58 protein-coding genes and 1 pseudogene (1 of these 59 running past the window's edge) are annotated in these 54845 nt (G+C 65.3%); 40 read left to right on the forward strand and 19 right to left on the reverse strand.

Annotated features, from left to right (window positions below; translation table 11 throughout):
* The first annotated feature begins 160 nt into the window (after positions 1 to 160).
* The 19 genes from K2Y56_RS19325 (at position 161) to K2Y56_RS19415 (ending at position 19139) form a co-directional block, all read left to right on the forward strand.
* Positions 161 to 526, forward strand: a complete 366-nt coding sequence (locus K2Y56_RS19325) for an NADH-quinone oxidoreductase subunit A (protein ID WP_292511298.1) — start codon at positions 161 to 163, stop codon at positions 524 to 526.
* A 45-nt stretch (positions 527 to 571) separates the two neighbouring features.
* Positions 572 to 1159 (forward strand): NADH-quinone oxidoreductase subunit B family protein, encoded by a 588-nt coding sequence (locus tag K2Y56_RS19330; RefSeq protein WP_292511301.1) that lies wholly within the window; start codon positions 572 to 574, stop codon positions 1157 to 1159.
* Positions 1160 to 1163: 4 nt separating this feature from the next.
* Positions 1164 to 1811 (forward strand): NADH-quinone oxidoreductase subunit C, encoded by a 648-nt coding sequence (locus K2Y56_RS19335; protein WP_292511304.1) that lies wholly within the window; start codon positions 1164 to 1166, stop codon positions 1809 to 1811.
* 14 nt (positions 1812 to 1825) lie between these two features.
* A complete protein-coding gene (locus tag K2Y56_RS19340; protein ID WP_292511305.1) occupies positions 1826 to 3016 on the forward strand; it encodes an NADH-quinone oxidoreductase subunit D in 1191 nt (396 codons plus the stop codon).
* A gap of 22 nt (positions 3017 to 3038) precedes the next feature.
* Positions 3039 to 4382 carry an NADH-quinone oxidoreductase subunit NuoE gene (nuoE, locus tag K2Y56_RS19345; protein WP_292511308.1) on the forward strand — a complete coding sequence of 448 codons (1344 nt, stop codon included), beginning with the start codon at positions 3039 to 3041 and terminating at the stop codon, positions 4380 to 4382.
* A gap of 1 nt (position 4383) precedes the next feature.
* Entirely contained in the window at positions 4384 to 5685 is a 1302-nt protein-coding gene (nuoF, locus tag K2Y56_RS19350; protein ID WP_292511311.1) for an NADH-quinone oxidoreductase subunit NuoF, read from the forward strand.
* A 43-nt stretch (positions 5686 to 5728) separates the two neighbouring features.
* The gene (nuoG, locus tag K2Y56_RS19355; protein ID WP_292511314.1) at positions 5729 to 7810 is read left to right on the forward strand and encodes an NADH-quinone oxidoreductase subunit NuoG; all 2082 of its coding nucleotides are present in this window, start codon (positions 5729 to 5731) and stop codon (positions 7808 to 7810) included.
* A gap of 9 nt (positions 7811 to 7819) precedes the next feature.
* Positions 7820 to 8851 (forward strand): NADH-quinone oxidoreductase subunit NuoH, encoded by a 1032-nt coding sequence (nuoH, locus tag K2Y56_RS19360; protein WP_292511317.1) that lies wholly within the window; start codon positions 7820 to 7822, stop codon positions 8849 to 8851.
* Positions 8852 to 8926: 75 nt separating this feature from the next.
* Complete coding sequence (gene nuoI / locus K2Y56_RS19365) at positions 8927 to 9415, forward strand: NADH-quinone oxidoreductase subunit NuoI (protein ID WP_292511320.1); 489 nt, start codon at positions 8927 to 8929, stop codon at positions 9413 to 9415.
* Between the two features lie 118 nt (positions 9416 to 9533).
* Positions 9534 to 10154 (forward strand): NADH-quinone oxidoreductase subunit J, encoded by a 621-nt coding sequence (locus tag K2Y56_RS19370; RefSeq protein ID WP_292511322.1) that lies wholly within the window; start codon positions 9534 to 9536, stop codon positions 10152 to 10154.
* Between the two features lie 28 nt (positions 10155 to 10182).
* Positions 10183 to 10488, forward strand: a complete 306-nt coding sequence (nuoK, locus tag K2Y56_RS19375; RefSeq protein WP_292511326.1) for an NADH-quinone oxidoreductase subunit NuoK — start codon at positions 10183 to 10185, stop codon at positions 10486 to 10488.
* A 72-nt stretch (positions 10489 to 10560) separates the two neighbouring features.
* Positions 10561 to 12657, forward strand: a complete 2097-nt coding sequence (nuoL, locus tag K2Y56_RS19380; RefSeq protein ID WP_292511329.1) for an NADH-quinone oxidoreductase subunit L — start codon at positions 10561 to 10563, stop codon at positions 12655 to 12657.
* Between the two features lie 38 nt (positions 12658 to 12695).
* A complete protein-coding gene (locus K2Y56_RS19385; RefSeq protein WP_292511331.1) occupies positions 12696 to 14216 on the forward strand; it encodes an NADH-quinone oxidoreductase subunit M in 1521 nt (506 codons plus the stop codon).
* Between the two features lie 10 nt (positions 14217 to 14226).
* On the forward strand, positions 14227 to 15669 hold the full coding sequence (gene nuoN / locus K2Y56_RS19390) for an NADH-quinone oxidoreductase subunit NuoN (protein WP_292511334.1): 1443 nt from the start codon (positions 14227 to 14229) through the stop codon (positions 15667 to 15669).
* 7 nt (positions 15670 to 15676) lie between these two features.
* On the forward strand, positions 15677 to 16498 hold the full coding sequence (locus K2Y56_RS19395; RefSeq protein WP_292511337.1) for a biotin--[acetyl-CoA-carboxylase] ligase: 822 nt from the start codon (positions 15677 to 15679) through the stop codon (positions 16496 to 16498).
* A 12-nt stretch (positions 16499 to 16510) separates the two neighbouring features.
* On the forward strand, positions 16511 to 18184 hold the full coding sequence (locus K2Y56_RS19400; protein WP_292511340.1) for a ribonuclease J: 1674 nt from the start codon (positions 16511 to 16513) through the stop codon (positions 18182 to 18184).
* A 56-nt stretch (positions 18185 to 18240) separates the two neighbouring features.
* Entirely contained in the window at positions 18241 to 18645 is a 405-nt protein-coding gene (mce, locus tag K2Y56_RS19405; protein WP_292511343.1) for a methylmalonyl-CoA epimerase, read from the forward strand.
* Positions 18646 to 18701: 56 nt separating this feature from the next.
* Entirely contained in the window at positions 18702 to 18977 is a 276-nt protein-coding gene (locus K2Y56_RS19410; RefSeq protein WP_292511477.1) for a DUF1467 family protein, read from the forward strand.
* Between the two features lie 12 nt (positions 18978 to 18989).
* Entirely contained in the window at positions 18990 to 19139 is a 150-nt protein-coding gene (locus tag K2Y56_RS19415) for a DUF2256 domain-containing protein (RefSeq protein WP_292511346.1), read from the forward strand.
* Positions 19140 to 19206: 67 nt separating this feature from the next.
* On the opposite strand, the gene K2Y56_RS19420 is transcribed toward K2Y56_RS19415, so the two are convergent.
* Positions 19207 to 19563 (reverse strand): hypothetical protein, encoded by a 357-nt coding sequence (locus K2Y56_RS19420; protein WP_292511349.1) that lies wholly within the window; start codon positions 19561 to 19563, stop codon positions 19207 to 19209.
* A 172-nt stretch (positions 19564 to 19735) separates the two neighbouring features.
* Positions 19736 to 20776, reverse strand: a complete 1041-nt coding sequence (locus K2Y56_RS19425) for an alpha/beta hydrolase (protein WP_292511352.1) — start codon at positions 20774 to 20776, stop codon at positions 19736 to 19738.
* A 191-nt stretch (positions 20777 to 20967) separates the two neighbouring features.
* On the opposite strand from K2Y56_RS19425, the gene meaB reads away from it, so the two are divergent.
* Complete coding sequence (meaB, locus tag K2Y56_RS19430; RefSeq protein WP_292511355.1) at positions 20968 to 21969, forward strand: methylmalonyl Co-A mutase-associated GTPase MeaB; 1002 nt, start codon at positions 20968 to 20970, stop codon at positions 21967 to 21969.
* Positions 21966 to 22568, forward strand: coding sequence for a peptidase C15 (locus tag K2Y56_RS19435; RefSeq protein ID WP_292511358.1), 603 nt, complete (start codon positions 21966 to 21968; stop codon positions 22566 to 22568). Before meaB ends, K2Y56_RS19435 begins: the two co-directional genes overlap by 4 nt.
* 8 nt (positions 22569 to 22576) lie before the next feature.
* Here the strand turns inward: K2Y56_RS19435 and K2Y56_RS19440 are convergent, their stop codons facing one another.
* Together K2Y56_RS19440 and adh are read right to left on the reverse strand one after the other, a co-directional pair.
* Entirely contained in the window at positions 22577 to 23002 is a 426-nt protein-coding gene (locus K2Y56_RS19440; RefSeq protein ID WP_292511361.1) for a DUF779 domain-containing protein, read from the reverse strand.
* Positions 23003 to 23109: 107 nt separating this feature from the next.
* Positions 23110 to 24630, reverse strand: coding sequence for an aldehyde dehydrogenase (gene adh / locus K2Y56_RS19445; protein WP_292511364.1), 1521 nt, complete (start codon positions 24628 to 24630; stop codon positions 23110 to 23112).
* 271 nt (positions 24631 to 24901) lie between these two features.
* Here adh and K2Y56_RS19450 point away from each other — a divergent pair, with 271 nt between their 5' ends.
* The gene (locus K2Y56_RS19450; protein ID WP_292511480.1) at positions 24902 to 26743 is read left to right on the forward strand and encodes a sigma-54-dependent Fis family transcriptional regulator; all 1842 of its coding nucleotides are present in this window, start codon (positions 24902 to 24904) and stop codon (positions 26741 to 26743) included.
* On the opposite strand, the gene K2Y56_RS19455 is transcribed toward K2Y56_RS19450, so the two are convergent.
* Positions 26704 to 28176, reverse strand: coding sequence for a serine hydrolase (locus tag K2Y56_RS19455; RefSeq protein WP_292511366.1), 1473 nt, complete (start codon positions 28174 to 28176; stop codon positions 26704 to 26706). The two genes, K2Y56_RS19450 and K2Y56_RS19455, sit on opposite strands and share 40 nt — an antisense overlap.
* Positions 28177 to 28437: 261 nt before the next feature.
* On the opposite strand from K2Y56_RS19455, the gene K2Y56_RS19460 reads away from it, so the two are divergent.
* From K2Y56_RS19460 to K2Y56_RS19470, 3 genes are all read left to right on the forward strand, one after another.
* Positions 28438 to 29604 carry a multidrug effflux MFS transporter gene (locus K2Y56_RS19460; RefSeq protein WP_366849154.1) on the forward strand — a complete coding sequence of 389 codons (1167 nt, stop codon included), beginning with the start codon at positions 28438 to 28440 and terminating at the stop codon, positions 29602 to 29604.
* 355 nt (positions 29605 to 29959) lie between these two features.
* The gene (locus tag K2Y56_RS19465; protein WP_292511372.1) at positions 29960 to 30085 is read left to right on the forward strand and encodes a hypothetical protein; all 126 of its coding nucleotides are present in this window, start codon (positions 29960 to 29962) and stop codon (positions 30083 to 30085) included.
* Positions 30086 to 30157: 72 nt separating this feature from the next.
* Positions 30158 to 30673, forward strand: coding sequence for a DoxX family protein (locus K2Y56_RS19470; RefSeq protein WP_292511375.1), 516 nt, complete (start codon positions 30158 to 30160; stop codon positions 30671 to 30673).
* Position 30674: 1 nt separating this feature from the next.
* On the opposite strand, the gene K2Y56_RS19475 is transcribed toward K2Y56_RS19470, so the two are convergent.
* On the reverse strand, positions 30675 to 32075 hold the full coding sequence (locus K2Y56_RS19475) for an MFS transporter (protein WP_292511484.1): 1401 nt from the start codon (positions 32073 to 32075) through the stop codon (positions 30675 to 30677).
* Positions 32076 to 32416: 341 nt separating this feature from the next.
* Between K2Y56_RS19475 and K2Y56_RS19480 the strand changes: the two genes are divergently transcribed.
* The 4 genes from K2Y56_RS19480 to panE all read left to right on the forward strand — a co-directional run bounded on the left by K2Y56_RS19480 (position 32417) and on the right by panE (position 36399).
* Positions 32417 to 33280, forward strand: a complete 864-nt coding sequence (locus K2Y56_RS19480; RefSeq protein WP_292511378.1) for a DUF3313 domain-containing protein — start codon at positions 32417 to 32419, stop codon at positions 33278 to 33280.
* 172 nt (positions 33281 to 33452) lie between these two features.
* Positions 33453 to 34946 (forward strand): IMP dehydrogenase, encoded by a 1494-nt coding sequence (gene guaB / locus K2Y56_RS19485; protein ID WP_292511381.1) that lies wholly within the window; start codon positions 33453 to 33455, stop codon positions 34944 to 34946.
* Positions 34947 to 34953: 7 nt separating this feature from the next.
* A complete protein-coding gene (locus K2Y56_RS19490) occupies positions 34954 to 35385 on the forward strand; it encodes an MAPEG family protein (protein WP_292511384.1) in 432 nt (143 codons plus the stop codon).
* 72 nt (positions 35386 to 35457) lie between these two features.
* Positions 35458 to 36399, forward strand: coding sequence for a 2-dehydropantoate 2-reductase (gene panE / locus K2Y56_RS19495; protein WP_292511387.1), 942 nt, complete (start codon positions 35458 to 35460; stop codon positions 36397 to 36399).
* 10 nt (positions 36400 to 36409) lie between these two features.
* On the opposite strand, the gene K2Y56_RS19500 is transcribed toward panE, so the two are convergent.
* Entirely contained in the window at positions 36410 to 36562 is a 153-nt protein-coding gene (locus K2Y56_RS19500; RefSeq protein WP_292511389.1) for a hypothetical protein, read from the reverse strand.
* Positions 36563 to 36709: 147 nt separating this feature from the next.
* On the opposite strand from K2Y56_RS19500, the gene K2Y56_RS19505 reads away from it, so the two are divergent.
* Positions 36710 to 38011: an RsmB/NOP family class I SAM-dependent RNA methyltransferase gene (locus K2Y56_RS19505; RefSeq protein ID WP_292511487.1), complete on the forward strand. Its 1302-nt coding sequence runs from the start codon at positions 36710 to 36712 to the stop codon at positions 38009 to 38011.
* A gap of 124 nt (positions 38012 to 38135) precedes the next feature.
* Positions 38136 to 39215: a DUF808 domain-containing protein gene (locus tag K2Y56_RS19510; RefSeq protein WP_292511392.1), complete on the forward strand. Its 1080-nt coding sequence runs from the start codon at positions 38136 to 38138 to the stop codon at positions 39213 to 39215.
* Positions 39216 to 39272: 57 nt separating this feature from the next.
* Here the strand turns inward: K2Y56_RS19510 and K2Y56_RS19515 are convergent, their stop codons facing one another.
* On the reverse strand, positions 39273 to 39503 hold the full coding sequence (locus K2Y56_RS19515; protein ID WP_292511395.1) for a hypothetical protein: 231 nt from the start codon (positions 39501 to 39503) through the stop codon (positions 39273 to 39275).
* 136 nt (positions 39504 to 39639) lie between these two features.
* Here K2Y56_RS19515 and guaA point away from each other — a divergent pair, with 136 nt between their 5' ends.
* A complete protein-coding gene (gene guaA, locus K2Y56_RS19520) occupies positions 39640 to 41196 on the forward strand; it encodes a glutamine-hydrolyzing GMP synthase (RefSeq protein ID WP_292511398.1) in 1557 nt (518 codons plus the stop codon).
* A gap of 317 nt (positions 41197 to 41513) precedes the next feature.
* Complete coding sequence (locus K2Y56_RS19525) at positions 41514 to 42770, forward strand: tyrosine-type recombinase/integrase (RefSeq protein ID WP_292511401.1); 1257 nt, start codon at positions 41514 to 41516, stop codon at positions 42768 to 42770.
* Here K2Y56_RS19525 and K2Y56_RS19530 read toward each other — a convergent pair.
* Positions 42760 to 43029 carry an AlpA family phage regulatory protein gene (locus K2Y56_RS19530; RefSeq protein WP_181268293.1) on the reverse strand — a complete coding sequence of 90 codons (270 nt, stop codon included), beginning with the start codon at positions 43027 to 43029 and terminating at the stop codon, positions 42760 to 42762. The two genes, K2Y56_RS19525 and K2Y56_RS19530, sit on opposite strands and share 11 nt — an antisense overlap.
* Before the next feature lie 430 nt (positions 43030 to 43459).
* Here K2Y56_RS19530 and K2Y56_RS19535 point away from each other — a divergent pair, with 430 nt between their 5' ends.
* Positions 43460 to 43657 (forward strand): type IV toxin-antitoxin system AbiEi family antitoxin domain-containing protein, encoded by a 198-nt coding sequence (locus K2Y56_RS19535; protein ID WP_026227546.1) that lies wholly within the window; start codon positions 43460 to 43462, stop codon positions 43655 to 43657.
* Between the two features lie 23 nt (positions 43658 to 43680).
* Here the strand turns inward: K2Y56_RS19535 and K2Y56_RS19540 are convergent, their stop codons facing one another.
* Positions 43681 to 44091 carry a hypothetical protein gene (locus K2Y56_RS19540; RefSeq protein ID WP_292511411.1) on the reverse strand — a complete coding sequence of 137 codons (411 nt, stop codon included), beginning with the start codon at positions 44089 to 44091 and terminating at the stop codon, positions 43681 to 43683.
* A 78-nt stretch (positions 44092 to 44169) separates the two neighbouring features.
* On the opposite strand from K2Y56_RS19540, the gene K2Y56_RS19545 reads away from it, so the two are divergent.
* On the forward strand, positions 44170 to 44565 hold the full coding sequence (locus tag K2Y56_RS19545; RefSeq protein WP_292511414.1) for a hypothetical protein: 396 nt from the start codon (positions 44170 to 44172) through the stop codon (positions 44563 to 44565).
* A 333-nt stretch (positions 44566 to 44898) separates the two neighbouring features.
* Here K2Y56_RS19545 and K2Y56_RS19550 read toward each other — a convergent pair whose 3' ends face one another.
* Positions 44899 to 45492, reverse strand: a complete 594-nt coding sequence (locus K2Y56_RS19550; RefSeq protein WP_018429645.1) for a TetR/AcrR family transcriptional regulator — start codon at positions 45490 to 45492, stop codon at positions 44899 to 44901.
* A gap of 71 nt (positions 45493 to 45563) precedes the next feature.
* Between K2Y56_RS19550 and bdcA the strand changes: the two genes are divergently transcribed.
* From bdcA to K2Y56_RS26580, 3 genes are all read left to right on the forward strand, one after another.
* Entirely contained in the window at positions 45564 to 46277 is a 714-nt protein-coding gene (gene bdcA, locus K2Y56_RS19555; RefSeq protein ID WP_026227545.1) for an SDR family oxidoreductase, read from the forward strand.
* A gap of 19 nt (positions 46278 to 46296) precedes the next feature.
* The gene (locus K2Y56_RS19560) at positions 46297 to 46950 is read left to right on the forward strand and encodes an NAD(P)-binding domain-containing protein (RefSeq protein WP_026227544.1); all 654 of its coding nucleotides are present in this window, start codon (positions 46297 to 46299) and stop codon (positions 46948 to 46950) included.
* A gap of 622 nt (positions 46951 to 47572) precedes the next feature.
* Positions 47573 to 47722: a type IV toxin-antitoxin system AbiEi family antitoxin domain-containing protein gene (locus K2Y56_RS26580; RefSeq protein ID WP_366849147.1), complete on the forward strand. Its 150-nt coding sequence runs from the start codon at positions 47573 to 47575 to the stop codon at positions 47720 to 47722.
* Between the two features lie 223 nt (positions 47723 to 47945).
* Here K2Y56_RS26580 and K2Y56_RS19565 read toward each other — a convergent pair whose 3' ends face one another.
* The 8 genes and pseudogenes from K2Y56_RS19565 to K2Y56_RS19600 all read right to left on the reverse strand — a co-directional run bounded on the left by K2Y56_RS19565 (position 47946) and on the right by K2Y56_RS19600 (position 53010).
* On the reverse strand, positions 47946 to 48479 hold the full coding sequence (locus tag K2Y56_RS19565; protein WP_018429640.1) for a peptide-methionine (S)-S-oxide reductase: 534 nt from the start codon (positions 48477 to 48479) through the stop codon (positions 47946 to 47948).
* 50 nt (positions 48480 to 48529) lie between these two features.
* Positions 48530 to 49024 (reverse strand): DNA starvation/stationary phase protection protein, encoded by a 495-nt coding sequence (locus K2Y56_RS19570; protein WP_292511426.1) that lies wholly within the window; start codon positions 49022 to 49024, stop codon positions 48530 to 48532.
* Positions 49025 to 49222: 198 nt separating this feature from the next.
* Positions 49223 to 49489, reverse strand: coding sequence for a hypothetical protein (locus K2Y56_RS19575; protein WP_292511427.1), 267 nt, complete (start codon positions 49487 to 49489; stop codon positions 49223 to 49225).
* Between the two features lie 170 nt (positions 49490 to 49659).
* On the reverse strand, positions 49660 to 49941 hold the full coding sequence (locus tag K2Y56_RS19580) for a DUF427 domain-containing protein (RefSeq protein ID WP_018429637.1): 282 nt from the start codon (positions 49939 to 49941) through the stop codon (positions 49660 to 49662).
* Between the two features lie 68 nt (positions 49942 to 50009).
* Positions 50010 to 50283 (reverse strand): annotated as a pseudogene (gene grxC, locus K2Y56_RS19585) (glutaredoxin 3).
* A gap of 51 nt (positions 50284 to 50334) precedes the next feature.
* A complete protein-coding gene (locus tag K2Y56_RS19590; protein WP_292511431.1) occupies positions 50335 to 51600 on the reverse strand; it encodes a thiolase family protein in 1266 nt (421 codons plus the stop codon).
* A 68-nt stretch (positions 51601 to 51668) separates the two neighbouring features.
* The gene (locus K2Y56_RS19595; RefSeq protein ID WP_292511434.1) at positions 51669 to 52412 is read right to left on the reverse strand and encodes a ferredoxin reductase; all 744 of its coding nucleotides are present in this window, start codon (positions 52410 to 52412) and stop codon (positions 51669 to 51671) included.
* On the reverse strand, positions 52405 to 53010 hold the full coding sequence (locus K2Y56_RS19600; RefSeq protein ID WP_018429633.1) for a sulfite oxidase-like oxidoreductase: 606 nt from the start codon (positions 53008 to 53010) through the stop codon (positions 52405 to 52407). The genes K2Y56_RS19595 and K2Y56_RS19600 overlap by 8 nt, the downstream gene beginning before the upstream one ends.
* A gap of 605 nt (positions 53011 to 53615) precedes the next feature.
* Here K2Y56_RS19600 and K2Y56_RS19605 point away from each other — a divergent pair.
* Both K2Y56_RS19605 and K2Y56_RS19610 read left to right on the forward strand, forming a co-directional pair.
* Positions 53616 to 54629 (forward strand): zinc-binding alcohol dehydrogenase family protein, encoded by a 1014-nt coding sequence (locus K2Y56_RS19605; protein WP_018429632.1) that lies wholly within the window; start codon positions 53616 to 53618, stop codon positions 54627 to 54629.
* 73 nt (positions 54630 to 54702) lie between these two features.
* Positions 54703 to 54845, forward strand: the start of a protein-coding gene (locus K2Y56_RS19610) for a heme-binding protein (protein ID WP_004357630.1). The gene runs 289 nt beyond the window's last position; only the first 143 of its 432 coding nucleotides appear in the window; it begins with the start codon at positions 54703 to 54705; its stop codon lies off the right edge, out of view.

The following is a 54845-nucleotide window of genomic DNA, read 5'->3' on the forward strand; positions in this document are numbered from 1 at the left end:
CGATCATACCTACCGGTCATAAGCAATTTTGTGTGGCGCATGACGCCCTTGTTTCACCCATGACGCTCGTCTAAGCGGTGATGCACAGTCTGAAAGTGGATCAATTCCAGCTCGTCGGCGCTTCGGGTGCCGCGATGGCAAAGAGCGCGAGAGGCGTCGCATGACCGGCCTGCTGGCAGATTACCTGCCCCTCATCGTCTTCATCGGCGTGTCGCTGTTCATCGCCGCGGCCTTGCTCGTTGCGCCCTTTCTCGTCGCCTACAACAGCCCCGACCCGGAGAAGCTGTCGGCCTATGAGTGCGGCTTCAATGCCTTCGACGACGCGCGCATGAAGTTCGACGTGCGATTCTACCTCGTCGCCATCCTGTTCATCATCTTCGACCTCGAAGTCGCCTTCCTGTTTCCCTGGGCCATCACATTCGGTGAGCTCGGCTGGTTCGGCATGTGGTCGATGATGGCCTTTCTCGGTGTGTTGACCGTCGGCTTCGTCTACGAGTGGCGCACGGGCGCCCTCGAATGGGACTAGCCGACACGTCTTACGCCTTGCCCGAAGCCTGATCCCGAGAAACCGATGGCCTTCAGCACCGATATCTCCCGTAGCCCTCAGGTGGCGCCGCTGCCCAAAGGCATCATCGACCCCAATACTGGCCTGCCGATAGGGGCCAATGACCCGACCTTCCTGTCGATCAGCAATGAGCTTGCCGACCGCGGCTTCCTGATCACGACCACCGACGACCTCATCAACTGGGCCCGCACCGGCTCGCTGATGTGGATGACCTTCGGGCTCGCCTGCTGCGCCGTCGAGATGATGCAGATGTCGATGCCGCGCTACGATTGCGAGCGCTTCGGCTTCGCTCCCCGTGGCTCGCCGCGCCAGTCCGACGTGATGATCGTCGCCGGGACGCTGACCAACAAGATGGCCCCGGCTTTGCGCAAGGTCTACGACCAGATGCCGGAGCCGCGCTACGTCATCTCGATGGGTTCCTGCGCCAATGGCGGCGGCTACTACCACTATTCCTATTCGGTGGTGCGCGGCTGCGACCGGGTCGTGCCGGTGGACATCTATGTGCCCGGCTGCCCGCCCACGGCGGAGGCGCTGCTCTACGGCGTGCTGCTTCTGCAGAAGAAGATCCGTCGCCTCGGCACGATCGAGCGGTAAGCGCATGACCAACGGCATCATGATCCTGCGCCATACCGAGGCTCCTTCGGGCGAGGGCGCCCTGCAGGCGCTCTCCGACCACATCGCCGGCGCTCTCGGTCCAGCCGTCGTTTCGCGCACCATCGCCTTCGGCGAACTGACGATGGTGGTCCAGGCGAGCGACATCGTCTACGCGCTGACGTACCTGCGCGACGATCCGGCATGCGGCTTCCGCTGCTTCATCGATATCTGCGGCGCGGATTATCCGAGCCGGGCCAGGCGCTTCGACGTCGTCTACCACCTGCTATCCCTGCGCCATAACTGCCGCATCCGCATCAAGGTCGAGACCGACGAGACCACCCCGGTCCCCTCGGTGATCGAGGTCTTTCCGGCTGCGAACTGGTTCGAGCGCGAGGCCTATGACCTCTACGGCATCCTGTTCTCGGGGCATCCGGACCTGCGCCGCCTGCTCACCGACTACGGCTTCGAGGGGCACCCGCTGCGTAAGGACTTTCCGCTCACCGGCTTCGTCGAGGTCCGTTACGACCAGGACGAGGCGCGGGTCGTCTACGAGCCGGTGAAGCTGGCGCAGGAATTCCGGAACTTCGATTTCCTCTCGCCTTGGGAAGGCACCGAATACGTGCTCCCAGGCGACGAGAAGAAGTCGGCCTGAGCGGAGCGAGGCCTATGACCGAGCACAACATCCGCAACTTCGCGATCAACTTCGGGCCCCAGCACCCGGCGGCGCACGGCGTGCTGCGCCTCGTGCTCGAACTCGACGGCGAAATCGTCGAGCGGGTCGACCCGCATATCGGCCTCCTGCATCGCGGCACCGAGAAGCTGATCGAGTACAAGACCTACCTGCAGGCGACGCCCTACTTCGATCGTCTCGACTACGTCTCGCCGATGAACCAGGAGCACGCCTTCTGCCTCGGCATCGAGAAGCTGCTGGGGCTGCAGGTGCCGCGCCGGGCGCAGCTCATTCGCGTATTGTTCTGCGAGATCGGGCGACTTCTCTCGCACCTGCTCAACGTCACCACGCAGGCGATGGATGTCGGAGCGCTGACCCCTCCGTTGTGGGGGTTCGAGGAGCGCGAGAAGCTGATGATCTTCTACGAGCGCGCTTCGGGTGCGCGGCTCCACGCCAACTATTTCCGGCCGGGCGGCGTCCATCAGGACCTGCCTCCGGCTCTGATCGACGACATCGAGGCGTTCTGCGATCCGTTCCTTCAGGTCGTCGACGACCTCGACAACCTCGTCATGGGCAACCGCATCTTCAAGCAGCGCAACGTCGACATCGGCATCGTGACCGTGGACGAGGCCATGGCCTGGGGCTTCTCGGGCGTGATGGTGCGCGGCTCCGGCATTCCGTGGGACCTGCGGAAATCCCAGCCCTACGAGTGCTACGAGGAGATGGAGTTCGACATCCCCGTGGGGAAGAACGGCGACACCTACGATCGCCAGGTCATCCGCATGGAAGAGATGCGTGAATCCGTGAAGATCATGAAGCAGTGCTGCGCCAAGCTGCGCGAGCCTGCCGGCCAGGGTCCGATTTCCGCTCTCGACGGCAAGATCGCGCCGCCGCCGCGCCGTGAGATGAAGCGCTCGATGGAAGCGCTGATCCACCACTTCAAGCTCTATACCGAGGGCTTCCACGTGCCGGCTGGCGAGGTCTACGCGGCGGTCGAAGCACCCAAGGGCGAGTTCGGCGTCTATCTCGTGTCGGACGGCACCAACAAGCCATACCGCTGCAAGATCAGGGCTCCGGGGTTCGCTCATCTCCAGGCGATGGACTGGATGTGCCGTGGTCACATGCTGGCGGATGTCTCTTGCGTGCTGGGCACGCTGGACATCGTGTTCGGTGAGGTGGACCGGTGACCGGTTTCAAGGTTTCGAACTGATGGCTAACCGCAGACTCGCCCCCGCCGCCGAGCAGCCCGAGAGCTTCGCTTTCTCCCCCGAGAACGCGACATGGGCGAAGGGACAGATCGAGAAATACCCCGAGGGCCGTAAGGCCTCGGCGGTGATCCCGCTCCTGTGGAAGGCGCAGGAGCAGAATGGCGGCTGGCTGCCTCAGAAGGCGATCGAGGCGGTGGCCGACGAGCTCGGTATGCCGCATATCCGCGTGCTCGAAGTCGCGACCTTCTACACGATGTTCGCACTCGAGCCGGTGGGCCGGTTCTGGATCCAGCTCTGCGGTACGGTGCCGTGCGATTCCTGCGGCGCGCGCGAGCTGAAGGACTACCTCCAGAAGCGCCTCGGCCCGGCCGGCCATGTCAGCGCCGACGGCAACTTCTCCTGGCTCGAAGTCGAGTGCCTCGGCGCCTGCTGCAATGCCCCGATGGCGCAGATCAATCAGGACTACTACGAGGATCTGACGCCCGAGCTGCTCGGGACGCTCATGGACGACCTCGCTGCAGGTCGGACCGTGAAGGTCGGCTCGCAGATCGGCCGGGTCTCCTCCGAGCCGAAGGATGCCGTCAACACGCTGACCGACCCGACCCTGTTCGACGGGTCGCGCGTCGGCGCCTGGCGCAAGCGCTTCGAGGAGAAGGAAGCCGAAGAATCGACCGGCGAAGCCGAGTCTTCGGAGCAGCGAGCCGCCACCGATCCGAAGCCGGCTCGTCCGGATGCGGGCAGGGCCGTCGGCACCGCCGCCATGGATACGCCGGCACAGCGTTCCGCAGCCGGGCAGACGCCGGTGACATCCACCGACAAGGCTCAGGCTGCCGACGGTACCGATTCGACGGCGCAGCCGAACCCGCCGGTCGAGAAGGCAGCCGCCGAGACGATCGCCGAAGGCGAGGCGGCGGGTGCCGAGGCGGGAAAACAATCGGCGCTGCCCCGGAGCGAGCCGCCACCGCAGCCCGCGGCCTCCGGTGCCAGCGAGGGCGAGGTCGCGGCTGAGGCCGAGGTGGCGCGGATCGAGGGCAAGCTCGCTGCTCTGCCCAAAGACGCCAGCCCTGAGCAGAAGGCCGATGCGGTCGGTACCCGCCCGGCCGGCCTCGATGCCGCCCGTGCCGGACAGCCGGACGCCCTGACTCGCATCAAGGGCATCGGTCCCGGCAACGAGGCGCGCCTGCACGGGCTCGGCATCTACCATTTCGATCAGGTCGCCGCCTGGACCCGCGACGAGGTCGCCTGGGTCGGCACCTACCTGGCTTTTCCGGGCCGTATCGACCGCGAGGGCTGGGTGGCACAGGCCGCCGCCCTTTCTGGCCAGCCGAAACTAGTGAGTCGCTGACATGCTCTCCGACCAGGATCGCATCTTCACGAACCTCTACGGGCTCCATTCTCCCGGCTTGGACGCCGCGAAGAAGCGCGGCGCCTGGGACGGTACCAAGTTCCTCCTGGAAATGGGTCGGGACTGGATCATCGACGAGATGAAGGCCTCGGGCCTGCGCGGCCGCGGCGGCGCCGGCTTCCCGACCGGCCTGAAATGGTCGTTCATGCCGAAGAAGTCGGATGGCCGGCCGCATTACCTCGTCGTCAACGCCGACGAATCCGAGCCCGGCACCTGCAAGGACCGGGAGATCATGCGGCACGATCCGCATCTCCTCATCGAGGGCTGCATGCTGGCCTCGTTCTCGATGGCGGCGCATGCCTGCTACATCTACATTCGCGGCGAATACGTCGCCGAGAAGCATGCCCTGCAAAAAGCGGTCGACGAGGCCTACGAGGCGAAGCTCGTCGGCAAGGACAACATCCACGGCTACCCGTTCGACATCTACGTCCATCACGGCGCCGGCGCCTATATCTGCGGCGAGGAGACGGCGCTGCTCGAGAGCCTCGAAGGCAAGAAGGGCATGCCGCGGCTTAAGCCGCCATTCCCGGCCAATATGGGCCTCTACGGCTGCCCGACGACGGTGAACAACGTCGAGTCCATCGCGGTGGCCGGCACCATCCTGCGCCGCGGCGGAGCGTGGTTCGCAGGGCTCGGGGGCAAGAACAACACCGGCACCAAGCTGTTCTGCGTCTCCGGCCACGTCAACACGCCCTGCAACGTCGAGGAAGAACTCGGCATCACCTTCCGAGAACTCGTCGACAAGCATTGCGGCGGCATGCGCGGCGGCTGGGACAACCTGCTGTGCTCGATCCCCGGTGGCTCATCGGTTCCGCTGGTGCCGGCCGAGCAGATCATCGACGCCAAGATGGATTTCGACACCCTGCGCAACCTCGGCTCCGGCCTCGGCACGGCAGCCGTGATCGTGCTCGACAAGTCCACCGACATCGTCGCGGCGATCACCCGCATCTCGTATTTCTACAAGCATGAGAGCTGCGGCCAGTGCACGCCTTGCCGTGAGGGCACCGGCTGGATGTGGCGCGTGATGAAGCGCATGACCGAAGGGCGCGCCCAGCGCCGAGAGATCGACATGCTGCTCGATGTCACGAAGCAGATCGAGGGTCACACGATCTGCGCGCTGGGCGATGCGGCGGCTTGGCCGATCCAGGGGCTGATCCGCCACTTCCGACCCGAGATCGAGCGTCGCATCGACCGCTACAGCGCCAACCCGCACACCGACCCCGTGCCGATGGCGGCTGAGTGATTCCTATCGTCGTCGCACCAAGGTTCGAGACCGAGAAGCACGAATGACAAAACTCCTCGTCGACGGCATCGAGGTCGATGTTCCTGCCGAGTACACCCTGCTCCAGGCCTGCGAGGTCGCGGGCGCGGAGATCCCGCGCTTCTGCTTCCACGAGCGGCTGTCCATCGCCGGCAATTGCCGGATGTGCCTCGTCGAGCTGAAGGGTGCGCCCAAACCCGTGGCGAGCTGCGCCTATGCGGTCAAGGATTGCCGGCCCGGCCCCAACGGCGAACCGCCGGAGATCCTCACGCGCTCGGGCACCACCAAGAAGGCCCGAGAGGGGGTGATGGAGTTCCTCCTCATCAACCACCCGCTCGATTGCCCGATCTGCGACCAGGGCGGCCATTGCGACCTGCAGGACCAGGCCATGGCCTACGGGGTCGATTCGACCCGTTACGGCGAGAACAAGCGCGCGGTCGAGGAGAAGTATATCGGCCCGCTGGTGCGCACGGCGATGAACCGCTGCATCCACTGCACCCGCTGTGTCCGCTTCCTCGCCGAGGTCGCCGGGGTGCCGGATCTCGGTGCGATCGGTCGCGGCGAGGACATGGAGATCACGAGCTACCTCGAATCCGCCATGGGCTCTGAGCTGCAGGGCAACGTCGCGGATCTCTGTCCGGTGGGCGCCCTCGTCCACAAGCCGCAGAGCTACAACATTCGTCCCTGGGAGCTCTCCAAGACCGAGTCGATCGACGTCATGGACGCCGTCGGCTGCGCCATCCGCGTCGATGCGCGCGGCCGCGAGGTCATGCAGATCGAGCCGCGCGTCCATGAGGAGATCAACGAGGAGTGGATCTCGGACAAGACCCGCCATGCGGTCGACGGTCTTCGCCTTCAGCGCCTCGACCGTCCGTTTCTGCGCGAGAATGGCCGCCTGCGCCCGGCCTCATGGGGTGAGGCCTTCGCCGCCATCGCGGCCAGGATGAAGAGTGCGGACCCGAAGCGCGTCGGCGCGGTGGTCGGTGATCTCGCCGCCGTCGAGGAGATCTACGCCCTCAAGGCGCTGATGACCTCGCTTGGCGTGACCAACCTGGATTGCCGCCAAGACCGGCAGCCGATCGATCCGGCTTGGGGCAGGGCTGCCTACATCTTCAATCCCACCATCGCGGGAATCGAGGAGGCGGATGCGATCCTGCTGGTGGGCACCAATCCGCGCCTCGAAGCCTCGCTTCTGAACGTGCGCATTCGCAAGCGCTGGCGGATGGGGCCTCTCGCGGTCGGCCTCATCGGCGAGGCGGCGGACCTCACCTATCCCCACACCTATCTCGGTGCCGGACCTGAGACGCTGGCGGAAATTGCCGCCGGCCGGCACAGCTTCGCCGAGGTGCTGAAGGGCGCGAGCCATCCCCTCATCGTCGTCGGCACGGGTGCGCTCGCGCGGCCGGACGGCGCGGCGATCATGTCGGCCGCTGCCGCGCTCGCCAAGGATATCGGCGCAGTGACGCCGGAGTGGAACGGCTTTGCCGTGCTCCAGACCGCCGCCGCCCGCGTCGGCGCCCTCGATCTCGGCTTCGTGCCAGGGGAGGGGGCCCTGGGCTTCGCCGAGATGGCGCAGCCCGGCTCGCTCGACGTCTTGTTCAATCTCGGCGCCGACGAGGTCGAGATCGGGCCGGGCGCCTTCGTGATCTACCAGGGCACCCATGGCGACCGCGGCGCGAGCCGGGCCGACGTGATCCTGCCGGGCGCGGCCTACACCGAGAAGAACGCGACCTTCGTCAACCTCGAGGGCCGGGTCCAGACGACGAACCGGGCCGGCTTCCCGCCGGGCGACGCCCGCGAGGATTGGGCGGTGCTTCGCGCACTCTCGGACGTCCTCGGCAAGCGCCTGCCCTTCGATTCGCTGGGGGCGCTTCGGCGCTCGCTCTACGCCGAGCACCCGCATTTCGCGGCCCTCAGCGCGATCGCGCCGAGCGATGTCGCGGCGACCGTCGAGGCGCTGTCAGCCCTCGGCGGCGAGCCGGAGAAGGCGCCCTTCGCCTCGCCGATCACTGACTTCTATCTCACCAATCCGATCGCGCGCGCCTCGCGCGTGCTCGCCGAGTGTTCGAGCCTCGCGCAGACGCGCGGTCTCCAGGCGGCGGAATAGGGGCTGTCCATGACCGGCTGGGAAACGCTCGGCACCGTCTTGCTGCTGCTGCTCAAGAGCTTCGTGCTCCTTGCGCTGCTGCTCGTCTTCATCGCCTACGCCCTGCTCGCCGATCGCAAGATATGGGCGGCGGTCCAGTTGCGCCGCGGGCCCAACGTGGTCGGGCCGTGGGGGCTGTTCCAGTCCTTCGCCGATCTTCTGAAGTTCGTGCTCAAGGAGCCGGTGATCCCGGCCGGGGCCAACAAGGCGCTGTTCCTCCTGGCGCCGCTGATCTTCGCGACTCTGGCCCTGGCGGCCTGGGCCGTGATCCCGCTGGCGGAGGGCTGGGCGATCGCCGACCTCAATGTCGGCATCACCTATATCTTCGCGATCTCGTCGCTGATGGTCTACGGCGTGATCATGGGCGGCTGGGCCTCGAACTCGAAATACGCCTTTCTCGGCGCGCTCCGTTCCACCGCCCAGATGATCTCCTACGAGGTCTCGCTCGGCTTCGTCATCATCTGCGTCCTCCTCTGCGCCGGCTCGCTCAACCTCTCGCGCATCGTCATGGCGCAGGACACGTCGCTCGGCATCCTCGGCTGGTACTGGCTCTGGCTGTTCCCGATGTTCGTGGTGTTCTTCATCTCCGCGATGGCCGAGACCAACCGCCCGCCCTTCGACCTGCCGGAGGCCGAATCGGAATTGGTGGCGGGCTACATGGTCGAGTACTCCTCGACACCCTACCTCCTGTTCATGCTCGGCGAGTACGTGGCGATCATGACCATGTGCGCGCTCGGCACCGTGCTGTTCCTCGGTGGCTGGCTCTCGCCGATCCCCTTCGCGCCGTTCACCTGGGTGCCGGGCCTGATCTGGTTCGTCCTGAAGGCGAGCTTCCTGTTCTTCATGATCGCCATGGTGAAGGCCATGGTGCCGCGCTATCGCTACGACCAGCTCATGCGGCTCGGCTGGAAGGTGTTTCTTCCGCTCTCGCTCGCCTCCGTCGTGGTCGTCGCGTTCGTCCTCAAGCTCACCGGCCTCGCGCCGGTGGCCATCCCCACCTAACCTTTTGTTTTTTCGCGCTTTCCAACGGAAAACCGCTCACACTTTTCCTGGAAGCGCTTCAACGGAGATCGCGCAATGAAGCTCGATCAGGCTGCCAAGGGCCTTCTGCTGAAGGAATTCGTCTCGGGGTTCGCCCTTGCGATGAAGTACTTCTTCAAGCCGAAGGCCACGATCAACTACCCCTTCGAGATGGGCCATCGCGGTCCGCGCTTCCGGGGCGAGCACGCCCTGCGGCGCTATCCGAATGGCGAGGAGCGCTGCATCGCGTGCAAGCTCTGCGAGGCGATCTGCCCGGCCCAGGCCATCACGATCGAGGCGGGGCCGCGGCGCAACGACGGCACGCGGCGCACGACCCGCTATGACATCGACATGGTGAAGTGCATCTACTGCGGCATGTGCCAGGAGGCGTGCCCCGTGGATGCCATCGTGGAGGGTCCGAACTTCGAGTTCTCGGTGGAGACCCGTGAGGAGCTGCTCTACGACAAGGAAAAGCTTCTCCTGAACGGTGATCGCTGGGAGCGGGAAATCGCGCGCAACCTCGCCGTCGACGCGCCGTATCGTTGACCGGCGCAACCCAGTTGTGCCTCGCAGGACCGGGTTCTATAGACGGGCGGCATTCCGGCCCATTGCTTAGGCTAAGGCAGAAGGGGCCGTCCTCGGGGCGGCTGATCTCAACAATCGCATGAGTGCAGCCGCTGCCTTTTTCTATCTGTTCTCCGGGCTCGCCGTTGCGTCCGGCTTCATGGTGATCGCCTCGCGCAATCCCGTAGCCTCGGTGCTGTTCCTGATCCTCGCCTTCGTGAACGCCGCCGGCCTGTTCGTCCTGATGGGGGCCGAGTTCCTGGCGATGATCCTGGTGGTGGTCTATGTCGGCGCCGTCGCGGTGCTGTTCCTGTTCGTCGTCATGATGCTCGACGTCGACTTCGCCGAACTGCGACAAGGCTTCCAACGCTACCTTCCGGTGGGCGGTCTCATCGGGGTGATCTTTCTGATCGAGCTCGTCCTCGTGGTCGGATCCTGGGCGATCGATCCGGGCTTGGTCCAGGCGCCGCTCGGCAATGCCGCGCGCGGTGAGGCGGCCACCAACACACAGGCCCTCGGCCGGGTCCTCTACACCGACTACGTCTACTTCTTTCAGCTCGCCGGCCTGATCCTGCTCGTCGCAATGATCGGCGCGATCGTTCTGACCTTGCGCGATCGACCGGGTGTCAAGCGCCAGAACATCTCGGTTCAGAACGCACGCACGCAAGGGATGGCGATCGAGACGATCAAGGTGCCCTCGCGCCAGGGCGTCGAGGTCTGATGGCGGCTCAGGGGAGGCAATCGGGACGATGATCGGATTGAGCCACTACCTCACCGTCGCGGCGATCCTGTTCACGCTTGGCGTGCTCGGCATCTTCATCAACCGCAAGAACGTCATCGTCATCCTGATGTCGATCGAGCTGATGCTGCTCGCGGTCAATATCAACCTCGTCGCCTTCTCGACCCATCTCAACGACATCGTCGGGCAGGTGTTCGCCCTGTTCGTCCTGACGGTGGCGGCGGCCGAGGCCGCCATCGGTCTCGCCATCCTCGTCGTGTTCTTCCGGAACCGCGGCTCGATCGCGGTCGAGGATGTGAGCATGATGAAAGGATGACGGCCCTGACGCTGAACCGAACACGACGTGGCGAGGGCCTGAACGTGCCCTGCGAGGCCGGACGTTAGATCAATGTACCACGCGATCGTCTTCTTCCCCCTCATCGGCGCCCTGGTGGCCGGCTTGTTCGGCCGCTACCTCGGACCGCGCCTGTGCGAGTGGATCACCACCAGCTGCCTCGGCTTCTCCGCTCTCCTGTCCTGGGGCGTGTTCCTTGATGGCGGCGGCGAAAGCCTGCGCGTGCAGGTGGCGACCTGGTTCGCGGCCGGCGATCTCAGCGTGGATTGGGCCTTCCGCATCGACACGCTGACCCGCGTGATGCTCGTGGTCGTCACCACGGTCTCGACCCTCGTTCACCTCTACTCCGTCGGCTACATGCACGAGGATCCGCACCGGCCGCGGTTCTTCGCCTACCTGTCCCTGTTCACCTTCGCCATGCTGATGCTGGTGACGGCGGACAACCTCGTCCAGATGTTCTTCGGCTGGGAGGGCGTCGGCCTCGCGAGCTACCTGCTGATCGGGTTCTGGTACGAGAAGCCCTCGGCGAATGCCGCCGCGATGAAGGCCTTCATCGTCAACCGCGTCGGAGATTTCGGCTTCTCGCTCGGCATCTTCCTCGTCTTCGTCCTGTTCGGCTCGGTCGCCTTCGACGGCATCTTCCCGCGCGCGAACGAGTTCAAGGACGCGAGCTTCCACTTCTTGGGTCAGGACTGGCATGCCCTGACGCTCGCCTGCCTGCTCCTGTTCATGGGCGCGATGGGCAAGTCGGCGCAGTTCCTGCTCCACACCTGGCTGCCGGATGCGATGGAGGGCCCGACCCCGGTCTCCGCGCTGATCCATGCCGCCACGATGGTGACCGCCGGCGTGTTCATGGTGGCACGCCTATCGCCTCTGTTCGAGCTTGCCCCGAACGCGCTGATCGTCGTGACTGTGGTCGGCGGCATCACGGCCTTCTTCGCGGCGACCATCGGGCTCGTGCAGAACGACATCAAGCGGGTGATCGCCTACTCGACCTGCTCGCAGCTCGGCTACATGTTCGTGGCGCTCGGCGTCGGCGCCTACTCCGCCGGCGTGTTCCACCTTTTCACCCACGCCTTCTTCAAGGCGCTGCTGTTCCTTGGCGCCGGCTCGGTCATCCACGCCCTGCACCATGAGCAGGACATGCGGAACATGGGTGCCCTTCGGAAGCACATCCCGTTCACGACGGCGATGATGACGATCGGCACTCTGGCGCTGATCGGCTTCCCCTTCACCGCCGGTTACTACTCGAAGGACGCGATCATCGAGGCGGCCTATGCCTCGACGCGGCCGGGACACACCCTGGCGTTCCTGGCGACCGTGATCGCGGCTTTGATGACCTCGTTCTATTCCTGGCGCCTGTTCTTTCTCACCTTCGAGGGGCCGGCGCGCTGGGCGGCGCACGGCGCCGGGCACCACGACGATCACGCTCCCGCCGTGGCACATTCGGCGATGGCGCATCAGGCCGACGGCGCGCCTGGCCACCATGAGGGCGTGGCACACGACGACCACGGCCACGATATCGAGCCGGCCTCGCACAGCGCCATCGAGCACCACGACCACGCGCCGCACCAGCCTCACGAGAGCCCGCTGGTCATGACCATTCCGCTGGCGATCCTCGCCTTCGGCGCGCTCTTCGCCGGCCTTATCTTCAAGGACCGCTTCATCGGCGAGGGCATGGAGGCGTTCTGGGGCCCGGCCCTGGCGCATGGGCCCGACAACCACATCATGCACGACATCCACTCGGTGCCGAAGATCGTCGCCTATTCCCCGGCGATCATGATGCTGATCGGATTCGTGCTGGCGTTCTGGATGTATATCCGCCGCCCGGACTTGCCCGGCCGTCTCGCGGAGCAGCAGCCGGTCCTGTACCGCTTCCTCCTCAACAAGTGGTACTTCGACGAGCTCTACGACCGGATCTTCGTCCGCCCGGCCAAGGATTTCGGCAAGTTCCTCTGGAAGGAGGGCGATGGGCGCGTCATCGACGGGATGGGCCCGGACGGTATTGCCACCCGCGTCATGGACGTCACGCGCGGCGTCGTCCGCCTCCAGACCGGCTACGTCTACCACTACGCCTTCGTCATGCTCGTCGGCGTCGCCGGGCTGATCTCCTGGTACATGGTCTCGGGCCTGCCGAAGGTCGGACAGTGATGGCCGGCCTCGTTTCCTCCCTTCGGAGCCCCCGCTAGATGTTCGGCCTCGGCATCCTCTCCGGTCTGCTGATCGTGCCGCTCTGCGGCGCGGCCTTCATCCTCACCCTCGGCGAGGAGACGGAGGCCGTGCGCCGCAACGCCCGCTGGGCGGCGCTCGCGACCACCATCGTCACCTTCCTGCTCTCGCTGGTCGCCTGGGGCCGGTTCGATATCTCGACCGCGAGCTTCCAGCTCGTGGAGACCCATGCCTGGCTGACCGACACGATCCGGTTCAAGCTCGGCGTCGACGGCTTCTCGATGCCGCTGATCCTGCTGACCACCTTTCTGATGCCGTTCTGCATCGCGGCCTCGTGGAACTCGATCGGGACCCGGGTAAAGGAGTATTTCGTCGCCTTCCTCGTCCTCGAGACGACGATGATTGGCGTGTTCCAGGCCCTCGACCTCGTCCTGTTCTATCTGTTCTTCGAGGCAGGCCTGATCCCGATGTTCCTTATCATCGGCATCTGGGGCGGGAAGCGCCGCATCTATGCCAGCTTCAAGTTCTTCCTCTACACACTGCTCGGCTCGGTGCTGATGCTGCTCGCCATCATGGCGATGTACTGGCACGCCGGCACCACCGACATCCCGACCCTGCTCCAGACCCGCTTCCCGGTCGGCATGCAGTACTGGCTCTGGCTCGCCTTCTTCGCCTCCTTCGCGGTGAAGATGCCGATGTGGCCGGTCCATACCTGGCTGCCCGACGCGCATGTGGAGGCGCCGACCGCGGGCTCCGTGATTCTGGCCGGCATCCTCCTCAAGATGGGCGGCTACGGTTTCATCCGAGTCTCGCTGCCGATGTTTCCGGACGCGTCGCACTACTTCGCGCCGCTCGTCTTCGCGCTCTCGGTGATCGCGATCATCTTCACGTCGCTGATCGCGATGATGCAGACCGACATCAAGAAGCTCATCGCCTACTCGTCGGTCGCGCATATGGGCTTCGTGACGCTCGGCCTCTTCACGCTGAACGAGCAGGGCATCCAGGGCGCGCTCTTCCTGATGATCTCGCACGGCATCGTCTCGGGCGCGCTCTTCCTTTGCGTCGGCGTCGTCTATGACCGGATGCATACCCGCGAGATTGCCGCCTATGGCGGGCTCGTGAAGCGCATGCCCCTCTATGCTGCTGCGATGATGGTCTTCACCATGGCCAATGTCGGCCTGCCCGGCACCTCCGGCTTCGTCGGCGAGTTCCTGGCGATGATGGGCGCCTTCAAGGCGAACCCGACGGTCGCCTTCTTCTCGGTCTTCGGCATCATCCTCTCGGCGGGCTACGCGCTCTGGCTCTACTCGCGGGTGATCTACGGCAAGCTCGAGAAGCCCAACCCGCAGGGCATCCTCGACCTCGACCTCCGCGAAAAAATCATCATCGCGCCGCTTGTGGCGCTGACGATCTACTACGGCGTCCACCCCGCCCCGATTCTCGACACCTTCGCCCCCTCGACGGAGGCGCTGATGCAGAGCATGAAGACCGCGCTCTCGACCACGCAGACCGCGGCTGTGCTGCCGGCCGTCTCGCGCTGAAAGTGAACCGATGAACGCCGCCCAGATCGTGATGCCGGCGCTCGGGCCAGCCCTGCCCGAGCTGATCCTCGCCGTCGGGGTCCTGGTGCTGATCCTCTACGGGTCGTTCAAGGGCGAGCGCTCCGTGGAAGGCGTCAATGTCGGCGCCCTGCTGCTCATCGTGCTGGCCTTGTTCGTGGTCGTCTCCCAGACCGGCGCCAAGATCACGACCCTCAACGGCTCCTTCATCAGCGATGGATTCTCGCGCGTCATGAAGGCCCTGGTGCTGATCGGCTCGGGCGCCACCATCCTGCTGTCGCGGGACTATTTTCAGCGCGAGCGGATCGACCGGTTCGAGTTTCCGATCCTCATCCTCCTCTGCACCATCGGCATGATGGTGATGGTCTCGGCCAATGACCTGATCGCCCTCTATCTCGGGCTCGAACTCACGTCGCTCGCCTCTTACGTCATCGCGGCGTTCCACCGGGACAATCTGAAATCCACCGAGGCCGGCCTCAAGTATTTCGTCCTCGGCGCGCTCTCCTCGGGCATGCTGCTCTACGGCTCCTCCCTGGTTTACGGCTTCACCGGTACGGTCTCGTTCCCCGGCATCGTTTCGGCCCTTCATCAGAGCGCCGGCTTCGGCATCGTGCTCGGCATCGTGTTCGTGGCCGCTGGCGTCGCCTTCAAGATGTCGGCGGTGCCGTTCCACATGTGGACGCCGGACGTCTACGAGGGCTCGCCGACGCCGGTGACGGCCTTCTTCGCTTCGGCACCCAAGATGGCCGCTGTGGCGATGACCGTGCGGGTCTTCATCGGCGCCTTCCCGGACGTCACGGCGATCTGGCAGCAGATCATCGTGTTCATCTCGATTGCGTCGATGACGCTCGGCTCCTTCGCGGCGATCGGCCAGACCTCGATCAAGCGCCTGATGGCCTATTCCTCCATCGGCAATATCGGCTACGCGCTGATCGGCTTGGCGGCGGCCTCGGAGGAGGGCATCCGCGGCGTCGTGATCTACATGATCATCTACCTCGCCATGACCCTCGGCGCATTCGCGATCCTGCTCGCCCTGCGCCGCGGTTCCGAGATGTTCGAGACCGTGGACGACCTCTCGGGACTGTCGCGGACCCATCCGGTGATGGCGTTTTGCCTCGCCGCGATGATGTTCTCGCTGGCGGGTATCCCGCCGCTGGCCGGCTTCTTCGCGAAGTTCTACGTCTTCGCCGCCGCCATCAAGGCCGACCTTGTGGCGCTCGCGGTGATCGGCGTCGTCACCAGCGTCGTCGGCGCCTACTACTACCTGCGCATCGTCAAGGTGATGTATTTCGACGAGCCGAAAGCGCCCTACGAGGCAATGGCGCCGGGCCTTCGCATCGTGCTCGGTCTGTCGAGCGTCGTCGTGATTCTGTTCTGGCTGCTACCGGCGCCCCTGGTCGGTGCCGCCGGCATCGCCGCGAAGTCGCTTTTCTAGGAACCGGATGACCTATCGGCTCGGCCCGAACGCCGAGGCTGCCGGGCATCGCCTCGCCGTCCACGAAAGCCTCGGTTCCACCAATACCGAAGCGCTGGAACGCAGCCGAGCGGGGGCAGTGGGTCCGCTCTGGGTTGTCGCTCGGCATCAGGAGGCCGGACGGGGACGCCGAGGCAACCACTGGACCTCGCCGCCGGGCAATCTTGCCGCAAGCCTGTTGCTCGCCGTCGACGATGTCGAACCGGCCAAGCTGGCAACGCTGGGGTTCGTGGCCGGTGTGGCCCTCGTGGAGGCGATCGGCACCCATCCCCTCTCCCCGTCTGACGGGGAGAGGGGATGGGTGCCATCAACGAGCGGCGCGACGCCCCGCCTCAAATGGCCGAACGACGTCCTGCTTGGCGGCGCCAAGCTCGCCGGCATCCTCCTGGAGGCGGAGACCCTGCGCGATGGCCGTCGAATCGTCGTGATCGGGTTCGGCGTCAACGTCGCGGCGGCGCCCGAGGGATTGCCTTATCGGGCAACCTGCCTCAGGCAGTGCGGGCACGCTTTCACCGCCGAGGAGGTGTTCGCGAGGTTGTCGGACAGCGTCGTCGACGCGATCCGGCTGTGGCGCCAGGGCGAAGGATTTCCGGATGTGCGCGCGCGCTGGCTCGCGAGCGCCGCTGGGATCGGCGGGCCGGTGACGGTTCGGCTCGGCGAGGGCCAGGTGCAGGGAATTTTCGAGACGATCGACGAAGCCGGACGGCTCGTGATCGAAACCGATGATGGAACGCGACGGACCGTGACGGCGGGCGAGGTGCATTTTGGGACGGCCGCGACGGCGGCTTGAGGTTTGAATCTGATGACGACAGGGCAAGACGAGCTCGTCTTCGTGCCGCTCGGCGGCGTGGGCGAGATCGGCATGAACGCGGCGCTCTACGGCTTCGGGCCGGAGAAGGGCCGCAAATGGATCATGGTCGATTGCGGAATGGGCTTCGCCGGGGAGGAGGGCTTCCCCGGTATCGACCTCATGTTCCCGGATCTCAGCTTCATCGAGGAGCGCCGCGAGGACCTGCTCGCGATCTTCATCACGCACGCGCATGAGGACCATATCGGGGCGATCAGCGAGCTCTGGGGCAAGCTGAAGGCACCAGTCTATGCGACCCGCTTCGCCAAGAACCTGCTCGAAGCGCGCAAGCTCAGCGAGCCCGGCGCTCCGAAGGTGGTCCTCCGAGAGATCATCGCCGGCCGCCGCGTCAGCGTCGGGCCCTTCGAGATCGAGTTCATTCCGGTCTCGCACTCGATCCCGGAATCGAATGCCGTGGCGATCCGCACGGCCCATGGCCTTGTCCTGCACACGGGTGACTGGAAGCTCGATCCGACGCCGATCCTCGGCGACGTCACCTCGGCCGCAGCCTTCCGGGCGCTCGGCGACGAGGGCATCCTGGCGATGGTCGGCGACTCGACCAACGTGGTGCGCGAGGGCCGCTCGCCGAGCGAAGCCGAGGTCGCCGCGACCTTGCGCGAGATCATCATGAATGCGCCGCATCGTGTGGCGGTGACGACCTTCGCCTCCAACGTCGCCCGCATGCGCGCCGTTGCCATGGCGGCGCAGGCCTGCGGCCGCGAGGTCGTGGCCGTCGGGCGCGCCATGGACCGGGTGATCGAGGTCGCCAAGGAATGCGGCTTCCTCGACGGGCTCCCGGATTTCCGGCCCGCCAGCGCCTATGGGTACCTGCCCCGCGACAAGGTCGTGGTGCTGCTCACGGGCTCGCAGGGCGAGGACCGGGCGGCGCTCGCCCGTGTCTCCCGCGACGACCATCCGGACGTGACCCTCACGGCCGGCGACCGGGTGATCTTCTCCTCACGCGCCATTCCGGGCAACGAGCGGCCGGTGGGCGCGATCATCAACGACCTGATCAATGCCGGCATCGAGGTGATCACCGACCGCACTGCCCTCGTCCATGTCTCGGGCCATCCCCGCCGCGACGAGATGGCGGAGATGTATGCCTGGACCCGGCCCAAGACCGCGATCCCGGTTCATGGCGAAGCTTTGCATCTCGACGAGCATGCCCGCTTCGCCCGTGCCCAGGGCGTTGAGAACGTCGTCAAGGCGCGCAACGGCTGCGTCGTGCGTCTGGCGCCTGGCACGCCGGAGATCATCGACCACGTCAAGGCCGGTCGTCTGTTCAAGGACGGCAACGTGCTCATCGACTCCAAGGACCGGGCGATCCCCGAGCGCCGCAAGCTGGCGCAGGCAGGTCTGGTCTCCGTGGCCATCGTCCTGGACGAGCGCGGTGAGGTTCTCGGCGAGCCGGCGGTAGACATCATCGGCCTGCCCAACCGCGGCAAGTCCGGCCAGCCCATGCTCGACGTCGTGGTGGATTCGGTCGCCCGCACCCTCGCCGGACTGTCGAAGGCCAAGCGCCGGGATTCGGAAGCGGTGGAGAACGCCGTCGACCGGGCCTTGCGCTCGGCCGTCAACGAGGCCTGGGGCAAGAAACCGGCTTGCCACGTCCAGGTGGTCGAGGTGTGAGTATCTCACCTCCCCGTAAGGGGAGGGGAATGCCCATCGGAAACGAGGAGCGACACATGATCGGACGCATCAACCACGTGGCCATCGCCGTGCGCGACCTCGACGCGGCCATCGCGATCTATCGAGACACGCTGGGAGCAAAGGTCACCGAGCCGCTGCCGCAGCCCGAGCACGGCGTCACAGTGGTCTTCGTCGAGTTGCCCAACAGCAAGGTCGAGCTGATGGCGCCGCTCGGCGAGAACTCGCCCGTCGCGAGTTTCGTCGAGCGTAATCCGGGCGGCGGCATCCATCACGTCTGCTATGAGGTCGACGACATCATCGCGGCGCGCGACAAGCTCAAGGCGCAGGGCGCACGGGTGCTCGGTACCGGCGAACCGCGCATCGGCGCTCATGGGAAGCCAGTGCTGTTCCTCCATCCCAAGGACTTCCTGGGCACACTCGTCGAGCTCGAGCAGGTCTGACCGCCTTGGTGAACATTCTGACATCATCGACTCCGCGCACCCTCGCGGCGATCACCATGATCGGCGCGATCTCGGTGGCGCTGGCGGTCAAGCTGTTCGGGCTCTCGATCTTTGGCGGCGTGGCGCTCTATTTCGTCGTGTGGTGGACCCTGCTCTTCGCGATCCTGCCTTTCCGCAATCAGGCCGAGACCGATCCGGAACGTGTCGTGCCGGGCCAGGACCCTGGTGCTCCAGCGACGCCTCGACTTCGCGAAAAGGCGATCTGGACCACCCTCGTGACGAGCGTGGTGTTCCTCGCCACCGTCGCCATCCTGCCGCTCGCAGGGCTCTGAACCCCGCTTATCATGCCGAAGATGCGCAAGAAGGCCGATCTTCCCGCAAAGGTCTGTGCCCAATGCGGCAAGCCCTTCGCGTGGCGCAAGAAGTGGGAGCGGGTCTGGGACGAGGTTCGCTACTGTTCGGACCGGTGCAGGTCCGAGGCAAAGCGGAGCTGACTGAGAGGCGACCGGGGATGACCCCGGCCGACTTCAGTTTCCGTTTGGATATCTCCCGCGCTTGCCTTTAGGAGGCGAGCCCCTCGTCCTCGTCGATATCGACCAGGAACACGATGTCGGCGTCGTCCTCTTCGTCCTCATCCTCGTCGTCGTTCGACGCGGTCTGAGCGTGGCGGGCATCCGGTTCGAACGGCTCGTCTTCCTCGGAATCGTCCTCCGCGAGGGCGTCGTCGAAGACGTCGATCTCCTCTTCGGTCGCCGCCCGAACCGTCAGCTCGGACTTGCCATTCCAGAGGGGACGGCCGTCGGTCTTCATGGCCTGGATGTCGTCCTTGAAGCCGTCACAGGTGAACAGGTCGCGCGCGACCTCCTCGCTGCCATTGATGACCGCGATGGCGACGCCGTCGATCTCGAGTGTGAACATCGCGTATTCCTCAATCAGGGCTTCGAGCGTTAAACCGGACCTCCTGTCCGGGCCGACCCTCTTGCTCGTTCTTGCCGCACCGGATGTTTCCGAGAAGGTGATCCCACTTTCCGGTCCGATGCGTCGGAGCCGCCGTCCGTTTACGGGTGAACGGTCGGCAGGCCAACCGGAATCACGCGCCTCCGGCACTCCGCGCGATCGCTCTCTTAACGACCCCCTGGACCTCCGGGTTCGACAGGAAGAGGTCGTGATTGATGAGGCCGCCGCCGTAATCCGAGGCGTCGGCGACCCTGACGCCGAGGGCTTCGAGGCGTTCGCGGTCGGCGGCGCCCGCACGGACGATGCCGCCCGCGATGGCGCCTGAGAGTTCGAGCGCCCTGTCGTTCGTGGACGAGATCACGGTGATCTTGTTCACGTCGGTGCCGAGGCGCTCGACGCTGCCGGTGAAGAGGTCGATGTCGATATCGGGCGCCGCGAGGATCACGGCGCCGATGCGTGCCATCGCCGCCTCGCCGGCCTCGGCGCGCAGCATGCGAAGCGTCTCAAGCGTCAGGAGCGTCCCCATCGAGTGGGCGACGATGTTGATGCGCCCGCCGCTCGGCGAGGCGACGAGGGCCTTGAGGAGGTCGCCGAAACCGTCGCGCGACCACAGGGCGCTCTCGCGATCGTAGCCGTAATCGAAGGTCGCGGCTGCGGAGGGCCATGTGAACAGGGCCGAGGCACCACGAAAGCGGATGCCGTCCGAGAGCCGCGCCGCGCTGATGGCGGCGGAATCGAAGCTCTCACGATAGCCATGGACGTAGATCAGCACGTCGCGGCCGAGGGCGGCATCGGCGAAGGCGGCGGCGGCTCCGCTACCGGTCTGGACGCGCGGCACCGCCGTCACGGCCCAGTCGCCGGTGACGACGGCGGAGACCTTGCCGATGAGCGAACGGTCCGGCGCGGAGAGGCGGACCTCGGCGAAGCTCAGGCCGCGGCCGCGCTCGGAATTGAAATAGGGCGGTTTGGGCGGGCTGCCGACCGGCTTGCGCGTGGTGGCGACGAGGAGGACCGGGCTGACGTCGAGGGCCGATTGTTTCTCCGGTCCAGCCGCGGTTCCGGTGACGAGGCCGTCGGCGATGCAGCCGCCAAGGCCGGATGCCATACTGGCGACCCCCGACAGGGCGGCGAGGCGCAGCAGCGAGCGTCGGTTTGGCCGAAGGCGAGGATTCATGTGCGAGTGTCGCCCTTGAGAAAGTCGAGCCGGGCGATCGTCTCGCCGGCGCCCTCGTGTCGGCCATGATCGTGACCGTGGCAGGGCATGGTCAAGGTTTGATCCAGGCACCGATGCCATCGCGACAGGGTCTGTGGCCGATGGAGCACAGATCTTGCCGCGCCCCCTCGACGAACCGATCCCGTCCCGGCATGAAGAGCGCCATGGCGCCTCCTTCCCTCGACATCGATGCCCTGCGCGAACGCCTGCTCGCCGGTGACCGCGCCGCCCTGGCCCGGGCGATCACGCTCACCGAGTCGAAGCGCGCCGACCACCGGGCCGTCGCCCGCGACCTGATCGACGCCGTCCTGCCTCATACGGGATCGGCGATCCGGGTCGGCATCACCGGTGTTCCCGGGGTCGGCAAGTCGACCACCATCGATGCTCTGGGTGCCAACCTGACGGCGTCCGGCCACAAGGTGGCGGTGCTGGCGGTGGACCCGAGCTCGACCCGCACCGGCGGTTCGATCCTCGGCGACAAGACCCGGATGGCGCGCCTCGCCCTCGACCCCAATGCCTTCATCCGGCCCTCGCCATCCTCGGGCACGCTCGGCGGCGTCGCGGCCAAGACCCGCGAGACCATGCTGCTCTGCGAGGCGGCGGGCTTCGACGTGATCCTCGTCGAGACCGTCGGCGTTGGGCAGTCGGAGACCGCGGTAGCGGATCTGACGGATTTCTTCCTCGTCCTGATGCTCCCCGGCGCCGGCGACGAGTTGCAGGGGATCAAGAAGGGCATCCTCGAACTCGCTGACATGATCGCGGTGAACAAGGCCGATGACGGCGGGGGCGAGCGCCGGGCGAGCGCCGCAGCCTCGGAGTACCGCGCAGCCCTTCACATCCTGAGCGCGCCGAGCTCCACGTGGTCGCCGCCGGTGGTCACCATCTCCGGGCTCAATAACAAGGGCCTCGACGGGATGTGGGAGCGGGTGGTCGAACACCGCGCCAAGCTCACCGCCACCGGCGAGATCACCGCCAAGCGCCGAGCTCAGGACGTCAAATGGATGTGGGCGCTGGTCCATGAGCGCCTGCACCAGCGCCTCGTCGGCTCGGCCGAGATCCGCCGTCAGACGGCGGAGGCGGAGGCCCTGGTATCGGCCGGAAACAGCTCGCCGGCGGCGGGAGCCGAGACGATCGCGACCCTGATCGGGCTGTGACGAGGCCGAGCGGTCATCTCCTCGTCACCGGCTTCGGGCCGTTCCCAGGCATGGCGGTCAATCCGAGCGCGGTGCTGGCGCGGCGGGTGGCCGACCATCCGCGCCTGACCGCCGTGCGGCCCCGGCTCCTCGTTCTGCGCACCGCCTATGAATCGATCGAGACGGAACTGGTGCCCGCGCTCGACGAGCGTCCCGCTGCGGTCCTGATGTTCGGCGTTGCCTCCCGGGCGAAACGCGTCCGCGTGGAGACGCGGGCGATCAACCGCGCGAACCGCCTCTATCCCGATGCCTCGGGCCGCGTCTCCTCCATCCTCGCCCTGGAACGCGGCGGCCCGGCACAGCGAAGGGGCGCCGTCGCCGCGACGATCCTTGTGCGCCTCCGCAGCCGCGGAATCGATGCGGGCCTGTCGCGGGATGCGGGCCGCTACCTTTGCAACGCCTCGTACTTCAGGGCCCTGCGGGAGGACTGCCCCGTACTCTTCCTCCACATCCCGCCGTTTCGGCGCGAGGCCCTTCCGCGCGGCCCCCGCATGGATCGGCTGGTCGAGGTAGCCGTCGATGTCGCGATCCTGATGATGTCTCGGGGTCGCGCGACCTGATCCGGCGGTCAGATGCGGCAGGCACCTGAGAGCGCATTGTTCTCCGCTTCCGTGAACAGCCGCGAACGGATCAGGAAGCGCTTGTCGCGTCCGTTCTCCAGGGAGAACATGCCACCGCGGCCGGGCACCACGTCGAGGATGAGGTGGGTATGCTTCCAGACCTCGAACTGAGGCCGGCTGATCCAGAAATCGGCCCCCGCCACCTGGCCGAGATGGACGTCGCTTTCGCCGGTGAGGAACTCGCCGACGGGAAAGCACATCGGCGAGGAGCCGTCGCAGCAGCCGCCCGACTGGTGGAACATCACCGGCCCATGCTCGGCGCGCAGTTCCTCGATCAGGGCGAGGGCGGCCGGCGTGGCGGTGACCCGAAGGGGCGTGCCGTCGACGCCGGCCTGGTCGGCCGTGTTCCGATCGCTGAGGATGACGTCGCTCATCGGCATGATCTCCTGAACCCGGGGTTCGTCTCGAGATAGCTTGAAGGCGCGGAAACGAAAATGCCCCGGCCTCGCGGCCGGGGCGCGTCATGAATAGATCGACCGGCTTAGAAGAAGCCGAGCTTCTTCGCCGAGTAGCTGACCAGCATGTTCTTGGTCTGCTGGTAGTGGTCGAGCATCATCTTGTGGTTCTCGCGCCCGATGCCGGACTGCTTGTAGCCACCGAAGGCCGCGTGGGCCGGGTAGGCGTGGTAGCAGTTCGTCCAGACGCGGCCGGCCTGGATCGCCCGGCCGAAGCGGTAGGCGCGGCTGCCGTCGCGGGTCCAGACGCCGGCGCCGAGGCCGTAGAGGGTGTCGTTCGCGATCGACAGGGCGTCGGCATCGTCCTTGAAGGTGGTCACCGAGAGCACCGGTCCGAAGATCTCCTCCTGGAAGATCCGCATCCGGTTATGGCCCTGGAACACGGTCGGCTTCACGTAGTAGCCCTCGGCGAAGTCGCCCTCTAGGGTGTTGCGCTCGCCGCCCGTGAGGACCTTGGCGCCTTCCTGCTTGCCGATATCGATGTAGCTCAGGATCTTCTCGAGCTGCTCGCTGGATGCCTGGGCGCCGATCATGGTGGTGGGTTCGAGCGGCGAGCCCTGGACGACGGCTTCGACCCGCTTGATCGCCCGCTCCATGAAGCGGTCGTAGATCGACTCGTGCACGAGCGCGCGGCTCGGGCAGGTGCAGACCTCGCCCTGGTTGAGGGCGAACATCGTGAAGCCTTCCAGGGCCTTGTCGAAGAAGTCGTCATCCTCGTTGGCGACATCCGCGAAGAAGATGTTCGGCGACTTGCCGCCGAGCTCCAGAGTCACCGGGATCAGGTTCTGCGAAGCGTATTGCATGATCAGCCGGCCCGTCGTCGTCTCGCCGGTGAAGGCGATCTTGGCGATGCGGGGCGAGGAGGCGAGGGGCTTGCCGCATTCCAGGCCGAAGCCGTTGACGATGTTGATGGTGCCGGGCGGCAGAAGGTCGGCGATCAGCTCCATCACCACCAGGATCGAGGCCGGTGTCTGTTCGGCGGGCTTGAGCACGATGCAGTTGCCGGCGGCGAGCGCGGGAGCGAGCTTCCACACCGCCATCAGGATCGGGAAGTTCCACGGGATGATCTGGCCCACGACGCCCAGCGGCTCATGGAAGTGATAGGCCACCGTGTCGTGGTCGATCTCCGAGATCGAGCCTTCCTGCGCCCGCACGCAGCCGGCGAAGTAGCGGAAATGGTCGATGGCGAGCGGGATGTCGGCGTGGGTCGTCTCGCGGATCGGCTTGCCGTTATCCCAGGTCTCGGCCCGGGCGATGAGGTCGAGGTTCTCCTCCATCCGATCGGCGATCCGGTTCAGGATCAGGGCGCGCTCGGCGGCTGAGGTGCGACCCCAGGCATCCTTGGCGGCATGTGCCGCATCGAGGGCCTTCTCCACGTCCTGGGCGTCGGAGCGGGCGACCTCGCAGACCACACGGCCGTTGATCGGCGAGGTGTTCTCGAAATAGCGGCCGTTCACGGGGGCAACCCATTGTCCGCCGATGAAGTTGTCGTAGCGCGCGGAGAACGGCGCCTTCAGGCTGGATGACAAAAATTCCGGCTTGTTCATGGCGAATCCTCGTTATGTTTGTTTGGTCCCTTCTACTCCTTGGCAGACCGTGTGCCAAATGCTTCCACATGGCGGAGCGAGTTCTTGTGCAATGCGGTAAGTCATTGCCAGAGCATGTTGCTTGATGTGCTGCGTGTTGCAGGGCCTAGCATAAGCAGGTCACCTCGTCCTGAGCTTCCGGCCTCCAGCCTCGACTTGTTCCGCGACAGGTGCGACAGGTGTAGCAACTTGCGACAGTGGTCGTGAGCGCAACGAGGGCGGGAGGATGGCGATGGATGCGGAGGCACTCCTGTCTGCGCGGCGGCTCTCCTTCGCGAGCCCGCGGGATGTTCCGCCCCCGATCCTCAGGTCCTGGCTCCGCTGCGCCGAGGCTGGGCTCGACAGTGCCGCGCGTCCCACCGTCGAGCCGATGCCGGACGACGTCCTGCGACAGGTGGTGGAACGCAATGAGGAGCTTCGTCGTCTTTGTCGCTCCGAGATCGAGGCGCTGCACGCCGATGCCAGGGCTACTGGCGGGATCGCCATCCTGACCGATGCCGAGGGCGTCATCCTCGACAGCCTCGGCAATGCCGATTTCGCCGCCCGAGCCACGCAGGTGGCCCTGCGCCCCGGCGTCCCATGGTCCGAAGCGATGACGGGCACCAATGCCATCGGCACGGCGCTGATCGAACGTCGTGCCGTCGAAGTGCACGGTCCGGAACATTATTTCCAGGGGCATCACATCCTGAGCTGCGCGGCGATGCCGATCCTCGATCCGCGCGGCGGGCTGAAGGGGGTGCTCGACCTCTCGAGCCCGGCCTCCCGGCATCCGTCCCATGCCCTCGGCCTGCTTCGGCTCGCAGTCGATGGCATCGAGCATCGGGCTTTCGACCAGGGCTTCCGAGGCTGCGAGGTCGTGCGGCTCCATGCCGATCCCGCTCTCGTCGGCACGCCGCGAGAGGGCGTGCTGGTGTTCGACGGGCGGCGCCTCGTGGCGGCCAACCGCCACGGATTGCGGCTCCTCGACCTCGACTGGGGCAGCCTCGACCACCTCGCTCTCTCCGCCCTGTTTCCCGATGCCATCCGGATCGACGAGGCAGCGACGCTGCGAGATCGGGCAGGGCGCAGCTTCCATGTCCGGATCGAGCGCGAGCGAGCGGCGCTTACGCGGGTGCCTCAGCGGACGGAGCCGCCGGCACCGGCCCGCGTCGTCCCCGCACCCAAGGTCGTCTTCTCTGAGGAAACCAGTACGGCCGTAAGCCGGTCAGCGCGGCTGATCGATGCCGGCGTCTCGGTCCTCGTCCAGGGCGAGACCGGAACCGGCAAGGAGGTTTTCGCCAGAGCCGCCCACGCTGCCAGCGCCCGCGCAGGCCGGCCCTTCGTGGCGGTCAATTGCGCCGCGCTTCCGGAGAGCCTCATCGAGGCCGAACTCTTCGGCTACGAGGCCGGCGCCTTCACCGGCGCCCGCAAGGCCGGGGCCAAGGGGCTACTGCGCGAAGCCGAGGGCGGCCTGCTCTTCCTCGACGAGATCGGCGACATGCCGCTCAGCCTGCAGTCGCGCCTTCTGCGCGTCCTGCAGGAGCGGGAGGTGATCCCCGTGGGCGCGAGCCGCCCGGTCGCCCTCAATGTCGCGGTGATCTGCGCCACGCACCGGTCATTGCCCAGTCTCGTCGAGACGGGGGCGTTCCGTGCCGACCTGTATTTCCGCATTGCCGGGTACACCGTCGCGCTGCCGGCCCTGCGCGAGAACGGCGACCGCCTCGGCCTCGTCAGGACACTCTGGCATGGCCTTGCGCCGGGCGACGTCAAGCTCTCGGAGGATTGCGAGGCGCAACTCGCGGCCTGCGATTGGCCAGGCAATTTCCGCCAGCTCGTCGGCACGCTGCGCGCCTTGCGTGCCCTAGCCGAGCCCGGCGAGACCCTTACCGCACACGCACTCCCGGCGGATCTGCGGCTTCCCCCGCGTCAGGCTGCCAAGCCGGCGAGGGGCGAGCTCGACGTGATCGCGAGGGAGGCAATGCGGGCGGCGCTCGCGGCCTCTGGCGGCAACGTCTCGCAGGCGGCGCGGCGCCTCGGCATCAGCCGCAGCACCCTCTACCGGCGCTGCCTCTCGGCCGGCATCGGCGAGACCTGACCCCGGTCTGTGAGATCCCGCGGCGTCAGCTTGGCGATCCGCCGGCGAAGTGAGTCGTTGTCGAGGCGCGGGCCACTGCTCTCCCCGCCCCGGTCCGACAACAGCGCACCCGTGGCGCGTCCGTCCGGCTCGATGTCGAAGGTGATGCGGGTTCCGCCAACGGTCACGAAGGTCCGATCGCTTTCCGGCTCGAGGGCGAGCCGCGGCTTGCCCGGAAGCGTCAGGAAGAGGTGTCCGCCTCGCTGCGTCACGGCGGCGACGCGGCGCGGATCGAGCCGGTAAAAGCCGACGTAGCGGGCGAGCGCCGGCACCGCGATCCTCACGTTCTGCGCGGGATCCGCGATGCCGAAATAGAGGGCGCCGAGGGCACGTGAGATCGTCTGGGCAGGTGCAGTCTCGGTATTGGCGAGGACCACGATGGTCAGCCCGAGATCGGGATAGGTGTCCTTGATCGCGGTGAACCCGTCGATGAAGCCGCCATGCGACCAGAGCCGGTGGCCGAAGGCTGTTCCGAGATAGAACCCGTAGCCGTAGCCATAGCCGTCGTCGCGGGTCATCGCCGCTAGGGAGGCGGCGGAGACGACTTTCCCGGAGAGCAACGCCCGGTCCCAGGCGACGAGATCGTCGACAGTCGAGACGAGCCCGCCCGCGCCCGCCGTCGATCCGACGGAGATCGGGGCGGCGTTGCGCCATTCGCCACCCGCACGGCGATAGCCGGTAGCGCGTCGCGGCAGGATGCGGCCGGGATCCGCATCGGCCGTCGACGAGAGGCGGAGCGGAGCGAAGATCGCCTCCTCCACATGCTGGGCAAAACGCTTGCCCGTCACCCGCTCGATCACGAGGGCGAGGAGGATGTAGCCGGTATTGCTGTATTCCTGGCTTGTACCAGGGGGGAACAGCAGCGCCTCGCGCTCCAACCGCGCCACCATCGCCCGCGGGGTTGCCTCGATCCGCGACAGGACCCCGGGATAGTCCGGTAGCGCCGTGATGTTGGGGAGGCCCGAGGTGTGGTCGAGAAGCATCTTGAGAGTCATCGGCGACCAACTTGGCGGCAGGTCGGTGACGTAGCGGGAGGCGGAGGCGTCGAGATCCAGCAGTCCCGCTTCCGCGAGCCTGAGGATGGCGGAAGCGGTGATCTGCTTCGTCAGCGAGGCGATGCGGAAGCGCGTCTCGGGTGTGTTGGCGGTGCCCCATTCACGATTGGCGAGACCATAGGCGCGGCGGAGCAGCGGCTTTCCGTCCTCGGCCACGATCACGGCGCCCGAGATGATGCCGTCGGCCGCGTAGCCGGCGATAAGCGCCTCTGCTCTTTGAGTGAAATCCGCGGGAGATTCGGCTTCGGCAGGGCCGACTGCCACGACGATGATGATGCCGAGGAAGAGTGCGCCGACGCACCTGCCGGGGCGTGATCGCGGCGCGAGAGGATCCGTCATGCTTGCGGCCGGATTAGATGATCGGGGTCGCGCGCAATGGTCGAAGTGTGCGTTGGACGCTCCTTCCCTGTGCACTTCGGCTTGTCCAAGGATTCTCGCATTTTGATCCTCCCGGCGGCTCAACAGGATCGCGGGCCCGTTCCTGCCGTTGCAACGGACATTCCTGACGAGAGCCAGGCGGCGATGCTCACGCCGGCTCCCTCGGGTCCGCTCTGGAGCGGTCCCGGCTTCGGCGAGTTCGTCGGCATCATCGCGCTGATGATGGCGGTCACCGCGATGTCGATCGACAACCTCCTGCCCGCCTTTCCGGCGATGCAGGCGCATTTCGGCGTGACGGATCCGAACCGGCTCCAACTCCTCGTCTACATCTACATGATCGGTTTCGGCGTGGCCCAGATCGGCTACGGCCCCCTCTCGGATACCTATGGCCGGCGGCCGGTCCTGATCGCGAGCCTCGCGATCTACACGGCCGGATGCGGCCTCGCGATGATCGCTCCGAGTTTCGAGTGGCTGCTTGCGGCGCGGGTCGTCCAGGGGATCGGCGCGGCCGGCGGGCGCGTCCTCTCCACCGCCATCGTCCGTGACCGCTTCGCCGGGCGCGAGATGGCGAGCGTGATGTCGCTGATCATGATGGTGTTCCTGATCGTGCCGATGATCGCCCCTGCCATCGGCGGATTCATGCTGCTTCTGGGCTCCTGGCACTACGTCTTCGTCTCGATGCTGGCACTCGCCGGCATCCTCGTCATTTGGTTCTCATGGCGGATGCCCGAGACGCTCCACCCGCAATACAGGCGCCCGTTCTCGCTCAAGGCCGTCGCCCAGGCCGTGCGCATCACCCTGAACACCCGCGTCGCCGTCGGCTACGCCACGGCTCTCGGCCTCCTCACCGGCTGCATCATGGGCTATGTCGGCTCAGCCCAGCAGGTCTTCGATACCGGCCTCTATCACCTCGGCGCGCTGTTCCCGCTCGCCTTCGGCCTGGTCGCCGGAGCCATGGGGGCGGCGACCCTCATCAACTCGCGGATCGTGCGGCGGCTCGGCATGCGCACCCTCTCGCATGCGGGCCTCAGCCTGTTCGTCCTCGTCGGACTCGCGCAGGTCGTGCTTGGCCTCGCCTACCAGGGCAAGCCGCCTTTGGCGCTGTTCCTCCTAGCCTTGAGCTGCAACCAATTCCTGATCAGCTTCGCCATGCCGAACTTCAACGCGCTGGCGCTGCAGCCGCTCGGCGAGATCGCCGGCACCGCCTCGTCGTTCCTCGGCTTCTACACCACGATCCTCGGCGCCTTCTGCGGCTTCCTGATCGGTCACGCCTTCGACGGCAGCGTGCTGCCGATCGGCATCGGCTATGCGGGGCTGGGAGCCCTGGCGCTGGCGGTGGTGGCGTGGACGGAGCGGGGGCGGCTGTTTCGCGGGGGTGTGGCGGGGTGAGAAATTCAAAGCCCTGCCCTTGTCCTCCACCTCTGAATGTAATGAAGAGAAAAATCAACCCACAGGTGTGTAATAGGCGCTTATGCTTTAGACCGCTCTGATGTGAAAGCGGAAGCCAGGACATGACGTCCTCACGGACTGAGCAGACCAAGCTTCTTGCCAATGCCCTCGATCGTGCCTCGACAGCTTGTTTCACGGTCGGCATTGCGACGCCTGTCGCGGGATACGTCTACACCGTCAGCAACTTTCGCGCCTTGGCGAGCGCGACGGAACTGGCTTTGGGCGTTCTCGTTTGGTTTTTGGGGTGTGTCGGACTACATCTAGCCGCTCGTCGCGTCTTGCGAGATCTCGATCGATGACCGCTTCCTACTTGCCCGCCTTCGTCGTGACTCCGATCGCGGCGGTCACCTTGGGCTGGGCCGCCGTGTTCCTTCACGAGCGTTCGCTGAGATCCGAGCGTCAGCACCATCCGGGCGAGTGAGGCGGCTTTAACACCGTCTTCAATCCGATCGGTCCACGCTCCGTTTGTTCTCATGACGGACGGAGACTGAACGTGATCGCTCGCAGCCACGACGTCCTGCTTCTCGCCTCGAGGCTGCTGCTGGCCGCAGCGCTCCTTCCCACGGGCGTGGCGCGCGCCCTCAATGTCTCAGGTTTCGCCCTGACCCTGGCCGGGGCAGGCCTGCCGATGCCCAACCTCGTTGCGACTCTGGCGGTCATCGTCCAGGTCTTCGGGCCGCTCGCACTCGTCGTCGGCGTATTGCCGCGCCTCAGCGGCCTCGCGCTCGCCGGCTTCGCCGCGGTAATGGCGGTGCTGTTGCATCCGTTCTGGCACTTCACCGGCTCGGCCGGCCTGACCGAGCGCGCGCTCTTCCTCGCCGATCTCGGCCTTGCCGGGGGCTTCCTGATCTACGCTCTCGCCGGTCCCGGCGCCTGGAGCTGGCAAGGCTGGCGTCGGGGCGAGGCGGCTTTCGCCAAAGCAGCTCCCAGGAAGAGCGCGGCTTCCGGCCGGAGCGATCCGCGGCCAAAACGGCAGGCTCAAAGGAAGCCCGCCCGCGCCGCAGCCTGAATCAGACACCCTTGCTCGCGAGGCCCTGACCGGACACCTCCGAACCCGCATCGGGCGAGAGCCGCAGGAAGACGAGGAACGAGGTCGCCGAGATCAGCGCCACGGCGACGAAGGCCGGCCAGAAATCAGCGGCTGCGATCGTGGTCCGCCCATCCCAGCCCGCGGCTGATTCGAGAGCGAGCGCGCCGATCGAGACTCCGAGACTCAGCGACAATTGCTGGGCGACGCTGGCGAGGCTCGTGGCGGCGCTCATGTCGCGGGTTTCGACATCGGCATAGGCCAAGGCGTTGACGCACGTGAACTGGAGTGAGCGGACGCACCCCCCGACGAGCAGGATCACGACGATGAGCCAATGCGGCGTCGAGGCCGTAAACAGGCCGTTGATCGCGAGGAAGGCCGAGGCGAGGAGCGCGTTGACGAGCATCACCCGGCGAAAGCCGTAGGCGCGAAGAATGCGCGGCCCGATCAGCTTGATCAGCATCGCCCCGGCGGCGGCCGCGAAGGTGAGGAGCCCCGACTGGAGGGCGTCGAGTCCGAACCCGACCTGGAACAGAAGCGGCAGCAGGAACGGGATCGCCCCGGTTCCGATGCGAAACAGGCTGCCTCCGGTCACGGAGGCGCGGAAGGTCGGATAGCGCAGGAGGTCGAGTCGGATCACCGGATGGGCGATCCTGCGCGAATGGCGCAGGTACGAAACCAGAAGCACGATGCCGGCGCCGAGACATCCCCATGAGACGCCTTCCGGCAGGAGGTGACGCCCGTTCGAGGCGAGCCCAAGCATCAAAAGGGCAAGGCCCAGGCCGGAGAGAAGAAAGCCGACCACGTCGAGCGGCGGATGGCTCTCCTCTTTGAGGTTCTCGAAATAGATCGTCGAGAACACGATCCCGGCGATCCCGATTGGGATGTTGATGAAGAAGATCCAGCGCCAGTCGAGGCTGGTGGTGATCAGGCCGCCGAGCGGCGGACCCATGATGGGGCCGATCAGAGCCGGAATGGTGAGATAGGCCAGCGCGCTGACGAGTTCTGACTTCGGCACGCTGCGCAGGATGACGAGGCGCCCCACCGGCACCATCATGGCGCCGCCGAGACCCTGGAGGAACCTCGCGGCGACGAAACCCATCAGCGAACTCGAGGCCGCGCAGGCGAGCGACCCCGCCATGAACACGGCCAGTGCCGCGCGGAAGATTGTGCGCGCCCCGTAGCGGTCCGCCATCCAGCCGCTGATGGGGATGAAGATCGCGAGGCTGACGAGATAGGCGGTGAGTGCGAGCTTCAGGGCGATCGGATCCTCGCCGAGACTCGCGGCAATGGACGGCAGCGCCGTGGCGATCACCGTGGAATCGGTGTTCTCCATGAACAGGGCCGTGGCGACGACGAGAGGGACGATCTGGGAGCGGCGCATCGGGCTGGATAAGGGAACGTCGAGGGGCGTGGTTGCATCGCGGCGGGGCATCTTCGCCAGCGGAAGAACCGAGGCGCGCCTCTATCTCATTCGCGGGTCCAATTGACCAACATCGTCGGATGAGATTGCAAACCGGGACGTGCCCGCGTTTCGTTGCCCCACGGCCACAGGAGGCAGATGGCGGAGGCCTCGGGGTAGCGCATGCTCTTTCCGGACCGGCACGGCATAGCTACATTGTTTCCACAGGCTGGCGAACCGCCCGGCACGTCGCCACGTGCAACAGTCCAGCCGAGCGCTCACCCTTCGGCGAAAGTGTCTGAATACCTTCACCAATTGACCGTTTGGGAACTCTCTCCAAGCTGGCGTCTGGCATCGGCGTCCTGGCCCTGGTGGCTGGATGCGGCACGATCCTTCTCAACGAAACCGGCTCGCTGACGCGCTACGATCGGCTGACCGCGAGTTCGGAGACGACCACGCGCGCCAAGCTCTATGTCGATCCGGCCGCGCTCGCGGCGGCCCGCACGGTCCGGATCGTTCCGACCGTGTTTCCCCAGGCCATCGCCGGCCCGAACCTCAATGACGAGGAGCGGCGCCTGATTGCGAACGCGGCCGACCGCGCCCTCTGCTACGAGCTTTCGCTCCGCTACGACGTCGTTTCGACGAAGAAGGCGGATCTGACGGTGCGCGCAATGGTGACCCGCTTCAGCGATACCGACGTGCCGGCGGCGGGCGCGACGCTGGCGACCTCGGCCGGAATCAGCATCGCCTCCCAGCTTGGGGTCGGCTTCGCCTCCACGGTCGGTCGTGTTCCGATCCCCCGAGTGCCGATCGGCCTTGGCACCCTCACGGTGGAGGCCGAGGCTCTCGACCGGCGCCGCGAGCAGCGCGCCGCCATGGTCTGGGGCGGGGCGGCCAATGCCTTCACCAATCAGGCGCGGCTGTCCCCGGCCAGCGATGCCTACGATCTTGCCGGCGAGTTCGGCCAGGATTTCGGCGGCTTCGTCGCTACGGGTGTCGATCCGTTCAAGGCACCTTACGCGATTCCGAACTACAACCGCGTCCGCATCACCGTCCTCGGCGAGCGTCCTCTCGATCCGGATTGCGAGCGCTTTGGACGGGCACCCGGCATCGACGGCATCATCGGCGACTATCTCGGTCTGCCGCCGGACTGGACCGACAAGGGTGCTCGTCCCGTCGTGAACTGAGCGGCGGGCGACTGAACAGGACGCATGGGGGATCTGCGGGAGCCGTTTTCCACGCGCTCCCGGCATTCCCGCCTTTGCACCCTTCCCGGCCGCATGATATCGCCCCGTGCCAACTCATTCACGCGTCCCTGATTTTCGGGGCGGTGTCGCTCATCCTCACGGGAGTTGGTTCATGGCCCGCATCACAGCTCAGTCGATCACCGAGGGCCTGACCTTCGACGATGTCCTTCTGCGACCGGCGGCTTCCTCGGTCATGCCGACGGATGTCAACGTGGCGACCCGGCTGACGCGGGCGATCCACCTCAATCTGCCGATCCTGGCTTCGGCCATGGATACCGTCACCGAGGCGCCGATGGCGATCGCCATGGCGCAGAACGGCGGCATGGGCGTGATCCACCGCAACCTCGAGCCGGATGAGCAGGCCGAGCAGGTCCGCCTCGTCAAGAAGTACGAGTCGGGGATGGTGCTCAACCCCATCACCATCCACCCGGACGAGACCCTAGCCGACGCCTTCAGCCTGATGAAGAAGAACCGCATCTCCGGCATCCCGGTGGTGGAGCGCGGCCCCAACGGCTCGCGCGGCAAGCTCGTCGGCATCCTGACGAACCGCGACGTGCGCTTCGCGACGAATGCCACCCAGACCGTCGCCGAGTTGATGACCCGCGAACGTCTCATCACCGTGCGGGAGGGCGTGAACCAGGAAGAGGCCAAGCGCCTTCTCCACCAGTTCCGCATCGAGAAACTGCTCGTCGTCGACGACCATTACCGCTGCATCGGCCTGATCACCGTCAAGGACATCGAGAAGCAGGTCGCCTATCCGGGCGCGGTCAAGGACGAACAGGGCCGCCTCCGGGTCGCTGCCGCAACCACGACCGGCGATGGTGGATTCGAGCGGGCCGAGCGCCTGATCGATGCCGGTTGCGATGTCATCGTGGTCGACACCGCCCACGGCCATTCCATCAAGGTGCTCGACGCCGTACGCCGGGTGAAGCAGCTTTCGAACGCCGTGCAGGTGGTGGCAGGCAATGTCGCGACACGCGACGGCGCCCAGGCGCTGATCGATGCCGGCGCGGACGCGATCAAGGTCGGGATCGGGCCCGGCTCGATCTGCACCACCCGCATCGTCGCCGGCGTCGGCGTGCCCCAGCTCACCGCGCTCATGGAGGCGCTTGAGGCGGCCGACCAGGCCGGCGTGCCGGTGATCGCCGATGGCGGCATCAAGTATTCCGGCGACCTCGCCAAGGCGATCGCGGCGGGCGCCTCGGTGGCGATGCTCGGCTCGCTGCTGGCGGGCACCGACGAGGCCCCGGGCGAGGTGTTCCTGCACCAGGGCCGCTCCTACAAGAGCTATCGCGGCATGGGCTCGGTCGGCGCCATGGCGCGCGGCTCTGCCGACCGCTACTTTCAGGCCGAGGTTAGCGACACCCACAAGCTCGTTCCCGAGGGCATCGAGGGGCAAGTGCCCTACAAGGGCCCGGTCGCGGCGGTGCTGCACCAGCTCGCCGGCGGCCTCCGTGCCGCCATGGGCTATGTCGGCGCGCCGACGATCCCAGAGTTCCAGGAAAAGGCGCAGTTCGTCCGCATCACCAATGCCGGCCTGCGCGAGAGCCACGTCCATGACGTGACGATCACCCGGGAGAGCCCGAACTATCCTGGGCGGGCATGACCCGGATATGAGTGTCCAAGCCGTCCTCGCCCCCGTCTTCGTTCAGGTCGCGCTCGTCTTCGCCCTTCTGTTCTGGATGGGGCGCGTGCGCTTTGCGGAGGTCGGGGCCGGCCGCGTCAAGATCGGCGACATCGCGCTCGGGCAGCGCAACTGGCCAATCCGCGCCCAGCAGGCGGCGAATGCGTTTTCGAACCAGTTCGAGCTGCCGGTTCTGTTCTTCGCGCTGGTGCCGCTCGCGCTCTTCACCAAGAAGGCCGACCTGCTGTTCGTCATTCTCGCTTGGATTTTCGTGGCGACCCGCCTCGTCCATGCGGGAATCACGGTGACCTCGAACCATGTTCCGAACCGATTCCGCGCCTATGCCGCGGGAGCCCTCGTGCTGCTGATCATGTGGATCATCTTCGCAATCCGCATCTTCGCGGCCCCGGTCGGTATCTGACGCGCGGGCCTGGCAACAACGCCAACTTCTCCGTTAGAGGAGGCACGGACCAAAGTTCGAGGAACCTTGCCTATGCGCGTGCTCGTCGTCGGCGCCGGTGCCACCGGTGGATATTTCGGGGCGCGGCTGGCGGAAGCCGGGCGCGACATCACCTTCCTGGTCCGGCCCGCCCGTGCCGAGACGCTGGCGGCCGAAGGCCTGAAGGTGAAGAGCCCCATCGGCGACATCCACATCCCGGCCCCGAAGACGCTGACGGCAGCCGACCTCGCGGCGGGTAAGGGCGAAGGCTTCGACCTCGTCCTCCTGAGCTGCAAGGCCTACGACCTCGACAGCGCCCTCGACGACGTGGCGCCTGCGGTGGGGCCAAGCACAGCCGTGCTGCCGATCCTGAACGGTCTTCGCCATCTCGACGTCCTCGACACCCGGTTCGGCGCCGAGCGGGTCCTCGGCGGCTCCTGCGCCATCGTGTCGACGCTTGGTCCGGCGGGGGAGGTCCGGCAGATGAACGAGCTCCATACCCTCACCTACGGCGAGCGGGACGGCTCGCGTTCGGAGCGCATCCTGGCGGTGGAAGCACTGATGGAGGGTGTGCGTTTCCAGCCCAAGCTGAGCGAGACCATCCTGATCGAGATGTGGGAGAAGTGGGTCTTCCTGGCGACGCTCGCCGGCTCGACCTGCCTGATGCGCGCCACGATCGGGGACATCGTCGCCGCTCCGGGCGGCCTCGCCTTCATCAACGGCCTCTACGACGAGTGCATCGCCATCGCGGCCGCGTCCGGCCAGACGCCTCGGGAAAAGCCAGTCCGTAACGGCCGCGGCATCCTCACGGCGGAAGGCTCGGCCTTCACCGCCTCGATGCTGCGCGATATCGAGGGCCGCGCGCGGATCGAGGCCGATCACATCGTCGGCGATCTCATCGCCCGCTCGCCGGACGAGTCGGCCTGCCCCCTGTTGAGGCAGGCCTATACCCATCTCAAGGCCTACGAGAACCGTCGGGGGCGCGAGCAGGCCTGAGGGTCACGCCTCAGCGGCGCGGGCCGGGCGAGCCGTATTCGAGGCCGGTCTTGGCGTCGACCTTCGGCGGGGGCGGGGTCAGGTCGACGGCGGGGGCGGTGGCGCAGGCAGCGAGCGCGGTCAGGACGATGCTCGCGACGGTAAGTTTGACGGCGGACGGCATGGTAAGTTCGACGCTCCGGGAAATCATAGGCGGAAAATGCCTTCGGCATGGCCGCACATCGCGTCGGCCGAGCAAGAAGCGTAGGCTCGGCTTTTGGCATAAGCGTGGCCGTATCGCGGCAGAGACCGCTCAATCGAGGATGTTCCGCTGACCCCTTCCGCCCGTTTGTCCGCCGCCATCGAGGTTCTCGCGGATATTGCCGATCGCCGCCGCCCGGCCGCCGACGCCCTCAAGGATTGGGGCCTCGGCCATCGCTTCGCGGGATCGGGCGACCGCGCCGCCATCGCAAGCCTCGTCTACGATGCCCTTCGCCGCCGTGCCTCGGCCGCCTGGATCATGGGAGCCGACACGCCGCGCGCCGTGATTATCGGTATGCTGCGCCTCCAGCACGGTCTCGCCGAGCCGACGATCGCCGAACTCTTCTCCGGCGAGCGATTCGCCCCCGAGAAGCTGACGGAGGACGAGCGCCGTCATCTCACCGAGGGCTCACTGGCCGAGGCACCGCCTGCCATTGCCGGCGACGTGCCGGAATGGGTGCTGCCGTCCCTGGACGCAATCTTCGGCGCCGATTGCCTCGCCGAGTTGAAGGCACTCGGCCGCCGGGCGCCTCTCGATATCCGTATCAACACGCTGCAGCGCAGCCGCGACGAGGCCCTCACGGGCCTGGCGCATCTCGGCGCGGAGCCGACCCCGCACGCGCCTCACGGGCTTCGCATTCCCCTCGGGCCGGACGGGCGCGGGCCGGCCCTTCACGTCGAGCCGGAATTCCTCGACGGCTGGTATGAGATCCAGGACGAGGGCTCGCAGCTCGCGGGCCTGCTCTGCGGGGCGAAATCCAGCGAGACCATCGTCGATCTCTGCGCCGGTGGCGGCGGCAAGACTCTGGCGCTGGCCGCCGCGATGGAAAATTCCGGCCGGCTCATCGCCAGCGACGACGATCCGCGCCGCCTTGCGCCGATCCACGAGCGCCTGCGCCGGGCCGGTGCGGTTGCCGAGGTGAGGACGCCGCGCGCCGGCCGCGCCAGGGCCGACGTGCTCGGCGACCTCGACGGAACGGTCGACCGCGTCCTCGTCGATGCGCCCTGCACCGGCTCCGGCACCTGGCGCCGCAACCCGGACGCCAAGTGGCGCCTGCGCCCGAACGCCCTCTCCGCCCGCATTCAGGAGCAGGCCGCTGTCCTCGACCGCGCCGCCCGGTTGGTGCGGCCGGGCGGGCGCATCACCTATGTGACCTGTTCGCTGTTTCCCGAGGAGAATGATGCGGCCGTGGCAAGCTTCCTCGGCCGCCACGGCGAACACTTCGCCTCGATCCCGGCCGAGGAGGTCGCCGCCTCCCTCGACGGGGGCCTGAAACCCGTCTTGCGGTTCACGCAAGCAGGAATGCAGATGAGCCCCGCGCTCACCGGCACCGACGGTTTCTACGTCGCTACGTTGGAGCGCGTGCGCTGATCCTCGGAGCAGTGAAAAATAAAAACCGGAGGGGCGACGCCTCCGGTACGCGGATTGCGCGTTGGGTCGCGGTTGTCGGCTTCCCTCGAAGGCGCGTCCTGCTGAGATTCCTACGGAGAGCCCCATGAGCATCGGCCTGATCGCCCTCCTTGACGATGTCGCGGCCCTCGCGAAGGTCGCCGCGGCGTCCATCGATGACATCGCTGCGCAGGCCGGCAGGGCCGGGACGAAGGCCCTGGGGATCGTCATCGACGATACGGCGGTCACGCCCCGCTACGTCGTCGGCTTCGCCGCCGCCCGCGAGGTTCCGATCATCGGACGGATCGCCTGGGGCTCGTTGAAGAACAAGTTCCTGTTCCTGCTGCCCGGCGCCCTGGCGCTGAGCGCCTTCGCCCCGTGGGCGATCACCCCGCTCTTGATGCTCGGCGGAATCTATCTCTGCTACGAGGGCGCCGAGAAGATCCTGCATGCCGTTCTGCCGCATAAGGCCGAGAGCCACGAAGTGGCGGTGGGTGCCGCGAAGGAGGACGCGAAGGCGCAGGAGGACCAGAGGGTCCGCAGCGCGATCCAGACCGACTTCATCCTCTCGGCGGAGGTGATGGCGCTGACCCTCGCCTCGCTCGAGGTGAATACGGTGGCGATGCAGGCCACGATCCTCGCCGTCGTGGCGCTCGGCGTGACGGTTCTGGTCTACGGCCTGGTCGCGCTCATCGTGAAGGCGGACGATGCCGGGGTGGCCCTCGCCGTCAACGAGAGGCCGGCCAGCAGCATTCTCGGGCTTCGGCAGCCCGACAAGACGGCGCCTGCCTCGGGTATCGACCGGGCCTTGGCGCCGGTGACAAGAGGGTTTGGCCGCGGACTCGTCGTCGGCATGCCCTATTTCCTGAAAGTCCTCGCCTTCGTCGGGACCGCCGCGATGCTCTGGGTCGGCGGCGGCATCATCCTGCACGGGCTGGAGGAGTATGCCGTGAAGGCGCCTGGGCATGTCGTCCACGAAGCCGCCTCGCGCGCCGCCGCACTGGTTCCCTCGCTCGCCGCCCTCGTCGAATGGGTGGTCACGGCCGCCCTCTCCGGCGTCGTCGGCCTCGTCCTCGGCGCCCTGACGATCCCGCTGGTCCAGTTCGTCATTGCTCCGGTCGCCGGAAAAATTACTGGCCTCTTCCGTTCGAAGCCGCAGAGCGAGACCGCTCCGCGACGGGCCTGATGTGCGAATGGCTCCCCGAGGAGCCATTCGCCTTCAAGCGTTCTTCGGCGCTCGCGATCAGAAGCAGCGGCGCTTGCGCACCACCGTCACGCGGCCCAACGGCCCGCGGCGCTTTGTGACGACGGTCTTGCAGCGAGGCCCGCGCACCACGGTGCGGGAGACGACCCTGGCCTGTTCGATCCCGCTCGCCGGGGCAATGCCCTGGCTGAAGACGAGCGGCGCCGCCATGGCCGGCGCGGCGATGCTTCCGAAGGCGAGGGCGGCGATCCCGAGGACAATGGCTCTCATGATGAGGCTCCTGTTCGTTGCTGGGGGGCGCGGTCTCGCCTCGGTCGCCTGAACGAACGATTAATCGCCGTGGCCTTCTCCGACCGGCGGAGCGTTTGCGTTGCACGCTGGTGTCGCCTCGTCTAACTCCGAAGGCATGATCACGGACCACGACAAGATCCTCATCGTCGATTTCGGCTCCCAGGTGACGCAGCTCATCGCGCGGCGCGTGCGGGAGGAGGGAGTCTATTGCGAGATCGTCCCCTTCACCAAGGCTGGCGAAGCCTTCACTGCGGTGAAGCCGAAGGGCGTGATCCTCTCGGGCGGCCCCGAATCGGTGACCAGCGATGCCTCGCCGCGAACCCCGCAGGCGATCTTCGAGGCCGGCGTGCCCGTCTTCGGCATCTGCTACGGCCAGCAGACCATGGCGGCCCAGCTCGGCGGCGAGGTCGAGGCCGGGCACCATGCCGAGTTTGGCCGCGCCGAGATCGAAATCCTGGCCGATTGTCCCCTGTTCAAGGGCGTCTGGCATGTGGGCGAGCATTACCCGGTCTGGATGAGCCACGGCGACCGGGTCACGAAGCTGCCCGACGGCTTCACCACCGTGGCGATCTCCAGGAATGCGCCCTTCGCTGCGGTGGCGGACGAATCGCGGAACTTCTACGCGGTGCAGTTCCACCCGGAGGTGGCGCACACGCCCCACGGCGCCCTCCTCATCCGCAACTTCGTGCGCGACATCGCCGGCTGCACCGGCGACTGGACCATGGGCGCCTACCGCGAGGAGGCGATCGCCAAGATCCGCGAGCAGGTCGGCACCGAGCGCGTGATCTGCGGCCTCTCGGGCGGCGTCGATTCCTCGGTGGCGGCGGTGCTGATCCACGAGGCGATCGGCGAGCAGCTGACCTGCGTCTTCGTCGATCATGGCCTTCTGCGCCTCGGAGAGGCCGAGGAGGTCGTGCGGCTGTTTCGCGACCACTACAATATTCCGCTCGTCCACGTTCAGGCGCAGGAGATGTTCCTCGGTGCGCTCGAGGGCGTCAGCGACCCTGAAGTGAAGCGCAAGACCATTGGTCGCCTGTTCATCGAGGTCTTCGAGGAAGAGTCCAAGAAGATCGGCGGCGCCGCATTCCTGGCGCAGGGCACGCTCTACCCGGACGTGATCGAGAGCGTCTCCTTTACCGGCGGCCCCTCGGTGACGATCAAGAGCCACCACAATGTCGGCGGTCTGCCCGAGCGCATGAACATGAAGCTCGTCGAGCCCCTGCGCGAATTGTTCAAGGACGAGGTCCGGGTGCTCGGCAAGGAGCTCGGCCTGCCGGAAGCCTTCGTAGGGCGCCACCCCTTTCCCGGCCCCGGCCTTGCCATCCGCTGCCCCGGCGAAATCACAGGCGAGAAGCTCGACGCCCTGCGCAAGGCCGATGCGATCTACCTCGACGAGATCCGCAAGGCCGGCCTCTACGACACGATCTGGCAGGCGTTCGCGGTGATCCTGCCCGTCAAGACGGTCGGCGTGATGGGCGACGGCCGCACTTACGACCACGTCTGCGCCCTGCGCGCCGTCACCTCGGTCGACGGCATGACGGCCGATTTCTACCCCTTCGACATGGCATTCCTCGGTCGCGTCGCGACCCGCATCATCAACGAGGTCAAGGGCATCAACCGGGTGACGTATGACATCACGTCGAAGCCGCCTGGGACGATCGAGTGGGAATGATTTTTGCCCCTCCGGCAATATCCATTTGTACGCTCTAGTACGCCATAATGCATTGAAATATAACGGTAATTGTATCATCGTCTATCACCGTCTATCGAGGGGCAGTGCTCCGATTTGACGGTATAGCAGACGGTATGGGAGAACTTGTTCGATCTGTAATTTCGCTATACCGTCAGGGCTAAGAGAGCTGCTGACGGTATTATTTCTGGTACTAACAGGCTGATATAAAACGGGAATCATGCTTTCAGCCTCGCCTGTTTTGCCCTGACGGTATAATCGGCGCCTCTCTCCGGTTTTTGACGGTTTTGGAGGCCCACATGCTTACTGACACTGCGATTAAGGCACTGAGATCACAGAATAAATTGTACAAGGTGAGTGATCGCGACGGTATGTACGTCGTGGTGCAGCCGTCGGGGGCAATCGTGTTCCGGTACGACTACCGCCTCAATGGACGTCGGGAGACGCTGACGCTCGGCCGATACGGCCCAGATGGCCTCTCGCTTGCCAGGGCTCGCGAGAAGCTGATCGATGCGAAGCGGGCCATTTCAGAGGGGCGGTCTCCGGCCCAGGAGAAGCAGCACGACAAGCGGCGACTGAAGGAGGCGAAGAGGTTCGGCGAGTTCGGCGAGAAATGGTTCCAGGAGTCGCGCATGGCCGACAGCACGCGCGCCATGCGGCGCTCGATCTACGAGCGCGACATCCTGCCAACGTTTCGAAACAGGCTTTTGACGGAGATCGCGCCTGACGATCTCCGCATGATGTGCGGAAAAGTGAAGGATCGCGGTGCTCCAGCCACGGCCGTCCATGTACGGGATATCGTGAAGCTGATCTTTGCGTTCGCGATCTTGCATGGCGAGAAGGTCGCCAACCCGGCGGATGAAGTTGGGCCCGCGTCTATCGCAACCTTCGTACCGAAGGATCGTTCGCTATCACCCGCGGAGATCCGCGTCATGCTCGGCCAGCTCGAGCATGTGCCGACCCTGCCGACTATACGGCTGGGAATGAAGCTCTTCCTTCTGACGATGGTCAGGAAAAGCGAGCTGCAGGACGCGACGTGGGATGAAGTCGATTTCGAGAACGCCGTCTGGTCGATCCCAAAAGAGCGAATGAAGCGGTCGAAGGCACACAACGTCTACCTGTCGGAGCAGGCGGTGGACATCTTCATCGCGCTGAAAACTTGCGCGGGTAACTCGCGCTATGTCCTTCCTTCGCGATACGACGCTGACGCACCGATGTCGCGGGCGACATTCAATCGGATAACGACAGCGGTCGTCGTCAGAGCGAAAAAAGAGGGGCTGCCGCTCGAACCGTTCACTGTCCATGACCTACGACGCACAGGTTCTACCCTGCTGAATGAGCTGGGCTTCAATAGCGACTGGATCGAGAAGTGCTTGGCGCATGAGGACGGAAGGTCCTCGCGTGGCGTCTATAACAAGGCGGAGTACGAGCATCAACGCCGCCATATGATGCAGGAGTGGTCCAATATGTTGGACGCCTGGGTTTTGGGTCAGAAGTATCGTCCGACGCTGCTCCCGGCCACGATGGAGTTGCTTGAGTTGGAGCCTAGTGTTTGACGGGCCGCGAGCGGCGCAGCCTCACATCAGGGCTTGGAGCACGTTTGATTGCATTTGCGCGAGACGCATGGCGCCGAGCATCGAGCCAGGCTTCCACCTCTGCCAAGTCCCAGACGACGCAGCGCGAGGTGAGATAGAAGCGCTGCGGGAATTCTCCCCGCTGCTCCATGTCGTAGATCGTGCTGTCGGCAAGCGGTACGATCTCTCGTAACTGCTGCCGGCGAATGGTTCTTCGGGCGACATGTGGGGCAGCGCTCATACCGTATCTCCACTTCTTTGCTCTTGTGGAGATAGAAGGCGATAGATCCGCCGCTTTGAAGCCCGCGCGTGAACGTGTGCGGTAATATCGGGCTATAGCGTGTAAATCGGACGGGTGGTCTCAACGGGCAAGTGTCGTCTAGGAGCGTCGGCCGACCCTTGGGCCTTGCTCCTAGCCGACGCCGGACGTAGAATTTCAGTCCGATGGAACCCCGCGATTCACTTCAAAATCCGGTTCCGAGAGGAGTGTCGGTTCGATTCCGACCACCCGCACCACCTTTAATCTCAAGGTAAACCGACGGCCAAAAAGTTCGAATCTCACCCGGCTCGCCGGGGTCGACGAAGATGCGAACTATCTCTTTCAGATTCCCGCCGCGACCCCGAAAAACCCGCCCCAGCAGAGGAAGCGCGATCGTGACCGTGCTGAGCGCATGCGTCTGGCGGGCGGTCCGATGCCGTCGCTGCGGGAGAAAGCCTACGCATTCGCCCGCCAGCGTACGATCGTGAGGACATGCGATTTTACCGCCATCGGTATCCCGCGGCACTATCTCGCCTGGATGTGCGAGGAGGGCTGGCTGGTGAGGGAAGGCTACGGCCTCTATCGCGCAGCCGAGCGAGAAGCTGCCTGATGGAAGCTTCGTCCGCGGAAATGTCAGGCCGCGCCGTGTTCGCCGTAGGCCCGAGCGGCTTTGACGACATCGACAATCCGGTCTTCGCGCAACGCATCGATCGGGCGCTGGCCGCCGAGGCGAGCGTCGTCGGTCAGCATGAAGTTGACCCGCATCCAGGGCTCCTCGATCGTGAACGCCTCGACCACGGCGCTCATACCGGGAAGCAGTCCGGTGCCGGTGATCTGGAAGGCGGGATAGGCGCGCTCGCCATCGACATCGAGCCAAAGGAGGGGCTGGGCCTCAAGTTCCTCGGGCGTCAGGCCGATCCGACCTGCGAACTCATCGCGGGACAGAACCCCGCCTTCCATGACGAGCATGCCGCGCTTCATAGCCGAACCGCGGGTGAAGGCCTCAGCCAAGACGGCGGTGTCAGCTATGGTTCCTGCTTGCATGGATGATCCTCCTGACCTCATCGGCCTTTGATCCCGACGAAGCCTACGAAAGAAACGGAGCCAGAGCCAGGATCGTTCATGGGCACACCGTTTCTGGCGACGCGCCCACGAACTTCTCAGCCTATGTCGTTAGCGCCTATCCCGGTTCGCCGCATTCGGCACACGGATCGCTTCGTTGTTCGGTTCGATGTCGCGCAGGTGAGCTTCATCGCGCCTATCATCGTGGATACGGCGCTCGGCGCGATCGACCGTCACATCGGCGAGTTCAAAGTGCTGGTTCACTGCAACCAGGGCCTCTCGCGGTCGCCCTCGATTGCGTTGCTTTATCTACTGAAACACACGGACGCGCTGGGGTCGCAAGATCCCGCTGCCGCACTGTTGGCGTTTCGGAGGCTCTACCCGTCGTACGCACCTGCTCAGGGCATGGCGGACTATGTGCGGCTGAATTGGGCGAAGTATTTGCAGGATGGCTAGCTCACTTTCGGAGCTGTTCCAAAGATGACCTTTCGGGAGCGGGAGCCGCGAGCCTACTTGTGACCGACTCGCGTGGAGTGTCCGCTTCCGGCACTGAACCCAAGTTCCGCTAGTGACTCGTTTCGCACCTTCAGCATGTCAGCTTCGCGTCCGCACGATAAGCTGACATGCCCGGGAGCTTCAGTCTTTTCTGGCGGAGTGCGCATTGCCCATCGGCCATATCCAGGTGTCCAACTCCGATGGCACGCAAACGCTGAAGCGGCAGCGCGACGCGGTGTTCGCGACCAACCTTTCCGGTCGATAACGTCCTGGTCATTTTGCCGAGCTTGCGGATTAGCCGCGAACCACCTGCTCAAGACCAGCCCCGGCGAGCCGGGCGGCGGCGAGCAGGCGATCGAGATCGTGCCCGTTGCGAGCGCTGGCGGACAGGCCGGCCATGACGGTGCTCATATAGTCGGTCACGCGCTCGGCCTGTTCGGGATGGCGCGCGGCGACGAAGCGATGGATCGCCTCCTCCGCCGCCGCAAGGAACGTTCCGGCCGCCTCGCGTGCCTCGCGGTCGGTGCAGCGCACACCCTCGATAACGAGGCACCCCGCCGCGTCCGGATCGGCGGCATAGCGCCGCGCCGCCGCTTCCAGCACCGCGACGAGGCATTCCGCGACCGGGCGATCGGCGTTCAGCAGATCGAACAGCGGGATCGCGCCGGTACCGGCATAGCGATCGAGAATGCGGCTGTAGAGCTCGGCCTTGCTGCCGAAGGCGGCATAGAAGCTGGGCGGGTTTATCCCGATCGCCTGAGTCAGGTGCGCGATGCTGACGGCATCATAGCCACGCGAATGGAACAGCCGCTGGGCGGTCGCGACCGCTTCGTCCGGGTCGAACAGGCGCGGTCTGCCGCGTGCGCGGGATAATTTTGTATGAACCACTACAAATACCTTGACGGGTGTTTCAAGTCGTTTATGTAGCGAGTCGTAAGTTATTGATCAAGGAAAGTCCGATGGGTGTGTTTGAGGCGAAATCCGTTCTCGTGCTGGGTGGCAGTCGGGGGATCGGCGCGGCGATCGTTCGGCGTTTTGTGGCAGATGGCGCGAAGGTGACCTTTACCTATTCCGGTTCGCCTGACGCGGCCCACGCGCTGGCGGCCGAAACGGGCAGCACCGCTGTCGAGACGGACAGCGCGGATCGCGACGCGGTGATCGCGCGCGTGAAGGACAGTGGCGCGCTCGACGTGCTGGTCGTCAATGCCGGAATCGGTGTTTTCGGCGATTCTCTGGAGCAGGATCCGGACGCAATCGACCGGCTGTTCCGGATCAATATCCACGCGCCCTATCATGCCTCGGTCGAGGCCGCGCGCCAGATGCCCCAGGGTGGCCGGATCATCGTCATCGGATCGGTGAACGGCGACCGGATGCCCGTTCCAGGCATGTCCTCCTACGCGCTCAGCAAGTCTGCGCTGCAAGGGATGGCGCGCGGGCTGGCACGCGACTTCGGATCCCGCGGGATCACGATTAATGTGGTGCAGCCCGGCCCGATCGACACCGACGCCAATCCGGCGGACGGACCGATGAAGGAGCTGCTGCACAGCTTCATGGCGATCAAGCGCCACGGCCGGCCAGAGGAAGTCGCGGGCATGGTGGCGTACCTCGCCGGCCCGGAGGCGGGGTTCGTTACGGGCGCCATGCACACCATCGACGGCGCGTTCGGTGCCTGATCCGACCTCGCCCGCGCCGATGACCACCATCGGCATCATCGGCGCGGGCGAGGTCGGCAGCCAGATTGCCCGCGCCGCCATCGCCAACGGCTATCGGGTTGTCATCGCCAACTCGCGGGGGCCCGAAACCCTGGCCGGGCTGGTCGCGGAGCTCGGGCCGCCTGCCCGCGCCGCGACCGCTGCCGGTGCGGCGGAGGCGGGAGAATTCGTCGTGATCGCGGTCCCGCTCAAGCTGGTCAACGACATGCCCGTGGCGCAACTGGCGAACAAGATCGTGCTCGACACCAACAACTATATGCCGTGGCGCGACGGGCGCTATGCCCTCGTCGATACCGGCGCGAAGACCGAGCACGAACTGCGGCAGGACCAGCTGCCAACGTCCAAGGTCGCGAAGGCGTTCACGCATATCCAGGCACCGCGCCTGTTGCTGTCGGCGCGGCCCGCTGGCACGCCGGGGCGGCACGCGCTGTCGGTGTCGAGCGACTATCCCGAAGCGGTGGCGCTGGTCACGCGACTGTACGACCAGTTCGGCTTCGACACGGCGGACAACAGCCCGCTTAGCGAGTCCTGGCGGAGCGCTCCGGGTCAGCCCGCATGGCACGCGCACGACCATCAAACGCGTCCCGCGCTGATTGCGAACCTTGCCAAGGCGACACCGCTCCCACCGAGATAGGGCAGACTGCCTCTGCCCGACCACACCGCCCATGCCTACGAGGTCTTCGCCGTTCTCGCCCGCGCCGGCATCACGTTCATGTCGGCCTGCGCCTGCCGCGGTCGGTATCGCTGAGAGGGCAGCAGCGATCCGCGATCCCGCCGACAAGGCCTACGGTGTTCGACTGAAAGCGGGAGTCTGTGTGAAGAGCGGAATGTCGCCTTTCAGCCAAGTCGGTAATGACCGCTGCTGGCGCGAAGCCGAAATGCGCCGCCGATCGCCTGTCTTTCCACGCCATGGCCACCGATTATGCGACGGGCGCGCTGAAGGGGTGGGCGAGCTCGGTACGTAACGCTATTCTACGCCTGCCTTCGATCGCTCTTGCGGCCCTGCGCTGGCCAAGCCAACAGGATCGCACCGGATCGTAGCGTAGGGAAACATCGCACGCCAGCGCACAGTATCGCGCCATGGCGTAGGAAAAAGCGTGGCTCGCCGGAGTCGGTGAAAATGCGAACTTCGATCTGCCGATTCCCCTCAATCATATCCAAAGGCCCGCCGTCAAGATGCGCAAGCGTGATCGACTGAGAGCAGAAGGATTGTCGCTGCCGGCGGGCCGATGCCGAATCTCCGAGAGCGCGCAGTGATGTTGGCGGAGAAGCTAGGCGAAGTCCGCACCCGTGATTTGACGGAGGTCGGCATTCCTCGGTGCTACTTAACAAGGATGTGCGAGGAAGGACTGTTGATCAAGGTTGGCTACGGGCGTTACCGCGCTGTTCCGCGGCGAGCCGCTTAACCGGAACGCTGCCGACCGTCAGTCCGAAGATGGGCCGAATAGGCGCACCGCGCTGTCGATGATCAGTTGGGGTCGCGGTTGGTGTAGTTGAGAGCAACCCAGGCGTATCCGACAGGGTTGCGGCGGACATGGCCGATTCCGGGGAACGCCGTATGGAGCATGGCAATCAAGGTCTCATTGCGCGCGAACTCGTCGAATGCTTCAGCGCGGAGCCGCATTAGAACTACGAACCATCACCGCTATCGATGACTTGCCGGACAGTCGGGTTCGCTTCAGGGAGCGCCAGTTCCGAAAAGTGCCGTCGGATATGATCCAGCTTGGGATCGATGTAGCGGCGGCAGAAGGGCCTGCTCGGGTCGGTTCGATAGTAGTTTTGGTAACGCTCGTCCGACGCTCTGAAACCTTTAAACGGGAGGACCAGGGTGTGCACCGCCTTGGCAGACGCGCCGGCGAAGCGGACGATCGCCTGTTCGGCCTCCGGCCGCTGGCTCTCTTCAAAGATGTAGATCGCGCTGCGGTACTTGCTGCGAGGCGAGCGGGCCCTGGCAGCGGAATGCGTTCTGAGATGCACCTCGGACAGCGTCGCCAACGGAATAACCGATGGATCGAAGGTGACGATCACCCCTTCTGACCAGGTATCTGCCGGCGCGTCCGACTGGACAAAGCCCTGGTCGACCTGGGCGACGCCGCGCAACGCCTGGAACACGCCTTCTGTGCACCAATGGCATCCCCCTCCAAAGCCGGCCTTCGCCATCATCACCTCCACGCCCAGGCGTCATTCCTGACGTAGGTTTGCCCGGCGAAGCGCTAGCGGCTGATTTCGAAGAGGAACCACGCACGGCGCTCAGCCTCGTCCGTCCAGGCATCGATCAGGCCGGACGTCGCATTATCCTTCGCCTTGTCCGCGACATCCTTTGCGCGGCGAAACGACTCGACCATGTGGAGATTGTCGGCGCGGAGTTCGCCCAGCATGTCCTGCGGCGTCACGAACTCAGCATCATTGTCCTTGATGGTCTGGTGGCGCGCGATATCGCCGATCGATCGAATGGTGGTGTTGCCCGTCTTTCGGGCGCGCTCGGCGATCGCATCGGTGACGGCGAGGATCTCTGCGGCCTGCTCATCAAGAAGCAGGTGATAGTCCCTGAAGTAGGGTCCGGAGACGTGCCAGTGGAAATTTTTTGTCTTCAGGTAACTCGCGTAGCTGTTCGCCAGAATGATCTTCAGAGCGTCGGCGACAGTCATCGCCGCGCATTCGTCAAGATCAGAAGGTGTCGGAAGGGCGGAGGCATTGTTGTTCGTCATCGCTTAGACTTTCTCAATCTGGCTACACGGGATCCAGCACCGATTCCCCCACGGATGGCGATGTATAGAAGATGAATTCATTGCCAGACGAAGTCCAATGGCCGGTGGCTATAGTTTCGATACCTTTGAGCGACATGCGCAGTCTTGGGGGGCCGGGCGTCGCAGGCGGACCGGTCGGCCGGGACCTCCACCTGCCCGTCAGGGGGCCGGTCGGAAATCCAGCACGAACGCGACGACCTTTTCGGCGGACATCTCGCACGGCTTCAGCAATGTTCTATCTGATGTAACGCGATAGAGGTTGAAGCTGACAATGTCGGTCCCGGCCAACTCCCTGGCGAACAGGCTGTTGCGACGTCCGTCACCGGATCGCCGGACAGTCACGCCGAAACGCCGGCCTTCGTAGGCGCCTTCGCTGTATCCCTCGGGAAGCTGCGCGAAGGCGGCATCGAACTCGGCAAGCTCCATCTCAATCCAGTCGTCTTGATTCGACAGAAGCCCAAGGGTCCGAGGCCCTCGGCGCCAGTCCGCGGAGAAGGTCCGGGGCGGAGCCCTGTAGCCGACGCGGCCTGGGATGGGCGGAAAAGCCGTCCCGCGGGCGCTTGCACATGGCGCTGAGGCCGCCACCTGTCCGCCTGCTACGCAACCTCCACGCCTTTCCAGAAGGCGATATGATCCCGGATGCCCTCGGCGCCTGGCGTCGGATCTGGATAGGTCCAGGCTGCGTTCACGTTGAGCGCGTCTCCCACACGCACATGGAAGTAGCGCGCGGCGCCCTTGATCGGACAGACAGACGTGTGGGGGCTCATCTCGAGCAGGCCGAAATCGACTGCCGAAGGTGGGAAGTAGTGGTTTCCCTCGACGACGACTGTCTCGTCGCTTGTGGCGATGGTGGTGTCTTTCCAGATAGCTGAGACCAACTGACTCTCCTTTCGTATTCATCAACCGGCACGGGGTTCGTGGGCTGTCTGGCCAAAGCCGCACCCCCTCAGGTGGCAGGCGGCGTGCGCCCGAGAAGTTTGTCGAGCTCGCCTCTGACATCGAGCGCGAAAAGCTCATCGGAGCCACCGACATCCGTGCCGTTGATGAAGATCTGCGGCACGGAGCTTCGACCCGCGACGCTTCCGTCATGGCCTGCCGGTGAACCGGATTTGCCTCTATATCGAGTTCCTTCCATTGCACGCGCTTCTCCTTGAGGAGCGTCTTCGCCCGGCGGCAGAACGGCACCAGTTCGTGGTGTACAGCAGCACATCAGTTGTCATATCGCGTCTCCGACAGTTGGAAGCGGATCGCTGTCATGGCGAACGTCGCGGTCAGCCGCGTTCGAGGAGGGCGACTGTGCCTTGACCGCCGTCGGCGCAGATGCTGACGATTGCCCGCGATCCGGGCGGCATGGCCCAAAGTTCCTTCACCGCCTGGCTGAGGTCGCGCGCGCCTGTAGCGCCGAACGGATGACCTAGGGCGACCGAGCCTCCATTGGGATTGACGCGGTCCCAGTTGAAATCGCCCATAGCCGCCTGGACACCGGCTGTCGCGCGCACCCACTCCCGATCGGTGATGGCCGCGACGTTCGCCAGGACCTGGGCTGCGAAGGCTTCGTGGATTTCCCAGAGTGCGATGTCGGAGAAGCTGAGTCGATGCCGCGCGAGCAGGCGCGGAATGCCATAGGAGGGCGCCATCAGCAGACCCTCGGTGGGGAGATCGACGGCAGAGATCTCGTAGTCTACGAGCCGCACGTAGGGGGTGCCCCCCGGGAGTCTCGCCACACCGGCTTCGGTGGCAACCCAACACCCGGCGGCTCCATCGGTAATCGGTGAGCTGTTTCCGGCGGTCAGGGTTCCCCTCCCGCTGTCGCGATCGAAGGCAGGCTTGAGTGCGGCCAGCCGTTCGGGCGACGTATCGGCGCGCGGGTTCGCATCGCGCGCCAGCTCAGGCAGCGAAATCACGAGATCGTCGAAGAAGCCACGTTCCCAACCAGCGACTGCCCGCTGGTGGCTCTTGAGCGCCCAATCATCCTGCGCGACGCGCGAGACCCGCCAAGCCTTGGCGGTCTCCTCCATATGATCACCCATCGTCCTTCCGGTGATCCGGTTTGCCCAGCCCTTTGTGGGGAGCACGTAGTCTCGTGGAGTCAGAGACTGGAGGGCGGCAAGCGCGGCGGTCGCATCCTGCGCAAAGAGGTCGGTGAGCCGCTTCGATGCATCGGCCGTCAGGGCGATTGACGGCCGGCTCATGACTTCGGACCCGCCGACCATGGTGAGGTCGGTTCCTCCGCCCAGCATCCCTGCCGCAGCGAAGGTCGCCGTCATGCTGGTCGAGCATGCCAGGACGACGGAGAACGCCGGAACAGTCGGATTGAGCTTGGCATCAAGCCAGGTTTCGCGAGCAATATTGCTCCAGCCCAAATTCGGGATCACGGTTCCCCAGACGAGGAGATCAGGCTCCGCCTGCGCCGCCATCGCCTGCACGACAGGCACGGACAGAGAGATGGCATCGTAGGCAGCCAACGCGCCTCCGCCGCGGCCGAAAGGCGTCCGAAGGCCAGCGGCAATGAAGACGGGTTCGGCAAAGCGGCTCATGATGATCTCCAAAATTAATCCGTGGGCTGCACGTCCACGATCGGCGGGACGCGAAGTAGCTTGCGCCGCTAGCCGCCGTAGCGCTCGGTTTTGACAATGGAGGGGTCCAGGCCGGCCAGCAGCGCGCCCTCGGTCGCGATGTTGACGAATCCGTTGGACCCGCAAACGAAGACTTGTGTGGGCTTCCGGGGAAGCCGAGCCAGGATTTCCTGGACCATCGCGCCGTCGATCCGTCGCGCAAAGTCCGATGCGCGGAGCGGTTTCTCGCGCGTAATTGCCAGCGCCAAGACGAACGCCGGATCGCTGATCTCGACGGAATGAAGCTCTTTTGAGAAGAGAACGTCCTCGGCGGTTCGTGCGGACAGGAGCAGCGCTGTGGGCGCGGCCTGGGCCAGTGCGCGGCGCTGCCGGATCATCGCCATCAACGGCACGAGGCCGGAGCCTGCCCCGATCAACAGCACTGGGTCTATGGCAGGTTCAGGCCATAGGAAATGGCCGCCGAGCGGACCACGAAGCTCGATTTCGTCGCCGATCGCTGCGACATCGTGAAAGAACGGCGAAACTTCGCCATCCGGTAGGCGCTCGATAGCGAGCTCGACGATCGGAGACGAGATTGCCGAAGACGCGATCGAGTAACTCCGCATCGCACTGTAGCCACCGGGCGCGGTCAGCCGGACATCGACATGCTGCCCTGCGATGTGCGCGAACGGTTTGCTCAACCGAAGGAAGAAGCTCTTGATACTCGGGGTCTGTTGGACGATTTCGTCGATTACGCATGGCTGCCACGCGATTTGCGCGCCGTTTTCAGTCATTGGTGTATCGTTGCTCGCGCCACGGATCGCCGTAGATGTGATAGCCGCGCAGCTCCCAAAATCCGGCCTCGTCACGCGTTGTGAATTGCAGCGCGTTCACCCATTTGGCGGACTTCCAGAAGTAAAGGTGCGGAACCAGAAGACGCGCCGGCCCTCCATGATCGCGGGGAAGCGGCTTGCCCGCATAGTTGAGGGCGACCATCGCTTTCCCGGAGAGAAGATCCGCCAGCGGGATGTTTGTCGAGTAGTTATCGTAGCAGTGCGCCAAGACGAAATCGGTGGGCCGATCGAGCCCTGCATCTGCAAGGATGTCTTCTACGAGTACGCCCTCCCACGCGGTATCCAGCTTGGACCAGGACGTGACGCAGTGAATGTCTCGGGTCACCTTGGTCTTCGGTAGAGCGTTGAACTCGCTCCAATTCCACACTTTGACCGGCTTCGGACCGATCTTGACGGTGAATTTCCAATCGGAGGGCTCCACGTTCGGCGTTGGCCCGGCCGTCAGAACAGGGAAATTCTCCACGAGATGCTGACCCGGCGGAATCCGATCGGACTGGTCGCCGCCTGGACCGCGGCCTGTGAAACCTCTGGTGACCATAGCGAAACCCCCTTGCTTGTCACGACAGACCAGAACCGGATTCAGTTCAGAATTCTGTAAAAGATCTTTGCGCGCACAACCGCCGAACGAGCCAATTCACTGAAAATCAGAATACCGGATTCTCTATTAGCGTAGAGAAAAGTGTTGGACCATTTTGAGTCGTGGTTATGCGTGAAGACTATAGCGTCAGTCCAGTATGATTTCCCAATACCCTGTAGCTATAGTTTCGATAGCTTCGAATCGGCAACGCAGGCGTATCCCCGTCAGCGGATTTCGAGCGGACGCCGTCGCTTGCCAACGTTGGTGTGAGACCGGCGGGCGAGATCGCCCCTGCCAACGCGACCGCTGAGAGGTCGACTCCTCAACCGCTTGGGCGCTTATCGCCTCCATCCGGATGCTCACCCGCCGAACAGCAATAAACTGCTATCCTCGCTAAACTTTCGAATCCGGCTCGGAGGTATGGAAACTATGTCGCACCGCTATTGGTAATGCTGCGCGCATACCTTCATAGTCTGACACGCGAAATCTTTAAATCCTGAGTATAGTTCGGAAGAAATTTCAATCTGATCGATCAGACTTCAGGATACAGCAAGCTGGAGACACTGATGAAAGCCGTTGGTTATAAGGTTCCGGCACCCATCGCCGAGGACGCCGCGCTGGTCGACATCGATCTGCCTAGGCCTGTCGCTGAAGGAGGCGATATCCTGGTTGAGGTGAAGGCTGTCTCGGTCAACCCGGTCGACTATAAAATCCGCAGCAGCACGCCGCCCGCTGATGGCGATTGGAAAGTGCTGGGATGGGATGCGGCCGGGATCGTGCGCGAGGTCGGCCCCGACGTGACGCAATTCGCCCCAGGCGACGAGGTCTATTATGCCGGATCGCTCATAAGGCCCGGCACCAATGCGGAGTTCCATCTCGTCGACGCCCGGATCGTCGGTCGTAAACCCGTGTCGCTCGACTGGGCGGAAGCGGCGGCGCTGCCACTCACGACGTTGACGGCCTGGGAAGCCATGTTCGATCGCCTGGACGTGACGAAGCCCGTCCCCGGGGCGGCGCCGGCGATCCTCATCATCGGTGGTGCGGGTGGGGTCGGGTCGATCGCCATCCAGATCGCGCGACAGCGCACGGATCTCATCGTCATCTCCACCGCCTCTCGGCCGGAAACCCGGGAGTGGGTTAAAGGGCTTGGGGCTCATCATGTCATCGACCACTCTCGGCCGCTCGCGCCACAGATTGCCGAGCTCAACATCGGCGCTCCCGCTTTCGTGTTCTCGACCACGCATACCGAGCAGCATGCATCCGACATCGCCGAACTGATCGCCCCGCAAGGACGGTTCGGATTCATCGACGATCCCAAGGCACTCGACGTCATGCTGTTCAAGCGCAAGGCAGTGTCGATCCACCACGAGCTGATGTTCACACGGTCGCTCTACGGCACGCCCGACATGGATGAGCAGGGCAAGATCCTCAATTCGCTGGCGGTGCTGGTGGACGACGGCAAAATTCGCACGACGCTAACGGAAAAATTGTCGCCAATTAATGCCGCCAATCTGAAGACGGTGCACGCACTGATCGAAAGTGGCGCGGCAAGAGGGAAGATTGTCCTCGAAGGCTTCTGATGACTGCCACCGCCGAACGTCTTTTCTAACCTCAAGAACGCCGGACGGATTATGCCACGGCGAAGGAAATTCCATGACGAAATCCATTGCCACCGCCTCGATCAACCGCGAAACCGCCGTCGCCCTCATCGATGCTGCGATCGCCGCGGCACGTACAATCGGCATCCCGGCTGCGGTCGCCGTCGTCGACGCCACCGGTAACCTGCGCGCGTTCGA

Origin of the sequence: Methylobacterium sp. (assembly GCF_019745455.1) — a bacterium.
Lineage (GTDB): Bacteria > Pseudomonadota > Alphaproteobacteria > Rhizobiales > Beijerinckiaceae > Methylobacterium.

Coding starts and splice junctions, on each gene's coding strand:
- K2Y56_RS19325 (WP_292511298.1), top strand. CDS start 161: ATGACCGGCCTGCTGGCAGATTACCTGCCCCTCATCGTCTTCATCGGC.
- K2Y56_RS19330 (WP_292511301.1), top strand. CDS start 572: ATGGCCTTCAGCACCGATATCTCCCGTAGCCCTCAGGTGGCGCCGCTG.
- K2Y56_RS19335 (WP_292511304.1), top strand. CDS start 1,164: ATGACCAACGGCATCATGATCCTGCGCCATACCGAGGCTCCTTCGGGC.
- K2Y56_RS19340 (WP_292511305.1), top strand. CDS start 1,826: ATGACCGAGCACAACATCCGCAACTTCGCGATCAACTTCGGGCCCCAG.
- nuoE (WP_292511308.1), top strand. CDS start 3,039: ATGGCTAACCGCAGACTCGCCCCCGCCGCCGAGCAGCCCGAGAGCTTC.
- nuoF (WP_292511311.1), top strand. CDS start 4,384: ATGCTCTCCGACCAGGATCGCATCTTCACGAACCTCTACGGGCTCCAT.
- nuoG (WP_292511314.1), top strand. CDS start 5,729: ATGACAAAACTCCTCGTCGACGGCATCGAGGTCGATGTTCCTGCCGAG.
- nuoH (WP_292511317.1), top strand. CDS start 7,820: ATGACCGGCTGGGAAACGCTCGGCACCGTCTTGCTGCTGCTGCTCAAG.
- nuoI (WP_292511320.1), top strand. CDS start 8,927: ATGAAGCTCGATCAGGCTGCCAAGGGCCTTCTGCTGAAGGAATTCGTC.
- K2Y56_RS19370 (WP_292511322.1), top strand. CDS start 9,534: ATGAGTGCAGCCGCTGCCTTTTTCTATCTGTTCTCCGGGCTCGCCGTT.
- nuoK (WP_292511326.1), top strand. CDS start 10,183: ATGATCGGATTGAGCCACTACCTCACCGTCGCGGCGATCCTGTTCACG.
- nuoL (WP_292511329.1), top strand. CDS start 10,561: ATGTACCACGCGATCGTCTTCTTCCCCCTCATCGGCGCCCTGGTGGCC.
- K2Y56_RS19385 (WP_292511331.1), top strand. CDS start 12,696: ATGTTCGGCCTCGGCATCCTCTCCGGTCTGCTGATCGTGCCGCTCTGC.
- nuoN (WP_292511334.1), top strand. CDS start 14,227: ATGAACGCCGCCCAGATCGTGATGCCGGCGCTCGGGCCAGCCCTGCCC.
- K2Y56_RS19395 (WP_292511337.1), top strand. CDS start 15,677: ATGACCTATCGGCTCGGCCCGAACGCCGAGGCTGCCGGGCATCGCCTC.
- K2Y56_RS19400 (WP_292511340.1), top strand. CDS start 16,511: ATGACGACAGGGCAAGACGAGCTCGTCTTCGTGCCGCTCGGCGGCGTG.
- mce (WP_292511343.1), top strand. CDS start 18,241: ATGATCGGACGCATCAACCACGTGGCCATCGCCGTGCGCGACCTCGAC.
- K2Y56_RS19410 (WP_292511477.1), top strand. CDS start 18,702: ATGATCGGCGCGATCTCGGTGGCGCTGGCGGTCAAGCTGTTCGGGCTC.
- K2Y56_RS19415 (WP_292511346.1), top strand. CDS start 18,990: ATGCCGAAGATGCGCAAGAAGGCCGATCTTCCCGCAAAGGTCTGTGCC.
- K2Y56_RS19420 (WP_292511349.1), bottom strand. CDS start 19,563: ATGTTCACACTCGAGATCGACGGCGTCGCCATCGCGGTCATCAATGGC.
- K2Y56_RS19425 (WP_292511352.1), bottom strand. CDS start 20,776: ATGAATCCTCGCCTTCGGCCAAACCGACGCTCGCTGCTGCGCCTCGCC.
- meaB (WP_292511355.1), top strand. CDS start 20,968: ATGAAGAGCGCCATGGCGCCTCCTTCCCTCGACATCGATGCCCTGCGC.
- K2Y56_RS19440 (WP_292511361.1), bottom strand. CDS start 23,002: ATGAGCGACGTCATCCTCAGCGATCGGAACACGGCCGACCAGGCCGGC.
- adh (WP_292511364.1), bottom strand. CDS start 24,630: ATGAACAAGCCGGAATTTTTGTCATCCAGCCTGAAGGCGCCGTTCTCC.
- K2Y56_RS19450 (WP_292511480.1), top strand. CDS start 24,902: ATGGATGCGGAGGCACTCCTGTCTGCGCGGCGGCTCTCCTTCGCGAGC.
- K2Y56_RS19455 (WP_292511366.1), bottom strand. CDS start 28,176: ATGACGGATCCTCTCGCGCCGCGATCACGCCCCGGCAGGTGCGTCGGC.
- K2Y56_RS19460 (WP_366849154.1), top strand. CDS start 28,438: ATGGCGGTCACCGCGATGTCGATCGACAACCTCCTGCCCGCCTTTCCG.
- K2Y56_RS19465 (WP_292511372.1), top strand. CDS start 29,960: ATGACCGCTTCCTACTTGCCCGCCTTCGTCGTGACTCCGATCGCGGCG.
- K2Y56_RS19475 (WP_292511484.1), bottom strand. CDS start 32,075: ATGCGCCGCTCCCAGATCGTCCCTCTCGTCGTCGCCACGGCCCTGTTC.
- guaB (WP_292511381.1), top strand. CDS start 33,453: ATGGCCCGCATCACAGCTCAGTCGATCACCGAGGGCCTGACCTTCGAC.
- K2Y56_RS19490 (WP_292511384.1), top strand. CDS start 34,954: ATGAGTGTCCAAGCCGTCCTCGCCCCCGTCTTCGTTCAGGTCGCGCTC.
- panE (WP_292511387.1), top strand. CDS start 35,458: ATGCGCGTGCTCGTCGTCGGCGCCGGTGCCACCGGTGGATATTTCGGG.
- K2Y56_RS19500 (WP_292511389.1), bottom strand. CDS start 36,562: ATGCCGTCCGCCGTCAAACTTACCGTCGCGAGCATCGTCCTGACCGCG.
- K2Y56_RS19510 (WP_292511392.1), top strand. CDS start 38,136: ATGAGCATCGGCCTGATCGCCCTCCTTGACGATGTCGCGGCCCTCGCG.
- K2Y56_RS19515 (WP_292511395.1), bottom strand. CDS start 39,503: ATGAGAGCCATTGTCCTCGGGATCGCCGCCCTCGCCTTCGGAAGCATC.
- guaA (WP_292511398.1), top strand. CDS start 39,640: ATGATCACGGACCACGACAAGATCCTCATCGTCGATTTCGGCTCCCAG.
- K2Y56_RS19525 (WP_292511401.1), top strand. CDS start 41,514: ATGCTTACTGACACTGCGATTAAGGCACTGAGATCACAGAATAAATTG.
- K2Y56_RS19530 (WP_181268293.1), bottom strand. CDS start 43,029: ATGAGCGCTGCCCCACATGTCGCCCGAAGAACCATTCGCCGGCAGCAG.
- K2Y56_RS19535 (WP_026227546.1), top strand. CDS start 43,460: ATGCGTCTGGCGGGCGGTCCGATGCCGTCGCTGCGGGAGAAAGCCTAC.
- K2Y56_RS19540 (WP_292511411.1), bottom strand. CDS start 44,091: ATGCAAGCAGGAACCATAGCTGACACCGCCGTCTTGGCTGAGGCCTTC.
- K2Y56_RS19545 (WP_292511414.1), top strand. CDS start 44,170: ATGGGCACACCGTTTCTGGCGACGCGCCCACGAACTTCTCAGCCTATG.
- bdcA (WP_026227545.1), top strand. CDS start 45,564: ATGGGTGTGTTTGAGGCGAAATCCGTTCTCGTGCTGGGTGGCAGTCGG.
- K2Y56_RS19560 (WP_026227544.1), top strand. CDS start 46,297: ATGACCACCATCGGCATCATCGGCGCGGGCGAGGTCGGCAGCCAGATT.
- K2Y56_RS26580 (WP_366849147.1), top strand. CDS start 47,573: ATGTTGGCGGAGAAGCTAGGCGAAGTCCGCACCCGTGATTTGACGGAG.
- K2Y56_RS19565 (WP_018429640.1), bottom strand. CDS start 48,479: ATGATGGCGAAGGCCGGCTTTGGAGGGGGATGCCATTGGTGCACAGAA.
- K2Y56_RS19570 (WP_292511426.1), bottom strand. CDS start 49,024: ATGACGAACAACAATGCCTCCGCCCTTCCGACACCTTCTGATCTTGAC.
- K2Y56_RS19575 (WP_292511427.1), bottom strand. CDS start 49,489: ATGGAGCTTGCCGAGTTCGATGCCGCCTTCGCGCAGCTTCCCGAGGGA.
- K2Y56_RS19590 (WP_292511431.1), bottom strand. CDS start 51,600: ATGAGCCGCTTTGCCGAACCCGTCTTCATTGCCGCTGGCCTTCGGACG.
- K2Y56_RS19595 (WP_292511434.1), bottom strand. CDS start 52,412: ATGACTGAAAACGGCGCGCAAATCGCGTGGCAGCCATGCGTAATCGAC.
- K2Y56_RS19600 (WP_018429633.1), bottom strand. CDS start 53,010: ATGGTCACCAGAGGTTTCACAGGCCGCGGTCCAGGCGGCGACCAGTCC.
- K2Y56_RS19605 (WP_018429632.1), top strand. CDS start 53,616: ATGAAAGCCGTTGGTTATAAGGTTCCGGCACCCATCGCCGAGGACGCC.